29 protein-coding genes (1 of these 29 running past the window's edge) are annotated in these 45376 nt (G+C 41.3%); 22 read left to right on the top strand and 7 right to left on the bottom strand.

Annotation, left to right across the window (positions count from 1 at the left end):
• A partial coding sequence (locus FHS57_RS04365) for a SprB repeat-containing protein (protein ID WP_183971656.1) occupies positions 1 to 10659 on the bottom strand: 10659 nt, incomplete at its 3' end.
• Positions 10660 to 10843: 184 nt separating this feature from the next.
• On the opposite strand from FHS57_RS04365, the gene FHS57_RS04360 reads away from it, so the two are divergent.
• The 9 genes from FHS57_RS04360 (at position 10844) to FHS57_RS04320 (ending at position 21578) form a co-directional block, all read left to right on the top strand.
• The gene (locus tag FHS57_RS04360) at positions 10844 to 11113 is read left to right on the top strand and encodes a TIGR03643 family protein (protein WP_122929475.1); all 270 of its coding nucleotides are present in this window, start codon (positions 10844 to 10846) and stop codon (positions 11111 to 11113) included.
• A complete protein-coding gene (locus FHS57_RS04355) occupies positions 11110 to 11712 on the top strand; it encodes a hypothetical protein (RefSeq protein WP_183971655.1) in 603 nt (200 codons plus the stop codon). Before FHS57_RS04360 ends, FHS57_RS04355 begins: the two co-directional genes overlap by 4 nt.
• A 59-nt stretch (positions 11713 to 11771) precedes the next feature.
• Positions 11772 to 12458 (top strand): response regulator, encoded by a 687-nt coding sequence (locus FHS57_RS04350; protein WP_183971654.1) that lies wholly within the window; start codon positions 11772 to 11774, stop codon positions 12456 to 12458.
• On the top strand, positions 12458 to 13855 hold the full coding sequence (locus FHS57_RS04345; protein ID WP_183971653.1) for a sensor histidine kinase: 1398 nt from the start codon (positions 12458 to 12460) through the stop codon (positions 13853 to 13855). The genes FHS57_RS04350 and FHS57_RS04345 overlap by 1 nt, the downstream gene beginning before the upstream one ends.
• 344 nt (positions 13856 to 14199) lie before the next feature.
• Entirely contained in the window at positions 14200 to 14352 is a 153-nt protein-coding gene (locus FHS57_RS04340) for a DUF2256 domain-containing protein (protein ID WP_183971652.1), read from the top strand.
• Positions 14339 to 15871, top strand: a complete 1533-nt coding sequence (locus tag FHS57_RS04335; protein WP_183971651.1) for a cryptochrome/photolyase family protein — start codon at positions 14339 to 14341, stop codon at positions 15869 to 15871. Before FHS57_RS04340 ends, FHS57_RS04335 begins: the two co-directional genes overlap by 14 nt.
• A 344-nt stretch (positions 15872 to 16215) precedes the next feature.
• Positions 16216 to 17742 carry an RtcB family protein gene (locus FHS57_RS04330; protein WP_183971650.1) on the top strand — a complete coding sequence of 509 codons (1527 nt, stop codon included), beginning with the start codon at positions 16216 to 16218 and terminating at the stop codon, positions 17740 to 17742.
• 206 nt (positions 17743 to 17948) lie between these two features.
• Positions 17949 to 18875: an Rpn family recombination-promoting nuclease/putative transposase gene (locus FHS57_RS04325; protein ID WP_183971649.1), complete on the top strand. Its 927-nt coding sequence runs from the start codon at positions 17949 to 17951 to the stop codon at positions 18873 to 18875.
• A 75-nt stretch (positions 18876 to 18950) separates the two neighbouring features.
• Complete coding sequence (locus FHS57_RS04320; protein WP_183971648.1) at positions 18951 to 21578, top strand: valine--tRNA ligase; 2628 nt, start codon at positions 18951 to 18953, stop codon at positions 21576 to 21578.
• 151 nt (positions 21579 to 21729) lie between these two features.
• Here FHS57_RS04320 and FHS57_RS04315 read toward each other — a convergent pair whose 3' ends face one another.
• Positions 21730 to 22500, bottom strand: a complete 771-nt coding sequence (locus FHS57_RS04315; protein WP_183971647.1) for a hypothetical protein — start codon at positions 22498 to 22500, stop codon at positions 21730 to 21732.
• Between the two features lie 87 nt (positions 22501 to 22587).
• Complete coding sequence (locus FHS57_RS04310) at positions 22588 to 23052, bottom strand: Lrp/AsnC family transcriptional regulator (protein ID WP_028526450.1); 465 nt, start codon at positions 23050 to 23052, stop codon at positions 22588 to 22590.
• Positions 23053 to 23285: 233 nt separating this feature from the next.
• Between FHS57_RS04310 and FHS57_RS04305 the strand changes: the two genes are divergently transcribed.
• A complete protein-coding gene (locus FHS57_RS04305; protein WP_183971646.1) occupies positions 23286 to 23807 on the top strand; it encodes a D-glycero-alpha-D-manno-heptose-1,7-bisphosphate 7-phosphatase in 522 nt (173 codons plus the stop codon).
• Positions 23808 to 24014: 207 nt separating this feature from the next.
• Here the strand turns inward: FHS57_RS04305 and FHS57_RS04300 are convergent, their stop codons facing one another.
• The gene (locus FHS57_RS04300) at positions 24015 to 25484 is read right to left on the bottom strand and encodes a type III PLP-dependent enzyme domain-containing protein (protein WP_183971645.1); all 1470 of its coding nucleotides are present in this window, start codon (positions 25482 to 25484) and stop codon (positions 24015 to 24017) included.
• 188 nt (positions 25485 to 25672) lie between these two features.
• On the opposite strand from FHS57_RS04300, the gene FHS57_RS04295 reads away from it, so the two are divergent.
• Positions 25673 to 27007: a glycosyltransferase family 39 protein gene (locus FHS57_RS04295; RefSeq protein ID WP_183971644.1), complete on the top strand. Its 1335-nt coding sequence runs from the start codon at positions 25673 to 25675 to the stop codon at positions 27005 to 27007.
• Positions 27008 to 27020: 13 nt separating this feature from the next.
• Complete coding sequence (glpK, locus tag FHS57_RS04290) at positions 27021 to 28520, top strand: glycerol kinase GlpK (RefSeq protein ID WP_183971643.1); 1500 nt, start codon at positions 27021 to 27023, stop codon at positions 28518 to 28520.
• A 48-nt stretch (positions 28521 to 28568) separates the two neighbouring features.
• On the opposite strand, the gene FHS57_RS04285 is transcribed toward glpK, so the two are convergent.
• Together FHS57_RS04285 and FHS57_RS04280 are read right to left on the bottom strand one after the other, a co-directional pair.
• Entirely contained in the window at positions 28569 to 29654 is a 1086-nt protein-coding gene (locus FHS57_RS04285; RefSeq protein ID WP_183971642.1) for a complex I subunit 1/NuoH family protein, read from the bottom strand.
• 127 nt (positions 29655 to 29781) lie between these two features.
• Complete coding sequence (locus FHS57_RS04280; protein ID WP_183971641.1) at positions 29782 to 30870, bottom strand: T9SS type A sorting domain-containing protein; 1089 nt, start codon at positions 30868 to 30870, stop codon at positions 29782 to 29784.
• Between the two features lie 266 nt (positions 30871 to 31136).
• On the opposite strand from FHS57_RS04280, the gene FHS57_RS04275 reads away from it, so the two are divergent.
• The 6 genes from FHS57_RS04275 to FHS57_RS04250 all read left to right on the top strand — a co-directional run bounded on the left by FHS57_RS04275 (position 31137) and on the right by FHS57_RS04250 (position 38434).
• Entirely contained in the window at positions 31137 to 32552 is a 1416-nt protein-coding gene (locus tag FHS57_RS04275) for a phage tail-like protein (protein ID WP_183971640.1), read from the top strand.
• A gap of 145 nt (positions 32553 to 32697) precedes the next feature.
• The gene (locus FHS57_RS04270) at positions 32698 to 34065 is read left to right on the top strand and encodes a lipopolysaccharide biosynthesis protein (RefSeq protein WP_183971639.1); all 1368 of its coding nucleotides are present in this window, start codon (positions 32698 to 32700) and stop codon (positions 34063 to 34065) included.
• The gene (locus FHS57_RS04265) at positions 34058 to 34915 is read left to right on the top strand and encodes an FkbM family methyltransferase (RefSeq protein ID WP_183971638.1); all 858 of its coding nucleotides are present in this window, start codon (positions 34058 to 34060) and stop codon (positions 34913 to 34915) included. The genes FHS57_RS04270 and FHS57_RS04265 overlap by 8 nt, the downstream gene beginning before the upstream one ends.
• Before the next feature lie 27 nt (positions 34916 to 34942).
• Entirely contained in the window at positions 34943 to 36019 is a 1077-nt protein-coding gene (locus FHS57_RS04260) for a glycosyltransferase family 4 protein (protein WP_183971637.1), read from the top strand.
• 17 nt (positions 36020 to 36036) lie between these two features.
• Complete coding sequence (locus FHS57_RS04255) at positions 36037 to 37410, top strand: hypothetical protein (RefSeq protein WP_183971636.1); 1374 nt, start codon at positions 36037 to 36039, stop codon at positions 37408 to 37410.
• Positions 37379 to 38434 carry a glycosyltransferase gene (locus tag FHS57_RS04250; RefSeq protein WP_183971635.1) on the top strand — a complete coding sequence of 352 codons (1056 nt, stop codon included), beginning with the start codon at positions 37379 to 37381 and terminating at the stop codon, positions 38432 to 38434. Before FHS57_RS04255 ends, FHS57_RS04250 begins: the two co-directional genes overlap by 32 nt.
• Here the strand turns inward: FHS57_RS04250 and FHS57_RS04245 are convergent.
• Positions 38431 to 39543: a glycosyltransferase family 4 protein gene (locus FHS57_RS04245; protein WP_183971634.1), complete on the bottom strand. Its 1113-nt coding sequence runs from the start codon at positions 39541 to 39543 to the stop codon at positions 38431 to 38433. The genes FHS57_RS04250 and FHS57_RS04245 overlap by 4 nt on opposite strands.
• Before the next feature lie 267 nt (positions 39544 to 39810).
• Here FHS57_RS04245 and FHS57_RS04240 point away from each other — a divergent pair, with 267 nt between their 5' ends.
• The 4 genes in view from FHS57_RS04240 to FHS57_RS04225 are tightly spaced (at most 32 nt apart) and all read left to right on the top strand, a layout consistent with a single transcriptional unit that may run on beyond the window.
• On the top strand, positions 39811 to 42186 hold the full coding sequence (locus FHS57_RS04240; protein WP_229601250.1) for an SLBB domain-containing protein: 2376 nt from the start codon (positions 39811 to 39813) through the stop codon (positions 42184 to 42186).
• A 32-nt stretch (positions 42187 to 42218) separates the two neighbouring features.
• Positions 42219 to 43274, top strand: a complete 1056-nt coding sequence (locus FHS57_RS04235) for a GNVR domain-containing protein (RefSeq protein ID WP_183971633.1) — start codon at positions 42219 to 42221, stop codon at positions 43272 to 43274.
• A gap of 25 nt (positions 43275 to 43299) precedes the next feature.
• Positions 43300 to 44793, top strand: a complete 1494-nt coding sequence (locus FHS57_RS04230) for an oligosaccharide flippase family protein (protein ID WP_183971632.1) — start codon at positions 43300 to 43302, stop codon at positions 44791 to 44793.
• A gap of 16 nt (positions 44794 to 44809) precedes the next feature.
• Positions 44810 to 45376: the 5' portion of an FkbM family methyltransferase gene (locus FHS57_RS04225; RefSeq protein ID WP_183971631.1), read on the top strand. 183 nt of this gene lie beyond the right edge of the window; the window shows 567 of its 750 coding nt (coding positions 1-567); it begins with the start codon at positions 44810 to 44812; its stop codon lies off the right edge, out of view.

Genomic DNA, 45376 nt, shown 5'->3' with positions numbered 1-45376 from the left:
ATCAGTCACTGTTACGCTGTATTTCCCTTTAGCAATAGAAACCAAATCTTGCGTAATCCCGCCATTTGACCATACATAACTATACGGCGACGTTCCACCCGACACTTCTAAGTTGATGGCTCCCGACTGAGGTGTTGTACAATTTACCACCTGCGGAGTCAATACCAACACCAACGGTTCTGGCGCTTTTTTCAACACTATCTTTTCTTCCACAAAACAGCCCGTTTCTGAATAAACCCTCAACGTATAAGTTATATCAGTCGTGGCACTGCCTGCATTTTTCAATACCAAACCATCGGCAGGGATTGGCGCAGGCGTTTGGTTGGCATCATATACATTACCAACCGTCAACCCGTACTGCGAAGTAGCTGCGAAATTTTTCAACTGAATAAATCCTTTGGCCGCCACGCTGTCGCCCGCACATTGGGGCGAGGAAGCTACCAACTGGTACGTCGGTAAAGCGTTGCGAGTGATGCTTACCGTATCGGTACAGTTATCTAGCGGTGAAACCAAAATAAAGCGATATAGTCCATTGGCAGTCATGCCCGTCACTAAGCCCGTAGTATCTGCAAAGGCCGAACTTGGATTCGACGCCGATGCAATCCAATAACGGCTATTGGTTGGTTTTGGCAATGGATGTGTTTCGGTGGGTTCGCAAATAACCGCGTTAGGTCCCGCAGGATTGTTGGTACAAGGACTTGGCTGGTTGGCGTCGCAAATGGTACGATCCACTTTTTGAGACATCGAACATCCTGCCTGATTGGTGGCCGTGAATGTGGCTATCTTGTTGTTGGGAATATTACGAATGTAGTACTTGTTGTCGCCCTCGTACGTGACCGTTCCTTCATCGGATGAAAATTGGGCATTAGGAGAAACTTGCACCCGTATTTCGTACGAATTAGGAATGCAGCCCGCATAAATCACCATCACCGACGGGCGCTGGTGAATCACCACCTGAACCGTATCAGTGCGGAAACATTCCCCTTTGGTCACGGTTGCTACGTAAGTTCCCGCTTGGTACAATTGCGAATTGATAATCATGGGGTTAGGATTGCCCGAAGCATATCCCACAGGCCCCGTCCAGCTAATTTGTGCCGTTGGGTCATACGTAGCCGAAAGCTTCACGGTATCACCTTCGCAAACGGTATCGCCCTTGGCCACCAACGACAACAACGCAGGATTTGCCAGTTGAACACTGTCGGTAGTCGTACATCCGTTGGCATCCGAAACCACTACTTTGTACCAACCACTCTTTAAATCGGCAATGTCCCACATTTCAGCACCGTTTGACCAGCGTACCTTGTACGGCGTTGTTCCACCCGCAATGGTCAACGTTACTTTACCGTTTTCGCCATCGTGGCAGGTAGGTGCAGTAGGTGTTAAGGTCAACGAAAGTGGGTTATTAGGCTGGGTGATGGTGAAATCAATGTCAATCGAGCAATTGTTTTCGTCTTTCACCGTCAAGCGATATACGCCTGCTTTCAGGTTCGAGATGTCTTGGGTAGTTGCGCCGTTTGACCACGAATAGGTATAAACGCCAGTCCCCCCCTGAACGTTAAAATCAATGCTGCCGTCGTTTCCACCAAAACACGATACGTGCTTAATTTCGGCGTTAGGAGCTAATTCGGCTGGTTCGACCAGGGTTGCGGACGCTGATACTACGCAGTTGTTACTATCCACGACGGTCAAGGTATAAGTTCCTGCGGGCAGTCCATAGACGTTTGGCAAAGTAGAGCCGTTCGACCACGAATACTGATACGGTTTTGTCCCGCCCGAAACTGTCGATAAAATCGTCCCTGAGCTTAGTCCTTTACACGTTACGTTTTCGGGAGAGAGCGACAGCTTCAACGAATCTGGCTCGCCAATCACCACGCGCAGGTCGGTGCTACAACCGTTTTTATCGGTCACTACCACCGTGTAAACCCCTCCTGCAAGGCTCGTAACATCTTGGCTCACCGCTCCGTTTGACCAAGTATAACTGTACGGTTGTGTACCGCCCGTCACTGTAATGTCGATGCGACCTGTGTTATCGTTTTTGCATTTTACATCGTTGGAAGCGTAAGTCGCTTTCAACGGGTCAGGTTCCGAAACGACCACCGTCAGGCTGTCAGAACAACCGTTGGCGTCTTTCACTTTTACTTTATAAGAGCCCGCGCTGAGGTTGGCAAGATCTTGAACCACCGCACCATTTGACCATTCATAACTGTAAGGCATCGTGCCACCCGTTACCAACAAATCAATACTTCCTGTGGCTCCACCTTTACAGCTTACGCTTTGGGCAATGGCCGATATTTTAAGCGAGTCGGGTTCCGTAAGGACAAACTGCAACGTTTTAACGCACAGATTCGAGTCCGTTACCGTCAGCGAATACGTTCCTGCCTTGGCTGCCAATAAGTCTTCCACCGTCATTCCGTTCGCCCATTGGTAGGTGTAGGGTGCTTTTCCTCCGCGCACACTTACGTTGACGTCGGTGGTCGCTCCTTTGCATAAAATTGGGGCGGCTTGGTAAGTGACTATCAAGGAATCAGGTTCGGTTAACGTAGTTTGGAAAACGGCACTACAACCGTTGGCATCTTGCACCGTGACAGAGTAAGTGCCTACGGCCAGCGACTCAATGTCTCGGGTCGTCTTTCCGTTCGACCAAGTATATTGATAAGGAGTAGTACCTCCTGTAACGGTCAAATTGATTTTACCATCGGTGCCATTTTTACAATGAATGTTCTGCACCACCGCTGAAATATGCAACGAATCGGGCTGCGTCAGGGTCACATTGACTCCTTTTTCACAGCCTTGGGCGTCGGTGACGGTCACGGTATAATTTCCTGCTTTGGTGGCCAAAATATCCTGAGAAGTAGCTCCGTTTGACCACGCATAAGTGTAAGGTTGCGTTCCTCCAAAAACACTCACGTCTATTTTACCGTCGGTACCTCCGTAACAGTTGACGGCTGTCAACAGCGTTTCAATTTTTAACGAATCAGGTTGGGCTACGGTAATCGTCAGTTGTTTTTGGCAAAGATTAGAATCCGTGACAGTAACGGTATAAGAACCTGCCTCCAAGTTCTGAAGTTGGGCAGTTGTCGCTCCGTTTGACCACGCGTATTGGTACGGTGCTACGCCGCCCGTTACCGAAACTGAAATTTTTCCGTCGTTTTTACTGCGGCACTGGGCATCGGTTTTGGTAAACGCAATGTGCAGCGAGTCAGGCTGAGTTAATGTCACCGACAACGTGGTTTCGCATTGGTTGGCATCTTTCACCACTACCGAATACGAACCTGCTTTTACGCCCGTCAAGTCTTGTGACGTTGCACCCGACGACCAAAGATACGTGTAAGGCGACGTTCCACCTTGAACGGTCAAATCCACCTTGCCATCATTGCCATTGTAACAACTTACGCGTTCGGTCGTGGCCGACGTTTTGAGGGAATCAGGTTGCGCAATGGTCGTTTGTCCGTTGGTTTTACAGCCATTGGCATCCGTTATATTGACGGTATAAACGCCTGCCGCTAGGCCCGTTACGTCTTCGGTGGTGGCATTGGTTGACCACAGATACGTATAAGGCCCCGTCCCGCCCGTCACTGTTAGGTTGGCTTGTCCCGTACTGCTTCCCGCACAAGTGGCGTTTTGGGGAACAATCGTTACGTCTAAAGGCGTAGGCTCCGAAACCGTTACGGAAGTCGTTACAGTACAGCCTTTGTTATCTTGCACCGTCACATTATATGTCCCCGCTGCTAAGTTTTGCGGGTCTTCGATGCTGCTTCCATTTGACCAGCCAAAAGTATAAGGTTGCATTCCTCCCGTGACCGTCAAGTCAATGCGTCCGTCGGCCCCTTGGTAACATTTGGTGGCAATGCCAACGCCTGACGCCGCAAGCACCGAAGGTTGGGTAATTTCAATGTCCGATACCGTAATTTTACAGCCATTGGCATCCGAAATCTCTACGGAGTATTTTCCAGCCACTAAGCCCGTACGGGTTGCCCCCGTTCCTCCGTCTGACCACGTATAGGTAAGTGTCCCCGTTCCGCCACTGGCATTGACAGTAATGGTTCCGTTGTTGCCATTGGAGCACGACACAGGAGTAGTTTCGTACTGAGCTGATAAAGTGGGCGGCTGGCTGATGGTCGTTGATGCTGTTTGTTTTACACAGTTATTTGAATCAATTACCGTGAGGGTGTAACTTCCAACGGGCAAGCCATAGACGTTGGGCGTAGTCGCAATCACGGCGTTGCTGGCGTTTTTCCATTCGTATCGATACGGTTTTACCCCTCCCGATACCGACGAAATGAGCGTACCCGAAGAGCCATTCGGACAGGTAACATCGTTGGACGTAACCCCCACTACTAACTCCGCAGGCTGACTTATTTGATTACTTCCTTTGACCGTACAACCATTGGCGTCGGTCACGGTTACGGTATAATCTCCCGCTACCAAGTTGGTCAAATTACGCGTTGTGGCCCCATTACTCCACGAATAGGTATAAGGAGGCGTTGCACCATCAACGGCATCAAGGGTAATGGTTCCTGTGGCTTCGCCGAAACATTTTACGTTGGTTTGGCTGCCAAAAATAAAGAAAGAAGGCGCTTGAGTTACGGTGGCCGAATCACGTTTTACGCATCCGTTGGCATCTGTGATGGTCACTCGGTACGTACCCGCTTTCAGGCTTATGATGTCTTGCGACGTTTGTCCCGAATCCCACACGTAGGTATAAGGCTCTGTGCCTCCCGTAACGGTCAAGTCGATGGCTCCCGTGTTTTCGTTGTAACATTTTACGTTGGTCACTGCCTTGCTACTTGCCAGAGCAGAAGGCTGAGTAATGCTCACTTGGGTCGATTTCTGGCAACCATTTTTATCGGTTACAGTAACTGTATAAGTACCTGCCGTCAACCCCGTTATGTCTTGGGTTGTTGCACCATTGCTCCATTGATAGGTGTAAGGAGCCGTTCCTCCCGTGACAGTCAAATCAATTTGTCCCGTTGCGGCACCGTTGCATTTTACATTCACTTGCGTCGTTGACAATTGCAGAACGGTTGGCTGCGTAATGGTATCGCTTTGGGTTACCGTACATCCGTTGGCATCGCGCACCGTGACGCTGTAAACACCTGTAGATAAACCCGATACGTCTTCGGTCGTTGCGCCATTTGACCACGCAAAGGTATAATTGGGTGTTCCGCCCGTTACCGTCAAATTGAGGCTACCGTTTGTTAAACCATTGCACGTAATGGGAGTTCGAGCGATTGAAGCTATCAACTGAGAAGGCTGCCCTACGGTGGCAGAAGCCGTGGCGGCACATCCTTTTACATCCGTCACGGTCACCGAATAATTTCCTGCGGCGACGTTACTAATATCCTCTGAAGTAGCTCCGTTTGACCACAAGAAGGTATAATTGGGCGTTCCACCCGTTGGGGTTAAATTAACACTTCCCGTAGCTGTTCCAAAACAAGTAGCATTGGTCGCCGCTGCCGAAGCAGCAGGTAGAGGATTGACCACCAACGTTACTTTTCCAACGCTGAAACAGTTTTCGTTGAGCCTTGAAACGCGCACAAACACCGAATCTCCATTCACTGCCGAACGCGTACTTCCCAAAGGACTTACGTTGGCAACGGCATTGGCCCGAGTCGCAAAATAAGTTACCTGCATGTTGGCCTGGCCACCCGTTACCATGGCGTTGGCATTGGTTAGGGTAAAATCAACGCGACCGTCTCCGTCGTCGCATTTTTCGAGCGTCGCGTCGTAGGCAACAGGTGCGGGGTTAATGGTAATTTGCACCTCATCGGTGGTCACGCAACCGCTCGCGTGGGTGGTGCTTAGTAAATATTTACGAACGATTGGCGTCGTACCGTTGTTGACCACCGTTACAGTTGGGTTGGCCACAGTCGTGCTGCTCAATTCACTCAACAATGCCGCACCTACGGGCGTCCATTCGTACGTATAGCCCACCAAGCCTGCGCTACAACCAAGTTGGGCGGGGGCATTGCTACAAGTAATGGCATCGGCACCCGCGTTTTCGTATTTAAAATCGCCTCCTAAATTCTTTTGGTAAGTCGTACAGGCACAACCTTTTACCAACACCACCAACGGACACGGAATGGGTTCCGAATAAGGAATAGCGCCGTTTAAAGTAATGGTTTCGTTGGTGGCAATGGCCTGCGTCGTCGAATAGGTTTGCAGCAGTACGTCGCCTGCCGTATAAGTGCCACTCTTGTCTTTGTCTTGGTAAAGCTCCACAGTCGTGGCGTTTCCAGCGGCTACGGGAGCTCCCGTATTTTTAAACTTAAACTGTCCCGTCGCACTACTACACGTAAAGGCTATACTGTGAGAAACGTAAGTAAAATTGGCCTTTTTGACCGAAATAGTATCCGAAACCAGCCCCGTTAGTACCCTAAAATCGGGGCAAAGCGTTGTTCCACAAAATACGTCAAATGGCAAGGAAGTTTGGGCAACCACTTGCTCGGTGTTGCAAGAGGTTGAGGAGTTTACCTGTACTTGGAACGTAAAATTCATGGCACCTCCAATGGGCATTCCAGCCGCCACTCGCCACGTCAGTGACTTACCACCGTTGGGCAAATTTACCACCGTGTAACTGTTCAAATTGGGCGGACAAAAACTAGAACTACATACCACCGAACCCGCTACGGGCAAATAACCCACAGGAAGTTGTACCTCCACCAAACCACTGTCGTTGGTGGCTGACAAACCCAAATTTAAAACGCTTACTCCAATCGGATAATTAACATTGGCACAGGCATTAATGGAAGGTAATGAGAGGCTCACCTGCGTTTTGTAAGGGGTATTTGCCCCCCGAATATTGACCGCAAACCCTTGAACGTACTCTGAATTACCTAGTGCTGGATTCGCACAAGGGTCTTTTCCATACACCCGCAATCCAAAGGGTTGTCCAGATAATAAGTCACAATTAGGTTGAAGTTTAAAGCGAATAACGGCTTCATTGTTGGGAGCTGCCCCAACCCCTGACAAGCTTTTTCCTGTACCAAAATTGGTAGGGTCAATGACGCCCAAATCAAACGGCAGTGTTGAATTTTGGGCACTTTGGGCTGCAATAATCAAGTTATCGCCTGCTGTACTGAAAATACGTTTTGTTGTTCCTTTGGGATACTCAATCGTGCCTGACCCCGCGATGTAATCCAACCCAATCTTTCCGTTGTTGGTCGGCAACTCCAAGTTGGCCAAAATGCTATTGACCGATGTGGGCTGCCCCGACACAATGCGCACTTCTACTTCAAACGGCTGGCACATATCGAAAGGCCCAGTGGCTTTGGTAACGGTAGCCGAAATCTGAGAAGGTTTTACCTCGTAATAAAGCGATAATGAGTCGGAAACATAAGGAACAGTTCCTAAAGTGGTACCGCTAGAAAGCCCTAAGCATGACCAACTTGTGAAAACTTGAATGGTATCTCTTCCACAAAAATTGGTAGTCCCCGTGATGCGGTATTTTCGGCTGCCACTTTTGGCAATCGTTGTACTCCCTTGGTATAACCCGCCCGCATTGGGAGAAATAGTAACCGCCGTACCCGTAATGTCTTGGACTTGGGTCAAAACAAACGTCCCGTTTTTGCTCTTAACTGTCAGCCACGGAAACGGCGCATCAGCCAAGGTGGAGGTATTGCTCACCACCACATCCCACGACACCGAACTCGACGTTGCATTGACCGTAGGTTGTGAAGTACTTAATTTTAAGACAGGCGCATTGTAGCTTACTGTGCTACTCAAGGTAGTGCTGTTGACAGTCGCTCCCGTCAAAGACGAAAGCGGTGACAAATTTCGGTATTGCGTAAAAGTCCGAATTGAGCTGGAAGAATTGACGTAACCTGCCGCCCCAATCGGCGTAAGCGTGAGGGTTTCACGGAAAGCGTAGCCTTCTTCGGGATAAGGCAAAAGCCCGTTCACAAAAAGTTGCTGAAGATTGACAACCAGGGTATCTCCCGAATAAAAATAATACGAACTTGGGATGGTAATGTTGGTCGTCGTGGTGTTATACCCTACCGAGCGAGTCAACGATATATCGACTTTATTAATGGTATAAGTAGCAGGCGAAGCCAGCGTTTTGGAAGTAGCGGGTACTTGGAAAATGCGGTATTCGTTGGTAAAAATGTTAGCACCTGCAGTAGTGCTGGTAGAAGTTCCAACGCTAAAATTGAAGTTGTTGACCAACGTAAAACTGCCACAACCGTTCAAATTGGTATTGGAAGTAGTAGTGCTGTTGAAAATATCAAAGTGCCGCATCCGCCCTTTGCGCGTTCCACATTGGTACTTTTGAGCAGCCGTTGGGGTTACGACATTGGCTAAATAGAACTCAGGTGTAATGTCCAACACTTCTTCTACCGACGAATTGGCAGTTAAGTTATTGGCAATGTATTTAGCCGTTACCACCACCGAATCGCCATTGGCAAATGTAAAACCTGCAGGTAAACACGACCTTGAAATCAAGGTAGTTGTGCTAAAATCGTACGTAAATACCTTGGTCGTTGTCCCTGTTACCGTTGCCGAGAGGTTAGTACAAGTATAAGAATTAGCTCCTCGAATAATTTGGACGGTATAACGCGCATCGGCGATTTCGTCGGCATTGGTGATGGAAGCCGTGGCGTATCCGTAGGTAAAACTAGGGATGGTTGCCGACGTTTTTACTCTTCCTGCGTAGATGGCACGAAGGGTATCGCCGACCACAAAACGGTCTAATTTTGCCAAATCAAGGTTTCCTGTGGCATCGGGACTGCTGTCGTTGTTATTATCGGGGCTGCCCGTTGTTATGCGTCGAATATCGTACAGCGCCCAGTTCATTCCGTGCGTACAAGCACCGCCTGGACACAATAACTCAGTGACGATGCTCGAACACTGCGGCGGCAACGCCCCGCAGCCCGTTGTACAACTTGGGTCAGTTATAAATTGAGATTGAAAACTTATCGTCTTGTTTCCCGACGTTCCGCATTTAGCGGTGAGTTTTAGAAGTGCCCTTGCGCGGGTTTGGCTAAAACTAATGGGGGCATTGAAGCGCACCGTAAGCACTCCCGCGGTATAATTGAAAAAGTTGGGCGTTCGAGTCACCCCTCCTGCATCAATGAACGAAAAGTCAGCGGCATTTCCCGAAAACAGAAAACCGTCAGGAATCGTGTATTTGTATTCCAAATAGGCAGGCGCGGTGTTGTAGTTTGAAGGAATACTACTGCTGTTTGAAAGTACCTCCATCGTAAACGTTTGACCATCATAGATTTGCAAAGGTGAATCTAACGTAAAAGTATTGGCAGTATAACTTTCGCTTTGTCCCGTCTGAATCGTGCGCGTGTAAGTTGTGGTCGCACAGGCGCCACTGTAAGTACCCGAATACCCCCAACGGCGAGGCGTGTAAGCCGCGTTACAAGTAGCAATACAACAAGAAACGGTATAAAAATCAATGAAAGCCGTATCGCCAGGTGCTATTGTCGGAATAGTGATTTCCATTCGTGACGGGGAATTAGCAGGGGCGCAGGCATTGGTTGCCGTGGCTAATTGAGTCGGCGTCGCTGTTTGAGGTGTTCCAAAATTTTTGATTCGGTAGGAATATGGCCCTGCTAAATACAGTTGCTGGGTATTGTCAAAATTAGGAGTACTATTGACCGTTCCAAACTGCACTTTTACGTTGGTGGCCGCATAGGCCGTTGTATTAGCCACCACAATGGTTTGTTTGGCGGGGGTATCAAAACAGCGCGGCGTGGTCGTTCGGGTTGAAAATGTCAACGTTGGCTGCACGCTTGTGACCGAAATTGAGGGGGTATTGTCAGTGGCTGTTTGGCAAATTTGCCCGTCGCAGCCCCATTGCGCAATGAGTTTCGACGTCACAGTACTGGCTGGACAGCAAGGGTTTACGGTAATTTTATATTGTAAAACAAAATTTTCATTCAATTCAAACGCTTCATCCCCGTCGCCAATAAATTTAATCAACGCCTTGTTGAAAGCTACTTTTACCGAATCGCCCGACGTACTGATGGCCGACACGGGAATACTGATGTTGGTATTGGCGGGGTTGATGCGAAAATCGCTGTAGGTAAACTTGCCAGCGCTGGTGATGTCGGCAAAAAGAAACTCCTCTAACTGCCCAAATGACCCGTTGCTGATGGTCATGCTACGGGTGGCGGTTTGTCCAGGATTAATCGAGACGGGTGAAGTACTGGCCGACGTGATGCTCAACGACGCATAAATCACATCATAATTAACCGTTTTTGTCCCTAAAATGGATAGGGTTGTTCCGCTGCTATTTTTAATAGAAATCACGTCTTGGAAACCACCGCCGCTGATTTTTTGGGCACGCGCAGCACATACGGCCTTTTTCCGAAACGAAAATTTCAAGGTCGTATTGGCAGGCCAAGAAGCTACCGTAAAGTTAGGTGCATTTAAGTTCACTGCCGTTCCGACCACCGCTGGGCCTTGCAAGGACTGCGTGGAAGTTGGAATCATTTGAATGCCCACACCCAACTGAATTGTAATGGTCGCGTTGGTCAGGGCTGTACTGCCATTGGTAATGGTGACGACGGTTTCGGCGCCGTTGGGTTGGCAAGTAATGGCGGGGCTTTCGCTCGTGAAGCTATTGACAAGTTGTGCATAAGACTCTTTAACTGAAAGAGCTAACCAACAAACTATCAACGCAATGGCTTTATAGAAATAATGTTTCATTCGACGGCTTTGGCTTTCGATTACAACTTTTCGAACTGTGCCTAGCGTGTCATCAACAAGCGTGCCAAAATTCCAGTAACAAACTATACTAATAACGGCGCGCCGAAACGGCTTTTTCAAACAAAATATCCATAAACTATGTTTTGATTTTATCTAACCTCATCCGCTGTATTCCTAAAAAAGCATGTTGACTGAACAAGATATTGATAGAATCATTCAGATGGCCTGGGAAGACCGAACTCCTTTTGAAGCCATCGAAGCACAGTTTGGACTGAAAGAAAAAGAAGTGATTGCGACCATGCGTACCCACATGAAACGTAGTAGTTTTGAAATGTGGCGAAAACGAATGAACGGCCGCAGCACCAAACACCAATCCTTACGCACCGACGAAATAGACCGTTTCCATTGTTCTCGTCAGCGTAGCATTAGTCTTAACAAAGTCTCAAAAAGATGACATTAACTCACTGGATTGGAATTGATTACGGCTCAAAAACTTCAGGCAACACTGTCATTTGTCACCACGACGGACAGGTGCTTCAGTTTTACGATGCCGACCGCCGCGATGCCGATGCGTTTATCATACGCTTTGTTGAACAACCTCAATCATCCTCCATTCAACACGTCTTTATCGACGCGCCACTCTCATTGCCAGGAGTTTATACGCAGCAACAAGGCTGCACCAATTTCCATTATCGGCAGTGCGATATGGCCCTCAAAGCCATGTCTCCGATGTTTTTGGGCGGCCTCACAGCAAGGGCGATGGAATTGCGGCAAACGCTCACTACAAAACATGCCCTTTCGGTATATGAAGTATATCCAAAAGCCCTAGCTCAACTCGAATTAAAAAACCAATACCACAAAAAATTGGCTAAAATTGACTTTCCAAACCTTTGCGATTTGCTTACTTCAAAGTATCCCAGCGTACTTTTTAACGAATATCCGCGCCACCAACATCAGTTTGACTCGCTGCTTGCGTGGCTTTCGGGCTATCGTTTTATCCATCACCAACACCAAATTATTGGAGAGCTCTCCGAAGGTCAAGTGGTCATTTAATGACTTTTTAAGCATTATTTGTTTAATTGCAGGCCAATTCACCACCCATTCAACTGTGTATGAAGCTATTAGTTGTTGAAGATGATGTAAAAACGGTACAATCTATCCGTCAGGGACTAGAAGAAAATGGCTATGAAGTTGATATTGCCTACGACGGCAAAATTGGCCACCTTTTAGCCAAGCGGACAAGCTACGACCTCATCATTACGGATGTCATCGTGCCCGAGCTCAACGGCGTTGAATTTTGTAAATTACTTCGCCAAGAAGGCATTCGCACCCCAGTTGTGATGCTTACGGCGTTGGGGGCAATTGAAGAAAAATTAATGGGGTTTGACGCAGGTGCCGATGATTATTTGGTAAAACCCTTTGATTTTTCGGAATTATTGGCCCGCGTTCGTGCTTTACTCAACCGCACTTCCGATTCGTTTCCCATTACCTCTTCCACTTCCCTGTCCTACCACGATTTGGAAATGAATATCGACACCCGAATTGTCAAAAGGCAAGGAAAACGTATCGACCTAACGGCCAAAGAGTTCTCTTTGCTTGAATATTTGCTTAAAAACACGGGGCGGGTTTTGACGAAAGTTGATATTGCGGAGAAAATCTGGGACATTCGGTTCGATACAGGAACCAACGTCATAGAGGTGTATATCACATTGCTCCGAAAAAAAATTGACAAAGATTTTTCGGAAAAGCTTATTCACACTGTTTACGGCGTTGGCTATGTTTTAAAACTTGACCAATAATGAACATCAGGACACGACTTACCGTCCAGTTCACGGTACTGGTATCAAGTATTTTACTCATCACCTTTCTAACTATTTATCTTTTAAGAGTCGAATACGTAGAAGAGGAATTTTTTGACCGCTTAGAAAAAAAAGCGCAAACAACGACAGAACTTTTAATGAAGGTCAACGAAGTAAGTTCCGACCTACTCAGAATTATTGACAAGTCAAATTACGATGTATTTATTAACGAAAAATTAGTCGTTTACAACGCCAAAAACCAAGAAATTTATACCAACAACGACACAATTACCTATCAAATTACCCCTGAATTATTAAACCGCATTCGTCAGGAGAAAAAAGTTCGACTTACCCTAAATCATCAATTAGCACTGGGACTTTTTTTTGCCGATTCGTACGGCGGCGTAACAACCATCATTGGAGCAGAAGATTTATGGGGCAGGGAAAACCTAGAAAGTCTTAGCCAAATCTTGGTGTGGCTTTATTTGCTCGAAGTTATTCTTTTTGGTTTTGCAGGATGGTACTTTTCGGGAAGAGCTATGTCGCCCATTACGCGTATTATCAACCAAGTAAAACAGCTATTTCCCAACCAACTTGACCAACCCCTTACGGTCGAAAATCCACAAGATGAAATTGGACAACTGACCCTCACCTTCAACGATTTATTAGGCCGTTTGTCCGAAGCGTTTAGGCTCCAAAACCTTTTCATATCGAACGTGTCGCATGAGTTAAAAAACCCACTTATGCGCATGGGAACCCAGCTTGATGTAGCGATGCTCAAGGAAAGGAGTACCGTTGATTATCAATCACTTATTATTTCTGTTCGACAAGATATTCGCGAACTTAGTCACCTTGCCGAAACCCTGCTCGACCTGGCCAAAGTAAATGACGAATCTCAACGTATATTCTACGGAGAAGTTCGCATAGATGAAGTGCTTTGGGACGCGCGCAGTCTTTTGTTGTCTGCCGAGCCCAACTACCTAATTACCGTCCAATTTGACGAAGATATCAGTAGCGAAAACCAATTATTGGTCAACGGCAACCCGCATTTGCTCAAAACTGCCTTTGTGAATTTGATGGAAAATGGTTGTAAATTTTCGGACAATTCCCACGTCAATGTACACGTATTTTTCACCAAAGAAGGTATTCAATTGGAGTTTCAAAATACAGGTGAGACAATCGCCTCTGAAGAAATGAAGCTTATTTTTCGACCTTTTTATCGACGAGACGGTGCCTCGCACATCAAAGGCTACGGGGTAGGACTATCGTTGGTAGAACGCATCATAAAATTGCACGAAAGCTGGCTTCATGTATCCTCAGACCAAGCTACCCGTACGACAATTTTTACCATCGTGCTTCCTTATTCAAAAACTAACGACAATTTAGTAAGTTCTTAATGACTTTTTAAGCATTGCCACCGTACATTTGTGATGTAATGGTTTTCTTATACAGTAAGAATAGTTGAAAGAAATAAAACCGACGTCCGTTTGTTGAGCGTCGGTTTTTTTAAGTATTTGTGTGTATTTTTTTTAAGTGTTTGTGTGTAAAATATCATCTAACCTAACACGAGAATTCGATAGACTTATTATCGTAAGAGAGAAAGTATAATGTGGGTAAAGTAAGTTCTTACGGTCTAATTGATCAAAGCAACGGCAGGGGTTTTCCTCCTGCCGTTCTTTTTTGGGATTCGTTCAAACAATTTCCTCCACCAAAGGTTGAAACATCAAAACTCATTTTCAACTTGAAAAAACAACACTTACCTACCAAAACCTGCCTCGTGTGCGGTCGACCTTTTACATGGCGCAAAAAATGGGAAAAAGTATGGGAAGAAGTGAAGTATTGCAGCGACCGCTGCCGCAGTCAACGAAACAAGAAAACCCTTGAAAACACTTAGACTTATTTTAGGTGACCAGCTCAATTATCAGCACAGTTGGTACACTCAGGCTTCACCCGATACGCTTTATGTGCTGATGGAACTGCGACAAGAAACCGATTATGTGGTGCATCACGTCCAGAAAGTCATTGGCTTTTTTGCAGCCATGTACAATTTTGCGGCTTATTTACAAAAACGAGGGCACCGTATCGTTCATTTACGCATCAATGACCCCAACAATACGCAAAGTTTGACCCAAAATCTTGACTGGCTTATTGAGCAAAATGGCATCGAGTGTTTTGAGTACCAACTCCCCGACGAATACCGCCTCGACCAACAGCTAACCACTTACCGTCAGCAACTTAACATTCAGAGTAAAGTCTATGACACCGAACATTTTTACACGACCCGCGAGGAAGTGACGCAGCTCTTTGGTTCAAAAAAAACCTACCTCATGGAAAGTTTTTACCGAACCATGCGCAAAAAACACAAGGTGCTCATGGATGGCTCAGAGCCTGCTGGAGGGCGTTGGAATTTCGACAGCAACAACCGTAAACCTTTCAAGGGCAACCCCGTTCAGATTCCGACCCATCAGTTTTCGCACGATTATCGGGATATTTTGGAGGAAATTGACCGCGCAGGAGTTCGGTATTTGGGCACTCCCCTCGCCGACCGTTTTCCTTGGCCCACGACCCGCAAACAGTCGCTCGAAGTCCTTGATTTTTTTCTAACCTTTCTTTTTGCCCATTTTGGAAATTACCAAGATGCCATGCACACGGGCCATTGGTCGTTGTTTCATTCCAAACTTTCATTTTCGCTCAACACCAAAATGATTAGCCCTGCGGAAGTGGTCAACGCCGCCGTTGCGTACTGGGAAAAGCATCCCGAGCGGGTCAGTATTGAACAATGTGAAGGGTTTGTCCGCCAAATTTTAGGTTGGCGCGAGTACATGCGCGGGATTTATTGGGCCAAAATGCCCGATTATCAGCAACTCAATTACTTTGGGCACGAGCGTTCGCTTCCCGATTGGTTTTGGACGGGCAAAACGAAGATGAATTGCCTCAAACATGCCATCGGTCAGAGTCTCAATTATGCTTACGCACACCACATCCAGCGGCTGATGATTACAGGCAACTTTGCGCTTTTGGCAGGCATCCACCCCGACGAGGTAGATCAATGGTACTTGGGCATTTACATCGACGCCATCGAATGGGTAGAAATCACCAATACCCGAGGCATGAGCCAGTACGCCGACGGAGGGATAGTTGGTTCTAAACCCTACGTCTCTTCGGCCAACTACGTCGATAAAATGAGTAATTATTGTGCGTCTTGTTTTTACGATAAAAAATCAAAAATTGGCCAAAAAGCCTGCCCATTCAATAGCCTTTACTGGCATTTTTATGAGCGAAATCGGGCGCTGTTGGAGAAAAATCCGAGGATTGGGATGATGTATCAATTGCTCAATAAAATGTCCAACGCCGAAAAACAGGCCATCTTGGAGCAAGCTGACGTCCATCTTATCAACCTACCAAACCTTTGATTATCTGAAGGTTAAGAAAATAAAAAAATACTCAAAAAAAATAAATTCAACAAATCATTGGAAAATACAATTTTGTTTTTCCTAATTTTGTGACACAAATTAAAACCAACACAACTATGCTACGGTATTCGCAAAATATAGCAATCAGCCAAGTCGCAGGTGTCTGCGTCAGCGATGCTATGCGAGTCGGCAAGTATGTGTTTTAGAGCGAAATTCCTCCTTCAACATACCCAGCCCGACTCTTCCCAGTCGGGCTTTTTTTGTGCCATTTTTTTCTTAACAATTTACCTTCTCCTGTTTGGAATAACTGGCCCAACAAGTTTCAAATTTTCAAAACTATTCAGATGAACAGTTTATTCACCATCGAAGAAATCTTAGTGCTGGCTGATATTCCAGCCTCATTGCATACTACGTTTTTGCGAGTTGCCAATGGGCTTCACCAACATGCCGAATATCCCAAAGAAAAGGTATTTGAGCTTTTTGCTCGAATGTTGGAAAACCCTAAAAAGTTTGCCTACTCCAAAAACAAAGTAACCAATTTAGCCAAGTCTATTTACGACTTACAAAAGGAAAAGGTGTTTATTCCCCTTTCGGAAACAGGTAAGTCATTTTTACCGCCACCTGAACCTGCTTTTGTGTTAAATACTTCTGAAAAACAAGAAGTTACAGAGTTCAACTTGCGTGAAGCACCGTTGCCTTACGCCATTTTTGGACGGGAGCATATCGAACAAGGGGCATTAGACCAAATGAAAACGGCGGCGAGTTTGCCGATTTCTATCGCGGGGGCGCTTATGCCCGATGCCCATCAAGGCTACGGCTTGCCGATTGGCGGCGTTTTGGCCACCCATCCAGAAACGGTCATTCCGTACGCAGTTGGGGTGGACATTGCCTGCCGAATGTGTATGTCGATTTTCGACTTACCTGCCGATTTTTTTAAACGAGAACCTCATTTATTAAAACGAACGTTGGTCGAAAATACCAAATTCGGAATGGGGGGAGAAACGGGTAAAAAGTTTGACGAAAGTGTGATGGACTTGCCCGAATGGCGAGCGACCAAAATCATCCGCGACCTGAAAGACAAAGCTTACCGTCAGTTGGGTACGTCGGGTACAGGTAATCACTTTGTCGAATGGGGCGTTGTGGAAGTCTTTGAACAAGACGACCTCCTCGGCCTACCCGTTGGCAACTATTTAGCTTTGTTGTCGCACTCGGGTTCGCGAGGTTTTGGAGGAACAGTTGCAAATTACTACTCCAAACTCGCCATGCAAAAAACGCGCTTGCCAAAGTCAGCGGCGCATTTGGCGTGGCTCGACTTAAACACCGAAGAAGGACAAGAGTACTGGATTGCGATGAATTTAGCGGGCGAATATGCTTCGGCCAATCACCACGAAATTCACGCAAAAATCGCGCGGGAATTGCGAGAAAAGCCCCTAAAAATGGTCGAAAATCACCATAATTTCGCTTGGAAAGAAACCCTTTCCAACGGCGAAGAGGTAATGGTTCACCGAAAAGGAGCCACGCCCGCAGGTCCCAACGACCTCGGAATCATTCCAGGTTCGATGACGCAGCCAGGATTTGTCGTACGAGGAAAAGGGCACGACACCGCACTCAACTCGGCCTCTCACGGAGCGGGGCGAGTCATGTCACGAACCAAAGCGTTTGAGAACATTACTCGTCATCAACTCAATAAGATTTTAGAAGAGACCAATATCCAATTGATTGGCGGGGACTTAGACGAAGCACCGATGGTTTATAAAAACATCGAAACGGTGATTGCGGCCCAACAAGACTTGGTGAAGGTTTTGGCAAAATTCAGTCCTAAAATCGTCCGAATGGCCGACGCCAACCGAAAAGAAGGCCGAGAAGATTAAAAAGCAGGGTGAAGTTGAACACATAGTTCACATAGAGTTTTCACATAGAAAACAAAGCTATGTTCTATGTTTTCTATGTGTTCATACTAATATGTTCTATGTGTTTTAAAAGGAATACTACTAAATCCTGCATTTATTCGTACACCCGCGTTTAAGGCGCTGACAGGGATAAGGGGATTTTTCCGTACTTTTGCAAAAAAATTAGAATGACAACCAAGCCGCTGATTCGTTTTGACTGGGCCATGAAACGCCTCCTTCGTCAAAAATCCAATTTTGTGATTTTGGAAGGATTTTTGTCTGAACTTCTCAAAGAAGACATCATCATTGAGCAAATTCTTGAAAGTGAATCTAATCAAGAGAGCTACGAGGATAAGTTCAATCGGGTGGACATTTTGGCGTTGAATAGTAAGAAAGAGTTGGTCATTTTCGAAATCCAAAACAACAAGCAGGTTGATTATTTCCAACGAATGCTCTACGGAGTCTCTAAAGTGACCACCGAGTACCTTGGACTGGGCGAAAGGTACAGTCGAATCAAAAAAGTATATTCAATCAATATCGTCTATTTTGATTTAGGGCAAGGAAAGGACTACGTCTATTACGGAAAAACTGATTTTGTGGGCATCCATCAAGGCGACTTATTAGAGCTTTCTGCCAAACAAAAGGAATTATTTGAAAAAGAGGCTGTTTATCAACTTTTCCCAGAGTTCTATGTCATCAAAATCAACAATTTCAATGATCTGGCCAAAGACACCCTTGATGAATGGATTTATTACCTTAAAAATGACGAAGTTCTCAATAACTCTAAGGCAAAAGGACTAAAAGAGGTGGCAGAATATTTAAAAATACAAAACCTCCCCGAAGCCGAGCAGAATGCGTACTTCAAACACATCGAAAACAAACGCATTGAAAGAAGTGTCATCGACACCGCAGTCATGGATGGGATTGATATTGGCAGAGCTGAAGGCAGAGCCGAAGGAATTGCGGAAGGAATTGCGGAAGAGCGAGCTAGGGCGGAGGAAGAGAAAAGACAGTTGGTATTACAAACCGCTCGAAATCTTAAAAACCTTGGTCTTTCCAACGAACAAATTGCCATTGCCACAGGGCTTCCTGTTACCACAATTGAAACGCTTTAAAATTAACTATTATCATTACTTAAATCTCCCTTTTTTAAGAACGATTTAAGTGGGGTTACTTATAAACCAACAAACATGATTTCAAAAACCTACAATCCGCGCGACATCGAAGACAAATGGTACAGCTATTGGATTGAAAACCGCTATTTCAATTCAAAGCCCAATCCTGACAAAGAGCCTTATACCATCGTCATCCCTCCGCCCAACGTAACGGGGGTATTACACATGGGGCACATGCTCAACAATACCATTCAGGATGTTCTTGTCCGCAAAGCGCGCATGGAAGGAAAAGAGGCTTGCTGGGTTCCTGGTACCGACCACGCTTCGATTGCGACCGAAGCCAAAGTGGTTGCCATGCTCAAAGAAAAAGGGATTCAAAAACGCGACTTAACTCGCGACCAATTCTACGAATATGCCTGGGAATGGACACACAAGTACGGTGGCATCATTCTTCAGCAGTTGCGTAAATTAGGGGCATCATGCGATTGGGATCGTACACGTTTTACGATGGAACCCGCTTTGTACGATGCCGTTATTGATACGTTTATCGACCTGCATAATAAAGGATACATTTACCGTGGCCATCGCATGGTCAACTGGGACCCTCAAGCCAAAACAACCGTTTCGGACGAAGAGGTATTGACCAAGGAGGTAATGACCAAATTGTGTTATTTGCGGTATAAAATAGTGGACAGTGACGACGCCATCATCATCGCAACAGTTCGCCCTGAAACCATCATGGCTGACTCGGCCATTTGTGTTCACCCCGACGATGAACGCTACAAACACCTACACGGTAAAAAAGCGTTGATTCCTCTCATCAACCGCGAAATTCCAATCATTACCGACGAATACGTTACGATGGATTTTGGAACGGGTGGTTTGAAAGTAACTCCTGCGCACGACCAAAATGACTATGAATTGGGGCTTAAACATAACTTGCCCATTATTGATATTTTGAACGAAGACGGTACACTCAATGAAAAAGCCCAGATTTTGGTAGGTGAAGACCGTTTTATTGCACGCAAAAAAATCATCAAACTTCTTGATGAAGCGGGTTTTGTTGAAAAAATAGAAGACTACAAAAGTAACGTTGGACATTCAGAACGTACCAACGCTGTGATTGAACCTCGTTTGTCGTTGCAATGGTTTGTGAAGATGAAAGAACTTTGCCAACCAGCCCTTGAAAACGTAATGAACGACAATATTCAGTTGGTACCGCCTAAGTTTAAGAATACCTACCGCGTGTGGATGGAGAACGTTCGCGACTGGAATATCAGCCGTCAGTTGTGGTGGGGACAACAAATACCTGCGTATTACCTCCAAGATGGAACGGTGATTGTAGCTAAAACCAAACGCGAAGCTTTACGCAAAGCACAACACGAATACCAGTTGTTTGCCCTCACGGAAGAAGATTTGACGCAAGACCCCGACGTAGTAGATACGTGGTTTAGCTCGTGGTTGTGGCCGATTACGGTTTTCGATGGCTTGAAAGACCCTAACAACGAAGACATTAACTACTACTACCCTACCAACGACCTCGTGACAGCACCTGAGATTTTGTTTTTCTGGGTAGCACGGATGATTATTGCAGGGTATGAATTTAAAGGCGAATTACCATTCCGTAATGTCTATCTAACAGGGATTGTTCGTGATGCGAAAGGCCGTAAAATGTCTAAATCGTTAGGAAACTCACCCGACCCTTTGGACTTAATTAATATTTACGGAGCCGACGGAGTTCGTACGGGAATGCTATTCAGTTCGCCAGCAGGAAACGACCTTCTTTTTGACGAAAAACTGTGCGAACAAGGGCGTAATTTCTGTAACAAAATTTGGAATGCCTTCCGTTTGGTAAAAGGATGGACAGTTACCCCCTCTTCCAATGAAGGCGGTCAAGTAGCTGCCCTCCCCATTGCGTGGTTTGAGGCAAAATTGAACCAAACCATCGCCGAAGTACACGATTTGTTCAGTAAATACCGTTTGTCAGATGCACTCAATGTGATTTATAAACTCATTTGGGACGACTTCTGCTCGCAGTACCTCGAAATGATTAAGCCTGGTTTTGAGCAACCTATCGACCAAGCTACGTTTGAGGCAACTATCGGCTTTTTTGATAAACTAATGGCGTTGACTCATCCGTTCATGCCGTTTATTACCGAAGAAATTTGGCAAGACATCCGCCCACGCGGCGTAAAAGAAAGCCTTTGCGTAGCCGAATTCCCCAAAGTTGCGCCGTTTGATGCAACGATGTTGGCTAATTTTGAGATTTTCTTTGAGGTTGTTACCAACGTTCGCAACCTACGTAGTACCAAAAACATCAGCCCTAAAACAGAGCTGCCATTGACCATCAAAACTGAAAATCAAGCACTTTATCAACCCTTTGAAAGCCTGCTTGTGAAGTTAGCGAACATTTCGGACATCAGTTACACAACGGGCAAAGCAGAAGGCATGTCGTTCTTGGTAAAAGCCGACGAGTTTTTTGTCAACTTGGAAGGTGAACTTGACGTAGAAGCCGAACGTGAAAACCTTCAGAAGGAACTCGAATATACGCTTGGTTTCAAAAAATCGGTAGAAGCTAAACTTTCAAACGAACGTTTTGTACAAAATGCAAAAGCAGACATCGTTGAAAAAGAACGTCAAAAATTAGCCGATGCCGACGCTAAAATTGTCACTATTCAAGAAGCATTGGCTCGTCTCAGTTAAAGGTCAGACGACAGTCAGACCGAATTAGCGAGATTAATACGCGTCAGACTACCGTCTGACGCATAGCCAAACAGCAGTCAGACGATAGTCAGACTGCTGCCCTCTTCAAGAAAATAAGTCTTAAATGCACGCCGAAGCACTCCGCGTGCATTTATTTTTGGCTCATTTTATAATTACCTACCATTGTTCCAATAATCAAAATCAAGTACGAAGCCATCGTCCCCAGCACCGCAAACCCAATGGCAATCATGGGATTAAAAGGCAGCGATTTATGAAAAAGCCCTACCCATGTAAATGTCATTATCGCAACAAACGACATTCCGAGAACCAAGCGCTGTAGCAACTTAACTGACTCATTTCCAAACACATTTACATACATTAAGCCATAAGCCATAGTGGCTATACTACTCGTCATCACTGCACTAAAACGACTTAAAATACAAGCAACAACGAAGAACAGAATGCCTAAGGTTGGCATTTTCCATTCGGGGAAAAATACATTTGTTTTTGGAGGAAACAACAACGAGGTTTGCTCAGGTAGCACCAAAAACTTCAGGCTGTGCCATTCGTACAACAAGGCCGCTAGGTTTAACAATGTAAAAACTGCATCAACGTAGGGAGTTCCTTGCCAATTTTGGGAAATTGTCACCGTCAAAATTCCCAAATTCATTGGTACAAGCATAATAAGCCCTAGTAACGAATACCGCTGCGACATGACCAACGCACCCACTATTACCTGAGAAGTTGCAATAAAAAAGCCAAAAGTACGTAATCCGTGCGGGGTCAGTTGCTGAATCAACAATGGTGGGCCAATCAATTGGCCAAAATGCCCTTCGGTAAGTTTACATAGGCCCGATGAAGTAAACAAATATCCCAGAAAAAGCCTGATAAGCAATACATTAAAATCTTTCAGTGCTATCATAAGTTATTGATTTAGCTTGTACGGCACATACACAAGAAGCGGGGCTGATGGCCCCGCTTCTTGTATTGCCTCTAAAAGAGAGAGAAACTAGTACGGAATTGGCAAAACTTTGCTTTCCTTGAAGGTCGATAAAATCACCATCGTTTGGGTATTGGCTACTTCTTCAATTTCATTGATACACTCAAGAAGCAGCTTTTGGTACGACGCAATGTCCTTTGAAATTACTTTCAACAAAAAGTCGCCCGAGCCCGTAATGTGGTGACATTCTATGATTTCTGGAATTTCATTTACCCTCTTCACAAACGACTCTGTCACATCTCTTTTATGGCCCACCAAAGTAACTTGGATAAACGTCGTTACGCCAAGACCAACTTTTTCACGGTCCAATTGAGCGTGATAGCTCTGGATAATCCCGTGTTGTTCAAGTTTTTTAACACGCTCAAGGGTGGGCGCAGGGGAAAGACCTATTTCCTTAGAAAGTTGGGCATTGGTAATTTTTGCATTCGCTTGCAAAATATCCAAAACCTTGCGGTCTATCTGGTCTAATTTCATGTGTGAAGCTAATTTTTAAAAACTGGCAAACAAATATTATACTGCAAATGTAATGATTTTGCGGAAGTATTTTCTAAAAAATAGGGATTTTTATTCTATAAAACAAAACAAAAAACAACTTTTATAAAATTATCAATAACCGTTTAATAAATTTTTACAAAAAAATAACTACGTATTTTACAAATAAATCATCTAATAGTATTATTTTTAAGCATTGATACACCGTAAGATTTATGAAACAGAAGTGCATTTTTTTGGATAGAGACGGAGTGCTCAACCAAGATTTAGACGGTTATTTATATCGTCCAGAAGAAATGGTTATTCCTGATGGGGTAATCGAGGGCCTACAACAGATGAAACAAGCTGGCTATCTGTTGATTGTCATTACCAACCAAGCTGGTATAGCCAAAGGGCTATATACAAAAGAAGCGGTATGGCAATGCCACAACCACTTTCAACAACAGTGTGGGCATTTACTAGATGACTTATACTATTGCTCACATCATCCCGACTTTGACAGTCATTCGCTGATGCGAAAGCCTGGGTCGTTGATGCTTGAAAAAGCAATGGCTAAATATGATATTGACCCCAACCATTCGTGGATGGTTGGCGACCGCCCCCGCGACATGCAAGCGGGCAAGCGCGCAGGAGTTCGCACCATTCATTTAGGTACGAATCCTCAAGAATCAGCAGGAGACCAATTTGCCACTAATTTCTTAGCCGCCACTCAATTGGTATTACATTCGGTGTCTTAGGCTTTTTTCTGAACCTTTACCGAACTGTCGTACGCAGGACAATATCCTTTACGATTGCAGCTGGCAGCGCCCAAAACGAGCATTATTAGTGCGAAGGAAAGTAGTTTTTTCATGGTATTTTGTAAATCTTTAGCCAAGAGCAACTTCGAAATAAGTTGCTCTTGGTGTTTTATGTAGCTTATTACGAAAATCGTGCCGAATTTATTGTCAACTATGCGCCATCTCTTCCACTGCCTCCATGTCCATCTCAGCAGGGTTGAGGGGTATTGATTCTTTATTGCGTGCATATCCCAAGGTTGACATCATGCTCTCACTTCCTTGCTGATCCGCAAACAGACGCGTAACGATATTACCTTGTTCATCGCGATCAACCAACACATGCTTAGGGGCAGGAATCAAGCAGTGCTGAATACCACCATATCCACCCAATGATTCTTGATAAGCTCCTGTATGAAAGAATCCTACGAATTGTTCTTCTTTCTCAAGATCAAATACGGGCAAATACAAGTCAGCGCTGTGTGCTTCAGTGTTGTAAAAATCCTGAGAATCGCAGGTGAGACCTCCAATATTTACTTTTTGGTAGGGATTATCCCAATTATTTACCGCCAACATAATATATTTTTGGTTCATTCCCCACGAATCGGGCAAATGTGTGATAAACGACCCGTCAATCATGTACCACATCTCCTTGTCATTTTGGAGTTTTTGGTCAATAATCTGGTAAATAACGGCTCCGCTTTCTCCCACTGTATAGCTCCCAAACTCGGTAAACAAGTGCGGAACAGGCACATTGTTTTTATTACAAATCCACTGAATATTTTCCACGATTTCGTCAATCATTTGCTGATAATCGTAGTTAAATTGCAATGAAGTTTGAATTGGCAAACCACCACCAATGTCAATTGAATCCAGATCAGGACAGATTTTCTTCAATTCGCAGTATTTAAACATAAAGCGTGTCAACTCGCTCCAATAATAGGCAGTATCTTTCATACCCGTATTAATGAAGAAGTGTAACATTTTCAGTTTAAACTTAGGATTATGCTGAATTTTCTCCTTGTACAACTCATTGATATCAGCATACCGAACGCCCAAACGAGAAGTGTAAAAAGCAAAATTTGGCTCCTCATCTGTCGCAATCCGAATCCCAAAATTCACCGACTCTGCCGTTACATTTTTTGAGTAATAGTCAATTTCACGCAAATTATCCAGTACAGGCATAACGTTAAAACCTTCGTTAATTAACTCAGTAATAGCCTTTTGATAATTTGGCAATTTGTACCCATTACATATAATGTACGTACTTTTGGCAATCTTTCCTGTATTGTACAAATTGCGCACAATCGGAATGTCAAATGCCGAGGAAGTTTCGAGATGAATGTTATGCTGGAGGGCTTCTTCAAGCACAAAACTAAAATGGGAGGACTTGGTACAATAACAATACGTATATGACCCTTTGTAGTTAAAACGTTTGAAAGCGTTTTTAAAAAATTGTTTGGCGTTACCAATGTGTTCGCCAATTTTGGGCAGATAGGTAAGTTTTAAAGGAGTACCATACTGGCGAATAATATCCATGAGGGGAACATTATTAAACGATAGCTCATCGTTTTGGACGTTAAACTCCAGCGTAGGAAATTCAAACGTCTGCTCAATTAAGTTTGTGTAAGTGCTTTTCATCTTGCCTTAGAAGCATAAAAAGGGTGTTTGGTGAAACATGTGCAAAAAGCCTGCGAAATTCTACCAAAATAACGGGTTTTGCAAGAAAAAAGTGCAAAATACCTGCGACGATTCCTTACTTTTGCACCCCAACAGACCCAAAGAAGCTAACTAAGTAGGCGCTTAATGATTATTTTACCAAATTTCAGATGCTAATTTCATTTTTTAAACGTGCCCAAACCCTCAAATTTTTACTTTGGTTTGGGATAGGACTACGAATCGTTTTGTATTTTACGCTTTCTCCCTATGGTGCTGATGCCCACGGAGAGATTATCAATTTCATTGCAACCCATCATCGACTTCCAATCACCAGAGAAGTTTTTTGTGCTATGCACCCTCCTCTCTATTACCTATTGGCCCAACCTTTCTTTGCATTTGATAGCCTAACAAACCAAAAAATAACGCAATTACTCTCTGTCTTAATCTCTTCTCTTAATCTTTATTTGTTGTATTTATTAGGGAAACATTATTTTAAAAACACCCTGATTCTGAACATAAGTTTTCTGTTGGCCATTTTCCTTCATTCTTACATTACTTTTTCATTGTACGTCACAAACGACACCCTTTCGTTTTTGATTGGAACATGGTGCTTTTGGCTACTTTCAAAATACTTTCAAGCACCTTCAAGGAAAAAAGAATATTGGTTAGCGTTTGCTCTTGGTTTGGGGCTTTTAGCCAAAGGCACATTTTTAGCATTTGTTCCTGTAGTGTTTGGAGTCATTGCACTAACTCTATATATCTTAAAGATAGATTGGAAACAAATTATCTCTCGACTCACTATCTTTGGGATACTTACCCTCGCAATTGGAGGGTATAAATTTGCCGAAAACTGGTACTATGAAGGCCGTCCCGTTGTACACAATATGGATATTTTCCCCTTAAATAGTCAAAAAACGTACCAAGGGCCAAAAAGTTTTTATGCGTTCAACTTACCAAAATTGATGAAAAGCCCTACGATTTATAACCGTGATTTTGATTTAATACACGTGTATCCCATCGTGATGTATGCTACTTTTTGGTACAAATACGCCGACCTTGAAAATGATTACGACTTGGGAGTAAAAACAAATTTTAAATACATCGGGAGTCTAATTTACCTAGTTGCGCTCATCCCTACCCTAGTTATTTTGCTTGGCTTGTGGCTTTTAATCGTTCAATCAATTCAATTTTTGACATCTTTTTCATCTTTATCCAGCGGTGAAGCCATCAGTGCGCTAGAAAAAACGACTTGGTTGGCCTTGTTACTCATGAGTGTAGCTTTGGTACTGATTGCTGGATTCAAATACGATGCCTGGTCTTGTTTTCATGGGCGGTTATTTTTGCAATCATTTTTTAGTCTCTTAGCCATGCTCTATACTGGGCTGTCGTATTTACAAGCTCGATCCACGCTTCTCTTCAAACTGAGTAGTTTGGGAATCATTTGCCTAGCTTTTTTATACTGTTGCTATTTCGGTATCGAAAGTTTGTATAAGTTTATAGGGTAAAACCTTTAACCAAATGTCAAAATACGTAGCCGCAATTGACCAGGGTACTACCAGTACCCGTTGTATTATTTTTGACCGCCAAGGAAATATCATTTCAGTAGGTCAAAAAGAACATCAACAGATTTATCCTCAACCAGGTTGGGTAGAGCACGACCTAGAAGAAATCAGAAAAAACACGCTCGAAGTTATTGCTCAAGCACGCATAAGTGCTTCGATTCAAGCCAGCGACATCGCCGCGGTGGGCATTACCAACCAACGCGAAACTACCGCCGTTTGGAATCGCCGAACAGGAAAGCCCTACTACAATGCGCTTGTTTGGCAAGATACTCGTACTGGTGAGCTGGTGAGCCAATTTGCCCAGAATGGTGGCCAAGACCGTTTTCGTACCAAAACTGGACTTCCGTTAGCAACTTATTTTAGCGGTTTAAAACTTCGTTGGTTGCTAGATAATGTCGCTGGCCTACGCGAGGATGCAGAGCGAGGTGATGCTATTTTCGGAAACATGGACACTTTTCTCATTTGGCACCTCACGGGGGGAGCCAACGGAGGCACCCACGTGACGGACGTTACCAATGCCAGCCGAACACAGTTGATGAACCTCGAAACACTACAATGGGATGACGAACTGTTATCAATTTTTGAGATTCCTCACTCAATGTTACCTGCCATTAAAAGTAGCAGTGAAGTCTATGGAAATGTAGTTTTGGATGTTTTACCCAATGTCCCCATTGCAGGTGACCTCGGAGATCAACATGCTGCATTGGTAGGCCAAACCTGTTTTGAGCCTGGACAGGCTAAAAATACGTACGGTACGGGCTGTTTCATGCTTTTAAATACAGGCACCGAATTAAAAGTTTCAACCCAAGGGCTACTGACCACCGTGGCATATCAATTTGGTAATCAACCTGTTTGTTATGCACTTGAAGGCAGTGTGGCCATTGCAGGTGCACTTGTTCAGTGGCTACGCGACAACCTTGGCATGATTCAAAAAAGCAGCGATGTAGAAGAGCTTGCCAAAGCCGTTGAAGACAACGGAGGAGCTTATATTGTACCTGCTTTTTCTGGGTTATATGCTCCTTATTGGAAAGCCGACGCGCGCGGTGTCATTGCAGGTTTGACGCGCTACGTAAATAAAAATCACATTGCAAGGGCTGTCTTAGAAGCAACTGCCTACCAAACGTTAGATGTGATGGAAGCCATGGAAAGAGATGCAAACATTGAGCTAAAATCCCTTCGCGTCGATGGAGGAATGGTCGCAAATCAGACCTTGATGCAATTCCAAGCCGACATGCTCAGTGTTCCTGTGGTTTGTCCAGCAGTTACAGAAACAACGGCGCTGGGTGCTGCTTATGCGGCAGGTTTAGCCGTTGGATACTGGAAAAACTTCGACGATTTACGTCAAAACTGGGGTGTAGCCCAAACTTGGAATCCTCAAATGACCGAAGACCGCAGGTCCAAGCTATACAAAGGTTGGAAAAAAGCAGTTGAACGTTCTTTCGCTTGGGAAGACTAATCATTGGTTGGCAACTAGGTGTGTGTTGGTTGCGAGCAGCCAACACCACTACACCATCATTAAACGCCATACGCCACAAATAAAGAAAAGCACAAGCGCAACGGGTGTTAATACCTTCCAACACAAAAACATAAGCTGATCGACACGTAGTCGGGGAAACGTCCAACGTACCCACATTTGCAGTAAAATCGCAAAACCAGCTTTTAGTATCAACCAAAACCCCGCGGTTAAATTCCCCCAAATAGTTCCAGGTGCTCCGCTTGTCCAATCTGCCAGTCGTACTGGTCCAATATTGGGTAAAGGAGTATTCCAACTACCTAAAAACAAAATTGCCCCCAAAAGCGATACCAAGAGCATCATGGCATATTCAGACAAAAACAGCAATGCCCAGCGCATCCCTGAATACTCCGTATGAAAACCACCAACTAACTCAGACTCTCCTTCTGGGATATCAAAAGGTGCTCGATTACATTCTGCCAAAGTGGTGATAAAAAAGACGATATACGCTAAGAATAGAAACGGATTACGAAAAATGTTCCAACTTAATATACCGCCGACTTGAGAAATATCAATTCCTAGCGATTTCAGCCCAAACAAATACACTGGCTCATCAGAATATACACCTTGCTGGTAGCTAATCGCTTGTAAATCGAGCGTTTGTGCAGTCATTACTACACACAATATAACTAATCCAAGGGGAATTTCGTAGGAGACAATTTGTGCTACAGAACGCATCGCCCCAAAGAGAGCAAATTTATTGTTTGACCCCCACCCTGCCATTAAGATACCAATCACATCCACCGAAATAATAGTCATCAGAAAGAAGAGCCCTATCGCAGTCCGTGAACCTTGCAAATCAGGGGTTAGAGGGAGCACCGCATATCCTGCAAAAATAGCCGTAAATATCACTAAAGGGGCCAGTAAAAACAGCTTACGATCAGCAGCAGCAGGAACAATATCTTCTTTTTGAAGGAGCTTCATCAAGTCAGCGATAAGCTGCAACAAGCCCCATTTCCCTACCTCCATAGGCCCCATACGGTCTTGGATAAAGGCTGATATTTTACGTTCTAAATAGACCCCTACTACTACCGAGGAAAGGGCCATGATTAAGAAAATGGGAAGTGTCAGGGGCATGGGTAATCACAAAATTTTGCCCCAAAACTAACGAAAAATACCACGCTAGTGGGAGATTATCGTAAAAAAGGGCTTCATACGGTATAAGTATGAAGCCCTTTCAACAAAACTTTACAAAAGTATGTACTTAGCGATTGATAGAAACTTTCTCGTTAAATACTTGATTTTTTTCAGGTCTTACAACGCGCAAGAAATAATTACCAGTACCTGCGGCATCTTTATCCAATGAATAGTTGGTTTTCAGACTTTTCACTTGTCCTTCTTGTTTTACAATGGTTTTACCAGTAATATCAACGATGTCCAAGGCAACTGTCTCGTCTGCACTAAAACCTTTCAATTTTACCTCAAACACACCATTGCTAGGGTTTGGAAAAACGCCAATTTCTGGTTTGCCAGCCAATTCAGCCCGCTGAGTACCTACAGTAAAATAGCTTGTACCTTTCAAAACGGCTTCCGAAGAAACTGCATTTGTAGAAAGCGTGCTAGGATTCACAGCCCACTGATTGTTTTTCATCTGCAACAACTGAAAACGGCTATCATCAGCGGGTACAGTTACTTGCACACTGGTTTCTGTTGCATTTTTAACTGACCAGTAACTATCACTTCCAAACTCCTCTACTTCTGCCGAGAGCTTGGTAGATAAACGTTCTGGGCGTTGGCGAACATATCCTACTTGAATTTCTTCGTATGATGCTGGTTTAGAAATTGAAAAAGCTTGCAGGCGACTTCCGTCACCAACAGGAAAACGAAACGCCTCAGCACCTTGTTTAACCATATATCCTTTTATATGGGAATTGTTTGAGCCGCCAAGCACTTTTGCAGTCGAGCCTAGCATCAATAGAGCCGACTCAGAGTTCTCTAAAATACCATCTCCAAGCACCAACTGGTTGTTGACTTGCAGCGGGCTTTTCAAAAGAACTTTGCCAGTTTGACCTAATACAAGCGCGTTCATTTGAAGTGGGGTCATACTTTGAAGCGACTGAGTACCGTTGCCATTAAGTACGACTTGGCCATTAAGAACCATCTGCCCTTGGTTCATTACCCCTTTACGAAGGTGTAAATCACCCTCAAGTTGAAACGTACCTGTATTGGTTAATTCCTCGTTGACAGTCATAATCACCCCAGATGTTACTGTAACATCGGTTGACGAAACCATCTGTGCCTGTGCCGCCAACGTCACCAAGCATCCTGCAACTGCTATAGAAAATCTTTTCATAATCGGTTTCAAGCGTTTAACTGATACATCAATTAGCCAAAAATAAGTTAGATTTTTGAGGTTACCTACAGAGTTTGCCAAAAATTATCTAACGGTCATTTCCAGAAAGAAAATTATCTTAAAATTTTAATCAAAAATTACCAATTATATAGGGCACAAAAAGTACCGTTAGATAATTTTTGTGCAAACACCTTTTTAATTCGCTCACAATGTTCTAACTTTCGTCTCGAAAAACAGAAATCTATCCAATTAACTGCAAACATTATATGAAAAGACTGCTTACTCTAGCATTGGCGATGGGCTCATTGGGAGCTTTGGCCCAGCAATCGGGAAATGTTGGTATTGGTACAAAAAGTCCAGACCCATCAGCTATCCTTGACTTGAGTTCAACCACAAAAGGTCTTTTGTTACCTCGAATGACTCAGTCTCAACGTGATGCCATTTCAAATCCAGTAGCAGGTTTGATTGTATTTCAAACCGACAAAGCGATTGGTACCTATTTATACAATGGTACAGCTTGGTTACCTACCAGCGCACGTCTGGGAGAGACTAGTTCAGTAGGAGCGTGGGACAAGCAAGGAAACGCCATCGACGGAACAGACTTCATTGGTAGTACGAATGATTTTGATGTTGTTTTCAAACGCAATAATATTCAAGGCGGAAGAATTGGTGCTTCAAATACTTTTTTGGGTAATTCAGCTGGTGCAAATAACAACGGAACCAACAATACCGCACTAGGTAATGGTGCACTTCAATATTCTACAAATTCCTCATTTGGAAACGTTGCTCTTGGTGCTAATGCCTTAAAAAATAACCAGGGTGGTAGTAATAACTTGGCTATTGGTACTAATACTCTCTTATCAAATAGTGGCGGGTTTGGTAACGTAGCCATTGGTAATCAAGCAATGACATCGAATCAGACTGGTTATCAAAACATGGCAATCGGGGAAAATACACTTTTTTCATTATCGGGAAATAGTGATGGTGGAATTGGTAACGTTGCAATTGGAGCTGGGTCTTTATTCAAAACAAATGGAAGTGGCAACGTAGCTATCGGTTCATATGCAGGGCAAGAAAGTCTCGGTTCTGGAAACCTATTTCTAGGATTCAATGCTGGACAAAGCGAAACCGGTAGTAACACACTGTATATTTCAAATACTGGAACAAGCAATCCCCTTATAAAAGGTAGCTTTCATGCAACAGCTCCATGGGTTAAATTTAACGTGAAAGCCGCTCCTGGCTCACCTACTCCTACAACTACTGGTTATCTAGCGATTGGAGACTTTGATACAGCACCTGCAGGTGCGGGTGCGGGTGGCCTAGGATTACCGAGTAGTTTTAGTGCTGGTGCATATCGTTTGTATGTACAAGATGGAATTCTAACCGAAAAACTCAAAGTAGCTCTTCGTAATTCATCTGATTGGGCTGACTATGTTTTTGCTCCTGATTATAAACTTGCCCCTTTGGAAGAGGTAGAAACATTTATCAAGGCAAATAATCACTTACCAAATGTTCCATCGGCAGATGAAATGGCCAACAACGGGCTAGATGTTTCTAAAACGTCAGCAAAATTGATGGAAAAAATTGAAGAATTGACTCTGTATGTAATTGAGCTAAATAAACAAGTTAAGGCCCTACAATCAGAGAATAAAGCGCTTATCCACAAGATTGACAATAAATAGCAGGTAAGCTGGAATAAAAATACCCAATCAAACCATGGTTTGATTGGGTATTTTTATTCCAGCTTCAACGAGCATCTGTTCATTTCAAATTCTTAAACATTATTCGTAACTTTGCATTTTAGTAAGAATAAAATCAAGAGATATTTTGCTACAAGTTACTTCTTTGAAAAATGCGTCATTTTTAAAACGATTTTTTAGTGGCGTAGGTGCAACTTTTATAAACCAACTTACTTCACTAGCAAATCAATTTGTTTCCATTGGCATTTTTATATCTTTTTGGGGAGAGATGTATTATGCAGAATGGATTTTAATTTACTCCTACTGTCAATATTTAACAATGGGAGATGTTGGTGTCAGTGCCACGCTTAGTAATAAAATTGCTTCATTCATTGAATCGAAAAAAACCGAAGAAGCGAACAAATGGTTTATTAATGGCTGGATTATATCAACTTTCTTTTCTCTTATTTTCTTCTTAATAATCTTTTTTATAATATTATTTTTTCAAAAAAACAACATTAAGTATATTGACCAAAGTGAATTATATATATTCCTTTCTCTATTATCTATCTATTTATTTATCTACATTCAAAGTAGTTTGTTAAGTGGTATTTATTCTGCATCACTTCAATTTACAAGGCAAAAAAACATTGATACTTTCGCAAAGTTATTTGATTTTATTGCAATTTTAATTTCATTAAATCTTGGGGGGAAAGTTATATTAACATCTGCGTTACTTATTTTATTTCGAACTATTATATTTATTTTTATAATTTATGATGTAAAAAAAAGGTTTCATTGGATAAAATTAGATGTTAATTATATTCAAACTAGTACAATAAGTGCTATTATTAAACCTGCCTTTGCAAACATGTTTCTGAATTTGGGGTATTTATTATACTACAATGGACCAGTCATACTTGTAAGTAATTTGCTAGGCAATACCTACGTACCACAATATTATGCTATAATTACGATTATTAGAGCGGCAAAACAAGTACCCTATTTAATTACTTTGCCCCTTTATCCTGAATATGCACGTTTAATTGAATCAAAAAGCTTAGAATTGGCTAGGCAAATGCACCGAGTTGCTCTGAGGCTTACGTTTATTTTAGCCATTGTTGCAATTCTATTTATCTTCTTTTTTTCTGATTTTGTCATTAAAATGCTGCTACAAAATAATTCGCTAATCATTGACAGACCTTTTTTTATATTGTGTTTAGTAGCTCTACTTTTACAGTCAATTTGGCATGCAAGTAGTGCAGTTCTAGTAGGGAGTAACAACCATATAAAACTTGCCTATCATTTTACATTAGCTAGTTTCCTGGGTTATACTGTAATGATATTATCAATGGAAAACCTAAAATTAACATCTGTTTCATTAGGACTTCTTGTGATAGACATTTTCATGATACTAACCATTTTTTATCAGGTTTTTATATTACTCGATGAAAAACTTGACAATTTTTTCCGTTTTGATTTAAGAAAAGTAAACACTCTATTTAAACATGATTAATAATAAACTCGTGTATGATGTTGGTTTGCATCTAGGTTATGATACCAAACTTTATTTAAGTAAAGGTTATAAAGTAATTGCTATCGAAGCTAATCCCACTTTGATTAACCTATCAACTATTCAATTTAATCAAAGCATTAAAGAAGGTAACCTTACATTACTTAATAATGCTATATCAAATATTGATAATGCAACTGTACCTTTTTATATTAGCCAGCTTGGTAGTGCTCAAAGCTCACTTCAAAAAACAATGGCTGAACGAAGAGGAGGTATTCTTGAAATACAAATAGAGACAAAAAAATTATCATCTATTTTTAGAGAACATGGAACCCCTTATTATTGTAAGATAGACATAGAAGGTCACGATTTTATCGCACTTGAAACACTTTCAAACTCTAATTTACGTCCAAGGTTTATTTCAGCAGAAATAAATAACGTTTCCGATGATGGAATTTTAGTGAGTGATATTGTTGAAATAGACAAATTGTATCCAATTTGGTTTTCTATTCTAGAAAAATTAAACCATTTAGGCTATTCCAAATTTAAAGTTGTCGAACAAGCCTCTTTAAGGGTATTATCGCTTCAAATGCTTCAAAGAGATGTATTCTTTCAAAATGGTAGTCTCATCTCTAGAATTAAAAACAGGTTGAATAGAATTTGGACTTGTTTTAATTTCAAACCAGCACTCAACAAAGGTTATTTTAGTGATTGCTCTGGGCCATTTGGGGAATCCCTTGAAGGAGAATGGGTTGGTTTTGATGAAGCTAAACAGATTATTATTTCTTTTGGCCAGCAAATGCACAATAGAGGTATAAATGTATTATGGTGTGACATTCACGCTACAAACTAAAAGTAATTTAAGTAGAACCTTTTAATAATGTTGAAAAGAAAGATATTAGTTGTTTCATTGGGAAGAAAAGCACTTGAGGAGCATACAAAAAACATGATTGCTCATTTAAGTACTGAAGAGTTTGATTTAATATGTTCAAAGTATTCTGAGACAGACTACAAAGTTCCGAACATTATTTTTAAAACTAAGACTTATCAATCGTCTTTAACTTTTATTATTAATTCAATTTTTATACTCCCTGTATTACTTTTAAAGTTAACAAAATTAAGAAAATCGCACGATATTATTTATTTTCCAACCGTCCATCCTTGGAATACATTAATAATTTTCGTTTGGAGAGCTCTAGGGAATAAAACCATTTTGACAATTCATGATGCAGTTTTGCACCCAGGAGAAGAAAATTTTCTTTTACAATTGAGTCTAAAATATTCAATGGTTTTTACTAGCCATTTGTTATTTTTAACTGAATATGTTAGACAAACTGCTTACAGTAAATTCAACTTAAAAGCCCCATACAAAATCATAGCTCAGGGACTATTGCCGCTTCCTAACATAATAACTTCAAGAGGCATCAAAGGAAAAAATATTTTATTTCTAGGTCGTATTTCAAAGTACAAAGGAGTCGAATTGTTGGTTGAGGCTGTAAATGAGTTGCCAGACAATGCTTATGATTCACTCACAATAGCTGGTATGCCCATTTACAAAGTTATTTTACCAGAAGAAAATCCTAAAATTAAGCTCATTGAAAAATATCTAGCAGAAGAGGAAATGTCTGACCTTTTAAATGGCGCTGACATAATCGTACTACCTTATCTTGAAGCATCTCAATCAGGAGTTGTACTTCTCGCTATATTAGCCGAAAAACCTATTATTTGTACTAATGTAGGTGGTATATCTGAACAGCTCAATTCTAGTGAATGTTATTTCATTAACCCTAATAAAGAAGAATTAAAAAAAGCAATATCCACTTTATTATCTAACAATAAAATGTATATTTCTATGCAAGAATCTTTAAAAAACAAGCAACAAGATTTATTATGGGAACACAAAACACAGCAATTATTAAAATATGTTCAAGATATACGTAATGCAAATTTTGTATAATTATAGATTAACAACACATGCTCAATTACCCAATCATCGGGATTGCTGATTCTTTCTCACTATCTATTTATATTGTACTATATGTAATTTTCAGAAAACATATTAGACAGTTTTTAGGTAGTGATTTCAAACTGTATGAAAGAGGGCTATTTTGTTGGTTTATTGGGACTTTATTATTTTTTTCTCTATTTTATTTTTATTACGGGTGGGGAGATACTTTTAATTATTTTAGTTACGGAAAGCAATTACAGAAATATTTGTTATCACATCCAAATGCTTTTTTTGAGATATATTTTTCAAAAAACATATCTTATCTTTCTCAGAAAAGTTACTACTTTTATTCAATGTTACCAGATTTACTATTATTTGAAAATACATCAAACTACTTCGTAATAAAAATAGTATCACTAGGACTTATTTTTACTTTTGGAAGCTACTTGTCACTTTCATTAATTTTAACAACATTTGCTTACAGTTCACTGTGGTTGATATTCAGTATTTATAGACGAATTTATCCTGACGTTCAACAATTTTTATATATTACTGTCCTCTTATTACCCAATACGATTATTTGGGGAAATGGAATTTCTAAAGAATCCTTATACTTAATAGGTCTAGGGATTTTATTTTGGGGATTTTACTATTTTATAATTGAGCGAAAAAAGTCAATAAAATACATTTTTGCTATAACCTTCGGTTCCTATCTTATTTTTTCAATTAAAAGTTATATTTTTTTCTGTATATTCCCATCATTATTAACTTGGAAGTTCCTAATTGGTTTTTATAAATATTACAATATAGTTCCCAAAAAAACAATTCTTTTTACATTATCAACTATTTTATCTTTAGCACTTATTGGAAGTTTATTAGGAGTTGGAAACTTCATGAGTTCATTTGCAATAAATACCATTATTGAAGAGGCATTAACCTACGGAAATCAAGTTTATGAATTAAGTGAATCAATGAATGGATCTAGCTACAAACTCAGTGATTTTGACCCAACTGTGTTTGGTGTGCTTAAAATTATTCCAGAGGGTTTAATTACTGCTCTTTTTAGACCATTTATATGGGAAATAAGAAAACCGATTAACCTACTTAGTTCAATAGAAGGTGTTATTTTATTTAGCATAATCCTATATTTGATATATAAAATTGGAATTTTAAAATTTTTACAGACAATATTCAAATCTCCCAATATTCTCTTTTGTTTAATTTTCTCTACCCTTTTTCTTATTGGTATTAGCATTAGTTCCTTTAACTTTGGTACTTTAATACGATATAAGCTACCTGGTGAAATGTTTTTTGTGATTGGGCTTTGCTTAATCTACTATGAAGGATATCTCAAACCGATGAAATGCAATGAAGAAAACAGTGCTATTTATTATAACTAAGAGTGAAACGGGAGGTGCACAAAAGTTTGTTTCTGAACAAATTCAAGCACTTAGTAGTACTGGTAAATGGCAGTGTTTATTGGCGACCAATAAAAAAGGGTGGCTAACAGAAACCGTTCAACCATTTGTTAACGAATCAGACTTACTTGTTAATGAAAAGCTTGAAAGGCTTTATAGTTTTTACTACCTCTTAGTACTTGTTAAATTTATTTTGAGAGTGAATCCTGATTTGATAATTGCCAATTCTGCAAATGCTGGAGTTTATGGAAGAATTGCAGGTTTACTAACTCACACGAAAGTTATTTACGTATCACATGGATGGTCTTCCATTTATAACGGAGGAAAATTAAAATCTTTTTTTAATTTTTCTGAACGCATACTAAGTTATATTTCAAGCTCAATTTTATGTATTTCCGAAACTGATAGATTAAAGGCAATAGAAATAATCAAAATACCCGCATCAAAACTCCAAGTAATACCTAATTCTATCCTACCTCCTAAAGTTGAACATCTAAATTACAAAGCTGATGTAGTAACTGTTTGCCGACTAAGTTCTCCTAAGAGGGTAGATCTTCTTATCCAAGCGATGTTTCATTTGCCAGAATATACCCTTGACATTATTGGCGATGGCCCTCTATTCTTGGAGTTGCAAAGCTTGGCTACCACAAATCAATCAACAAATATTCGATTTGTAGGAGAAAAACCAGGTTTTGCTGATTTTAATCAATATAAAGTTTTTTGCCTAATTTCCGACAGTGAAGGCATGCCAATGTCTGCCATTGAAGCCATGTCTTGTGGACTTCCATTAATTCTAAGTGATGTAGGTGGTTGTAATGAATTAATTTTCAATAATGGTGCGTTAGTGCGCAACTCACTCACCGACATTACTCAAGCAATAAAAAACACACTTCAAAACCACGCCTATCTTTCTTCAGCTTCGAAGCAACTCTTTGACTCAAAGTTTAATTTAAATATCACACTAAAAGATTATGAAAGTTTTTACTTAAAATTGCTAAGTAGTTAAGAATTATTATCATTTTTTATTTCTTCATACAACTGCAATGTTTCTTTTGTCATTACATCAATCCGAAATTTTTGGTCAAATATCTCTTTCGATTTTTTCCCCATACCTCTTCTTAGCTCTTCATCACTATATAGTAAATTAATCGCATCCGTAACTTCCTTTACACCCTTCCTTGGCACTAAAATACCATTAGTTAAATGTTCAATCTCCTCCTTAACTCCGGCTACGTTAGAAGCAATAACGGGCAGACTGTATGACATCGCTTCTAAGATAGATATAGGTAAACCTTCCCAATTTGTGATTAACAAAAAAACATCTGCCCTTGCCAAATAATCTGAAACGTTATCGACTGCCCCTTCAAAGTAGATTTTATCATTTAGTCCCTCTTCTCTAACTTTATTCTTCATATCTGTCATTAACTCCCCATCACCTAACAAAAAAAGCTGCCATGTTTTTTTTTTCAACGGTACTAGAGCAGCAATGAGTGTCTCATGGTCTTTTTGTGCCTGAAAACGCGCTGCCATCACCATTGTAAATTTTTCATTTTTTTGTAACAATAAGGTATCATCAACTTTTGGAAGCCGTATCCCATGATAGATTAACTTCATTTGAGACGATTTAAGTATTCCCAATTGAAGTGCATATTGGCGGTCTGACTCTGCAATGACTATTACTTTGCACGAAATCCAACCAATCATTTTTTCAATTACTTGAAAAAACTTTCTTGACAAAAAGGCACTTCCCTCAGCAAAAGACCAACCATGGACTGTGAATGTGTTTGGAATTCCTAACCACCAAGCGGCAATTCTTACTAAAATACCAGCTTTGCTTGAATGAGAAGCCACAATATCTGGCTTTAGCTCTTTGAAAAGCTTTACCAGTTCAATAATCCCCAGTATATCATGTATAGGCTGAATTGGCCTTTTAAGATGGTTAAGTAAGTAGGTTTGCAATCCAATAGAACGCGCCGCATTTTCAGTCTTCCCTGAAGTACCCAGAAGAAGTATCACTTCATGGCCTTGAGCTTTAAGGCTTTCACTCAAATCAAGTACATGCCTTTGTGCTCCATATAGCTCATTACCAAGAGTGATTACTTGTATAATTCTCATATTTTATTTCAACTTTTGAAAGCTTTTCATTAAAAAATACAGTTCACAAATTTTTACCCTACTTGCTCTGTCATATTTTTAGACTGTAAAAATGCTCGGTGATAACTTATTTTCCCCCAAAAATAGCGTATGATATTGTTTTTACAACTTGGCAAAATCCAAAATCTTGTGGAGATGTTTGGCAATCCGCCAAGACTTGCCTAATTTTGAACCTCGGAAGTTTTTCTATTCTTCTTCCCGAGATGAATGTCCAAACTACAAGTTTATATGTATTTAATGAAAGTGACTGAGAGGATTTGGCTACTCTCTATTTGCCTTCTCTTCACTGGCTTTTCCCTTCTTGCTCAAAGTCAAAAATCGACTTCGACCAGTGTTAATCAACTCTCAGACGAACAAGTCTTAGAATTTTACAAAAAGGCGCAAGCAAGCGGTTTGTCTGAAATGCAAATTGAACAAGCTGCCCTTGAACGTGGCTATACTTTGTCCGATATTGCACGAATGCGGCAGCGAATTTCAGAGGTTCAGAATAAAAAAACTTTAACTGATAAAAGAGACCTTTCAGACTCAACTACTAAAGTTAATGGTAGAAAACAATTGGGCGATCTTAGCAAACGTGAGGTCCTTAAAAAGAAGAAGGAAGATGAAGATACATTGAAACAAGTTAAGTCAAAAAAGCTTGAAATTTTTGGTAGTAAACTTTTTCAAAGTACTGACCTTACATTTGAACCCAACTTACGTATCGCCACACCCAAGAACTATCAACTTGGCCCTGATGACGAACTTGTTATAGATATTTTTGGCAATGCCTCTGACAGTTATCGTTTAAAAGTTAGTCCAGAAGGTACTGTAAAAGTTTTAAATCTCGCACCCGTATATGTTAGTGGACTGACTATTGAAGAGGCGAAGGAACGTCTTGTCTCTCGCCTACGTCAAGCTTATTCGGGTTTAAATTCGGGGGGAGGCACGTATGCCGTTGTAAATTTGGGCAATATTCGGAGCATTCGAGTGAGTATTATCGGTGAAGTTGTAAAGCCTGGCTCCTATACCGTTTCTTCGTTGGCGACCGCATTCAATGCCTTGTATCTATGTGGCGGACCAGATAGCATGGGGACTTATCGAAATATCCGAGTTTTAAGAAACAACAAAGTAGTCCGAACGATTGATCTTTATCAATTCTTGTTAACAGGCGAACAGGCTGACAATATTTTACTGCAAGACCAAGACATTATTCAAGTCCCGTTTTTTACCAATCGAATTGAATTGGATGGAGAAATTAAACGCCCCGCCATCTACGAAATTAAAGAAAACGAATCTCTTGAGCAATTACTTCAATTTTCTGGTGGCTTTACAAGTATGGCTTACAGAGCCTACGTGACAGGTCGTAGGCCGACAGATCGTGAAATCGAGGTATTAAATATTCCTCAAGGAGAACTAAAGAATTTTAAACTTCAAAATGGCGATAGGATTGAAGTGGGAAAAATCCTTCTTGATCGTTATCAAAATCGCGTTCAGATTCAAGGAGCCGTATTTCGCCCTGGCGACTATGCTCTTACTCCAGAAACCAAAACATTTGGACAACTCCTAAAAAAAGCGGATGGGCTCAAAGAAAATGCTTTTAGGAACCGAGCTGTTATTTTTCGTGAAAAGGAAAACGGTGAGCCACAGGTAGTTTCTGTTGACATTAACAAGATACTAAAAGGAGAAATTCCTGATATTGAGCTACATCGCCAAGATAGTATTGTCATCAAAACCATCAAAGAACTACGTGAAGAAGCTTTTGTAACCCTTTTAGGAGAAGCCAATAGTGAAGGAGATGCTCCTTATGCAGAAGGAATGACAGTAGCCGATTTAGTGCTAATTGGAGGTGGATTTACGGAGGGTGCCATTGGCTCTCGCATTGAAATTGCACGGCGGGTAAAAGAGTTAAATTCTGACCGAGTATATAAGGTTGAAATAATACGGTTAGATATTGACCCTAAGCTCAATCTATCTCCTGAAGACTCCAAATTCAAACTGCAACCATTTGATATTGTGTATATCCGAAAAGCTCCTAACTATGAAGAGCAACGAAGTGTACATGTAATGGGCGAAGTCAACTACCCTGGTACGTATGCCATTGTTAATACCGATGAAAAAATTTCCAATCTTCTTGAGCGCACAGGAGGAATCAAAGTTACAGGTTACTTACCTGGCGCCTTGTTTCAACGGAAAGGTGCTCGAATCGGGATTGATATTGCTCAAATTATGAATAACCCTTCAGTAGAAGGAAATATTACGCTTGAAGATGGAGATACGCTCATTGTTCCAAAACGCTCTGAAATCGTAAGTATTGGAGGGGCCGTTCTTAACCCTTCTTCCATTAACTTTACAAAAGGATATGACTTCAGAGATTATCTTTCTCAAGCAGGGGGGTATCAAGAATTAGCCCAAAGAGGCCGTGGATTCATTACTTACGCCAATGGATTTACCCAACGAACACGTAGATTTTTATTTTTTAGAATTTACCCTAAGGTAGAACCTGGCTCTACAATTTATGTACCTTTCCAGCCAGTTGACAATAAAAGGTCAGATATCACAGCTCCAGTAATCTTGTCATTTACAAGTACGCTAATTATCGCTCTGGCAACTATTCTGCGTAATTAAAAGGGCTAACTTAAACCGTTTCATTTATATTAATGAATAGCACTGAACGTCAAAATATTCAATCAACGGCTGACATTGAAATCAGCGTTTCGGATATTGTATCTTTTCTAAAATCAAATGGAAAAAGAATAGCCATTTGGGGAGGGGCTTTAGCCATTGCAGGAGTAATATATGCCCTTCTTGCCCAAAAAGAATTTGAGTCTTCCACCCAGCTCATGCCTGAACTCCAATCAAGTAGTGCATTGGGGAAAATGGGAGGTCTTAGTGCCTTAGCGGGGCTTGCAGGTATTGATTTGAATCAGATGAATACAACGGATGCAGTTCGTCCAGATTTATATCCTAACATATTACAAAGCTTGCCTTTTGGTCTGTACCTTTTAAAACAACCTGTTTATGTTGCAGAAAACCAAAAAACGATGACCTTAGAACGTTTTCTTGATGAAAAAGGTCAATCGTGGATATCAACCATAGTTCCTGATAAAGCACCTCAACAAACTTCACTTCTTGACCCTAAAAAATCAAGCAATGCTTTTGAACTTACCAAAAAACAGCAAGATTTAATCAATGAACTACAAAAAAGGGTTATTATAACATTTGATCGTAAAACAGGTGTAATCGTAATCAATGCGAAAATGCCAGACCCTGTCGTTGCAGCAACAGTCGCACAAAAATCAGTTGAATATTTAAAAGAATACGTAACGAGTTATAGAACAGATAAAGCGAGAAATCAGGTAAAGTTTCTAGGAACTCAGGTAATAGAAGCTAAAAAACGATATCAGAATGCAGAAGCTAGGTTGGCAAACTTTAGAGATCAAAATAGATTTTTAGCACTGCAAACTGCTAAAATTGAAGAACAACGACTTCAGGCCGACTATATCCTTGCTCAAAATTTATTTAATAATTTATCACAACAATACGAGCAGGCAAAGATTCGAGTAGAAGAAGAAACACCCGTATTTAAAACTTTAGAACCTACAACAATACCACTAAAAAGAAGCGAGCCTAAACGTACTCTAATTGTAATTGGATTCGGTGTTATCGGGTTAATTATTGGTGTAGCTATTAGTATTTTAAAGAAAATGCTTTAAGTATTGGGGGTAAACAAAATCGTTTATGCATAACCGGCTCATAATAAATGCCATTTCTACAGTCGGGCAAGTCATCATCACTGGTCTTACCTATTTTTTCCTATACGGAATATGGATACGTGAATTAGGCGCAAAACAATTAGGAGTTTGGTCGATTGTTTGGACAACGACCTATTTTGCTGCAATGGCTAATAGTGGAGTTCCAGTTGGGATTGTTAAGTTTATTGCAGAGGCCCATGTCAAAAAAGACATGATACAAGCACGCTCTATCATTACCATGTCTATAGGAATCACTGCAATATTAAATCTATTTATTTGTATTCTACTTTATTGTAATTCCTCCTGGTTATTTAATTTTCTAATCACCTCACCCTCTGAAGTAGCCTCTGCCAAAGAAATATTCCCACTTGCTTTATCTGCCTTTTGGTTATTAAATATTGCCAATGTATTTATGTTTACATTGGATGGTTTCCAAGCAAATTATCTTCGCTCATTCTTAAATATTGCGGCAAGTTTAACCCTATTTATCTCAGCCTATTTTTTGCTTCCTAAAGGATTATGGGGAATCGCATTAGCACATATTATCTATACAATATTCATGTTTATAGGCAGTATTTTTATGGTATTTTACTATTTCAAAAGCTCTCTGATATTAAGTTTCACTTTTGACAAAAAATTATTTTTAGATTTTTTTAAATATTCAATAAAATCTCAAATTGCATCTTTTACAACTTTACTCTACGACCCAATAACAAAATTTTTCTTAGCAAAGTACAGTTCGTTAGACTCTGTAGGATTTTACGAAATGGCTAATAGGCTCGTAACACAAATCAGAAGTGTCATTGTCACTGCAAACCAAGTAATGGTACCGAAGATAGTTGAAACCTCAATCACAGCAACGAATAATTTTCAGCGTTTATATACAATGATGTTCAGGCTTTTAACAATTATTAGTACCCCACTTCTATTCTTATTCTTTTTCTTCGCACCATTTATCTCATTAGTATGGATTGGAAAAATTGAAACTTTTTTTGTTTTAAGTATTTATACTTTAGTCATTGGATGGTATTTAAATACTCTTAGTGTTCCTGCATATCTAAGCAACATGGGTGTTGGTCAACTTAGACATAATATTATTCAACATTTATCGACCGCACTACTCAATGTGCTTTTGGGAATTATCGGGGGATATATGTTCCAAGGATATGGGGTCGTAAGTGCGTGGTCATTAAGTTTAATAATAAGCTCAGGTATTCTGATTTACCTTTACCATCAAAAAAACCACTTGAATTTTGAAATTCTGAGGTTTAAGGGAGACTTCGGTTATTTCACTTCATTGGTTTTCTTAATCTTGGTATCTTGTGTTTCTAATTATATCATTTCAACAAATTCTACAAACTGGGGGCTTGCTTTGTGTGCTTACACGACTATATATTTTATTTGGTTAGTATGGATTATCAAAAATATTCCATTTATCAACGAAATACGCCTTCGGTTTAACAATTTTCGTATTAAATAATAAATTAAGCAATTTTATGGTTCGCCCACTGAGTAATTTACGAAGCTTTGCAACAAATATTATTAAGTCTTTTTTTCAAAAAATGGGTTTATATCTTCAATATTATAACCCTTCAAATTCAGAAACAGCACTTATTAGTTATTTATTAAATAAATACGATATAAAAACAATAATTGATATTGGAGCAAATGAGGGTCAATTTGCTCTTAAACTTATTAATAACAACAATTACAACAATAAAATTATATCTTTTGAACCCGTTTCAAGTGCATATCAATCATTGTTGAAAAATAGTAAGATAAAACAAGAATGGGTAGCTATCAATAGTGCTGTCGGTGATATCGAGGGAACTTTACCAATAAATGTTTCACTCAACTCCGTCAGTAGCTCACTACGTAAGGTAAAGTCTCATACAATTGAAGCGGAATCAGGTACCGCAATTTTAAAAACTGAGACGGTTCCAATAAACACTTTAGATAACTTGTTAAAGCAAGTAAAATGGGAAAAAGATATTTGGCTAAAAATTGATGTGCAAGGTTTTGAGCGTGAAGTTATTCGAGGAGCTATTGAAACGTTGAAAATT

Source organism: Runella defluvii, from assembly GCF_014195535.1.
GTDB lineage: Bacteria > Bacteroidota > Bacteroidia > Cytophagales > Spirosomataceae > Runella > Runella defluvii.
The sequence above is the reverse complement of the archived record's forward strand: the minus strand, read 5'-3'. Positions and strand labels throughout refer to the sequence as shown.

Excerpts from the sequence above, each read along its gene's own strand:
- FHS57_RS04360 (WP_122929475.1), top strand. The coding sequence starts at position 10,844 with ATGTTGACTGAACAAGATATTGATAGAATCATTCAGATGGCCTGGGAA.
- FHS57_RS04355 (WP_183971655.1), top strand. The coding sequence starts at position 11,110 with ATGACATTAACTCACTGGATTGGAATTGATTACGGCTCAAAAACTTCA.
- FHS57_RS04350 (WP_183971654.1), top strand. The coding sequence starts at position 11,772 with ATGAAGCTATTAGTTGTTGAAGATGATGTAAAAACGGTACAATCTATC.
- FHS57_RS04345 (WP_183971653.1), top strand. The coding sequence starts at position 12,458 with ATGAACATCAGGACACGACTTACCGTCCAGTTCACGGTACTGGTATCA.
- FHS57_RS04330 (WP_183971650.1), top strand. The coding sequence starts at position 16,216 with ATGAACAGTTTATTCACCATCGAAGAAATCTTAGTGCTGGCTGATATT.
- FHS57_RS04325 (WP_183971649.1), top strand. The coding sequence starts at position 17,949 with ATGACAACCAAGCCGCTGATTCGTTTTGACTGGGCCATGAAACGCCTC.
- FHS57_RS04320 (WP_183971648.1), top strand. The coding sequence starts at position 18,951 with ATGATTTCAAAAACCTACAATCCGCGCGACATCGAAGACAAATGGTAC.
- FHS57_RS04315 (WP_183971647.1), bottom strand. The coding sequence starts at position 22,500 with ATGATAGCACTGAAAGATTTTAATGTATTGCTTATCAGGCTTTTTCTG.
- FHS57_RS04310 (WP_028526450.1), bottom strand. The coding sequence starts at position 23,052 with ATGAAATTAGACCAGATAGACCGCAAGGTTTTGGATATTTTGCAAGCG.
- FHS57_RS04305 (WP_183971646.1), top strand. The coding sequence starts at position 23,286 with ATGAAACAGAAGTGCATTTTTTTGGATAGAGACGGAGTGCTCAACCAA.
- FHS57_RS04300 (WP_183971645.1), bottom strand. The coding sequence starts at position 25,484 with ATGAAAAGCACTTACACAAACTTAATTGAGCAGACGTTTGAATTTCCT.
- FHS57_RS04295 (WP_183971644.1), top strand. The coding sequence starts at position 25,673 with ATGCTAATTTCATTTTTTAAACGTGCCCAAACCCTCAAATTTTTACTT.
- glpK (WP_183971643.1), top strand. The coding sequence starts at position 27,021 with ATGTCAAAATACGTAGCCGCAATTGACCAGGGTACTACCAGTACCCGT.
- FHS57_RS04285 (WP_183971642.1), bottom strand. The coding sequence starts at position 29,654 with ATGCCCCTGACACTTCCCATTTTCTTAATCATGGCCCTTTCCTCGGTA.
- FHS57_RS04280 (WP_183971641.1), bottom strand. The coding sequence starts at position 30,870 with ATGAAAAGATTTTCTATAGCAGTTGCAGGATGCTTGGTGACGTTGGCG.
- FHS57_RS04275 (WP_183971640.1), top strand. The coding sequence starts at position 31,137 with ATGAAAAGACTGCTTACTCTAGCATTGGCGATGGGCTCATTGGGAGCT.
- FHS57_RS04265 (WP_183971638.1), top strand. The coding sequence starts at position 34,058 with ATGATTAATAATAAACTCGTGTATGATGTTGGTTTGCATCTAGGTTAT.
- FHS57_RS04260 (WP_183971637.1), top strand. The coding sequence starts at position 34,943 with ATGTTGAAAAGAAAGATATTAGTTGTTTCATTGGGAAGAAAAGCACTT.
- FHS57_RS04255 (WP_183971636.1), top strand. The coding sequence starts at position 36,037 with ATGCTCAATTACCCAATCATCGGGATTGCTGATTCTTTCTCACTATCT.
- FHS57_RS04250 (WP_183971635.1), top strand. The coding sequence starts at position 37,379 with ATGAAGAAAACAGTGCTATTTATTATAACTAAGAGTGAAACGGGAGGT.
- FHS57_RS04245 (WP_183971634.1), bottom strand. The coding sequence starts at position 39,543 with ATGAGAATTATACAAGTAATCACTCTTGGTAATGAGCTATATGGAGCA.
- FHS57_RS04240 (WP_229601250.1), top strand. The coding sequence starts at position 39,811 with ATGTATTTAATGAAAGTGACTGAGAGGATTTGGCTACTCTCTATTTGC.
- FHS57_RS04235 (WP_183971633.1), top strand. The coding sequence starts at position 42,219 with ATGAATAGCACTGAACGTCAAAATATTCAATCAACGGCTGACATTGAA.
- FHS57_RS04230 (WP_183971632.1), top strand. The coding sequence starts at position 43,300 with ATGCATAACCGGCTCATAATAAATGCCATTTCTACAGTCGGGCAAGTC.